Source organism: Advenella sp. RU8, from assembly GCF_048381675.1.
Taxonomy (GTDB): Bacteria; Pseudomonadota; Gammaproteobacteria; order Burkholderiales; family Burkholderiaceae_B; genus Advenella.
On record NZ_JBLWIS010000003.1, the window covers coordinates 229,562 to 287,232 of the forward strand.

Annotated in this window: 52 protein-coding genes and 1 tRNA gene (2 of these 53 running past the window's edge); 41 read left to right on the plus strand and 12 right to left on the minus strand. The window is 47.7% G+C overall.

The window, feature by feature from the left end; genetic code table 11:
* From ACM5Q9_RS06065 to ACM5Q9_RS06100, 8 genes are all read left to right on the plus strand, one after another.
* On the plus strand, positions 1–578 hold the 3' portion of the coding sequence (locus ACM5Q9_RS06065; protein WP_418143835.1) for an alpha/beta fold hydrolase. It extends 235 nt beyond the left edge of the window; only the last 578 of its 813 coding nucleotides appear in the window; its start codon lies beyond the left edge, outside the window; its stop codon occupies positions 576–578.
* Between the two features lie 18 nt (positions 579–596).
* Positions 597–1,355 carry an SDR family NAD(P)-dependent oxidoreductase gene (locus ACM5Q9_RS06070; protein WP_418143836.1) on the plus strand — a complete coding sequence of 253 codons (759 nt, stop codon included), beginning with the start codon at positions 597–599 and terminating at the stop codon, positions 1,353–1,355.
* Complete coding sequence (locus ACM5Q9_RS06075) at positions 1,321–2,724, plus strand: amidase (RefSeq protein ID WP_418143837.1); 1,404 nt, start codon at positions 1,321–1,323, stop codon at positions 2,722–2,724. Before ACM5Q9_RS06070 ends, ACM5Q9_RS06075 begins: the two co-directional genes overlap by 35 nt.
* A 2-nt stretch (positions 2,725–2,726) precedes the next feature.
* Positions 2,727–3,461 carry an enoyl-CoA hydratase/isomerase family protein gene (locus ACM5Q9_RS06080; protein ID WP_418143838.1) on the plus strand — a complete coding sequence of 245 codons (735 nt, stop codon included), beginning with the start codon at positions 2,727–2,729 and terminating at the stop codon, positions 3,459–3,461.
* Positions 3,458–4,270, plus strand: coding sequence for a MaoC/PaaZ C-terminal domain-containing protein (locus ACM5Q9_RS06085; RefSeq protein ID WP_418143839.1), 813 nt, complete (start codon positions 3,458–3,460; stop codon positions 4,268–4,270). Before ACM5Q9_RS06080 ends, ACM5Q9_RS06085 begins: the two co-directional genes overlap by 4 nt.
* 203 nt (positions 4,271–4,473) lie before the next feature.
* A complete protein-coding gene (locus ACM5Q9_RS06090) occupies positions 4,474–5,817 on the plus strand; it encodes an MFS transporter (RefSeq protein ID WP_418143840.1) in 1,344 nt (447 codons plus the stop codon).
* 79 nt (positions 5,818–5,896) lie between these two features.
* The gene (locus ACM5Q9_RS06095) at positions 5,897–7,063 is read left to right on the plus strand and encodes an acyl-CoA dehydrogenase family protein (protein WP_418143841.1); all 1,167 of its coding nucleotides are present in this window, start codon (positions 5,897–5,899) and stop codon (positions 7,061–7,063) included.
* A 13-nt stretch (positions 7,064–7,076) separates the two neighbouring features.
* Positions 7,077–8,567: a class I adenylate-forming enzyme family protein gene (locus tag ACM5Q9_RS06100; protein ID WP_418143842.1), complete on the plus strand. Its 1,491-nt coding sequence runs from the start codon at positions 7,077–7,079 to the stop codon at positions 8,565–8,567.
* A 456-nt stretch (positions 8,568–9,023) separates the two neighbouring features.
* Here ACM5Q9_RS06100 and ACM5Q9_RS06105 read toward each other — a convergent pair.
* Both ACM5Q9_RS06105 and ACM5Q9_RS06110 read right to left on the minus strand, forming a co-directional pair.
* Positions 9,024–9,116, minus strand: a tRNA-Ser gene (locus ACM5Q9_RS06105).
* Between the two features lie 96 nt (positions 9,117–9,212).
* Positions 9,213–10,487, minus strand: coding sequence for an aspartate kinase (locus tag ACM5Q9_RS06110; protein WP_418143843.1), 1,275 nt, complete (start codon positions 10,485–10,487; stop codon positions 9,213–9,215).
* Positions 10,488–10,575: 88 nt separating this feature from the next.
* Between ACM5Q9_RS06110 and ACM5Q9_RS06115 the strand changes: the two genes are divergently transcribed.
* The 9 genes from ACM5Q9_RS06115 to ACM5Q9_RS06155 all read left to right on the plus strand — a co-directional run bounded on the left by ACM5Q9_RS06115 (position 10,576) and on the right by ACM5Q9_RS06155 (position 18,614).
* Complete coding sequence (locus ACM5Q9_RS06115) at positions 10,576–11,190, plus strand: trimeric intracellular cation channel family protein (RefSeq protein ID WP_418143844.1); 615 nt, start codon at positions 10,576–10,578, stop codon at positions 11,188–11,190.
* A 108-nt stretch (positions 11,191–11,298) separates the two neighbouring features.
* Positions 11,299–12,240: a 2-hydroxyacid dehydrogenase gene (locus ACM5Q9_RS06120; protein WP_418143845.1), complete on the plus strand. Its 942-nt coding sequence runs from the start codon at positions 11,299–11,301 to the stop codon at positions 12,238–12,240.
* 191 nt (positions 12,241–12,431) lie between these two features.
* On the plus strand, positions 12,432–13,319 hold the full coding sequence (gene mmsB, locus ACM5Q9_RS06125; RefSeq protein ID WP_418143846.1) for a 3-hydroxyisobutyrate dehydrogenase: 888 nt from the start codon (positions 12,432–12,434) through the stop codon (positions 13,317–13,319).
* Between the two features lie 57 nt (positions 13,320–13,376).
* Positions 13,377–14,528, plus strand: coding sequence for an acyl-CoA dehydrogenase family protein (locus ACM5Q9_RS06130; RefSeq protein WP_418143847.1), 1,152 nt, complete (start codon positions 13,377–13,379; stop codon positions 14,526–14,528).
* 48 nt (positions 14,529–14,576) lie between these two features.
* Complete coding sequence (locus ACM5Q9_RS06135) at positions 14,577–15,632, plus strand: magnesium and cobalt transport protein CorA (RefSeq protein WP_418143848.1); 1,056 nt, start codon at positions 14,577–14,579, stop codon at positions 15,630–15,632.
* 167 nt (positions 15,633–15,799) lie between these two features.
* The gene (locus ACM5Q9_RS06140; RefSeq protein WP_418143849.1) at positions 15,800–16,279 is read left to right on the plus strand and encodes a DUF1178 family protein; all 480 of its coding nucleotides are present in this window, start codon (positions 15,800–15,802) and stop codon (positions 16,277–16,279) included.
* Between the two features lie 99 nt (positions 16,280–16,378).
* Positions 16,379–17,521: an NAD(P)/FAD-dependent oxidoreductase gene (locus ACM5Q9_RS06145; RefSeq protein ID WP_418143850.1), complete on the plus strand. Its 1,143-nt coding sequence runs from the start codon at positions 16,379–16,381 to the stop codon at positions 17,519–17,521.
* Positions 17,522–17,714: 193 nt separating this feature from the next.
* Positions 17,715–18,200, plus strand: a complete 486-nt coding sequence (locus ACM5Q9_RS06150; RefSeq protein ID WP_418143851.1) for a YajQ family cyclic di-GMP-binding protein — start codon at positions 17,715–17,717, stop codon at positions 18,198–18,200.
* 3 nt (positions 18,201–18,203) lie between these two features.
* Entirely contained in the window at positions 18,204–18,614 is a 411-nt protein-coding gene (locus tag ACM5Q9_RS06155) for a PaaI family thioesterase (RefSeq protein WP_418143852.1), read from the plus strand.
* A 75-nt stretch (positions 18,615–18,689) separates the two neighbouring features.
* On the opposite strand, the gene efp is transcribed toward ACM5Q9_RS06155, so the two are convergent.
* The 5 genes from efp to acnB all read right to left on the minus strand — a co-directional run bounded on the left by efp (position 18,690) and on the right by acnB (position 27,266).
* The gene (gene efp / locus ACM5Q9_RS06160; RefSeq protein WP_418143853.1) at positions 18,690–19,247 is read right to left on the minus strand and encodes an elongation factor P; all 558 of its coding nucleotides are present in this window, start codon (positions 19,245–19,247) and stop codon (positions 18,690–18,692) included.
* 76 nt (positions 19,248–19,323) lie between these two features.
* A complete protein-coding gene (gene earP, locus ACM5Q9_RS06165; protein WP_418143854.1) occupies positions 19,324–20,490 on the minus strand; it encodes an elongation factor P maturation arginine rhamnosyltransferase EarP in 1,167 nt (388 codons plus the stop codon).
* Positions 20,474–21,685 carry a DUF2863 family protein gene (locus ACM5Q9_RS06170; protein ID WP_418143855.1) on the minus strand — a complete coding sequence of 404 codons (1,212 nt, stop codon included), beginning with the start codon at positions 21,683–21,685 and terminating at the stop codon, positions 20,474–20,476. The genes earP and ACM5Q9_RS06170 overlap by 17 nt, the downstream gene beginning before the upstream one ends.
* A gap of 49 nt (positions 21,686–21,734) precedes the next feature.
* Positions 21,735–24,428 carry an aconitate hydratase AcnA gene (gene acnA, locus ACM5Q9_RS06175; protein ID WP_418143856.1) on the minus strand — a complete coding sequence of 898 codons (2,694 nt, stop codon included), beginning with the start codon at positions 24,426–24,428 and terminating at the stop codon, positions 21,735–21,737.
* A 246-nt stretch (positions 24,429–24,674) separates the two neighbouring features.
* Positions 24,675–27,266, minus strand: coding sequence for a bifunctional aconitate hydratase 2/2-methylisocitrate dehydratase (gene acnB / locus ACM5Q9_RS06180; RefSeq protein WP_418143857.1), 2,592 nt, complete (start codon positions 27,264–27,266; stop codon positions 24,675–24,677).
* A 468-nt stretch (positions 27,267–27,734) separates the two neighbouring features.
* On the opposite strand from acnB, the gene ACM5Q9_RS06185 reads away from it, so the two are divergent.
* The 3 genes from ACM5Q9_RS06185 to ACM5Q9_RS06195 all read left to right on the plus strand — a co-directional run bounded on the left by ACM5Q9_RS06185 (position 27,735) and on the right by ACM5Q9_RS06195 (position 29,464).
* The gene (locus ACM5Q9_RS06185; RefSeq protein ID WP_418143858.1) at positions 27,735–28,013 is read left to right on the plus strand and encodes a hypothetical protein; all 279 of its coding nucleotides are present in this window, start codon (positions 27,735–27,737) and stop codon (positions 28,011–28,013) included.
* Complete coding sequence (locus ACM5Q9_RS06190; RefSeq protein WP_418143859.1) at positions 28,003–28,383, plus strand: AEC family transporter; 381 nt, start codon at positions 28,003–28,005, stop codon at positions 28,381–28,383. The genes ACM5Q9_RS06185 and ACM5Q9_RS06190 overlap by 11 nt, the downstream gene beginning before the upstream one ends.
* A 112-nt stretch (positions 28,384–28,495) precedes the next feature.
* Positions 28,496–29,464, plus strand: coding sequence for a hypothetical protein (locus ACM5Q9_RS06195; RefSeq protein WP_418143860.1), 969 nt, complete (start codon positions 28,496–28,498; stop codon positions 29,462–29,464).
* 117 nt (positions 29,465–29,581) lie between these two features.
* On the opposite strand, the gene ACM5Q9_RS06200 is transcribed toward ACM5Q9_RS06195, so the two are convergent.
* Together ACM5Q9_RS06200 and ACM5Q9_RS06205 are read right to left on the minus strand one after the other, a co-directional pair.
* Positions 29,582–29,854: a GNAT family N-acetyltransferase gene (locus ACM5Q9_RS06200; RefSeq protein WP_418143861.1), complete on the minus strand. Its 273-nt coding sequence runs from the start codon at positions 29,852–29,854 to the stop codon at positions 29,582–29,584.
* Between the two features lie 85 nt (positions 29,855–29,939).
* Complete coding sequence (locus ACM5Q9_RS06205; protein WP_418143862.1) at positions 29,940–30,317, minus strand: hypothetical protein; 378 nt, start codon at positions 30,315–30,317, stop codon at positions 29,940–29,942.
* A 183-nt stretch (positions 30,318–30,500) separates the two neighbouring features.
* On the opposite strand from ACM5Q9_RS06205, the gene ACM5Q9_RS06210 reads away from it, so the two are divergent.
* From ACM5Q9_RS06210 to ACM5Q9_RS06235, 6 genes are all read left to right on the plus strand, one after another.
* Complete coding sequence (locus tag ACM5Q9_RS06210; protein ID WP_418143863.1) at positions 30,501–31,700, plus strand: CaiB/BaiF CoA transferase family protein; 1,200 nt, start codon at positions 30,501–30,503, stop codon at positions 31,698–31,700.
* A gap of 40 nt (positions 31,701–31,740) precedes the next feature.
* A complete protein-coding gene (locus tag ACM5Q9_RS06215; protein ID WP_418143864.1) occupies positions 31,741–32,199 on the plus strand; it encodes a MaoC family dehydratase in 459 nt (152 codons plus the stop codon).
* Positions 32,200–32,252: 53 nt separating this feature from the next.
* Entirely contained in the window at positions 32,253–33,440 is a 1,188-nt protein-coding gene (locus tag ACM5Q9_RS06220; protein ID WP_418143865.1) for an acyl-CoA dehydrogenase family protein, read from the plus strand.
* Positions 33,433–34,446 (plus strand): acyl-CoA dehydrogenase family protein, encoded by a 1,014-nt coding sequence (locus ACM5Q9_RS06225; RefSeq protein ID WP_418143866.1) that lies wholly within the window; start codon positions 33,433–33,435, stop codon positions 34,444–34,446. The genes ACM5Q9_RS06220 and ACM5Q9_RS06225 overlap by 8 nt, the downstream gene beginning before the upstream one ends.
* Positions 34,447–34,659: 213 nt before the next feature.
* Positions 34,660–35,550 carry a LysR family transcriptional regulator gene (locus ACM5Q9_RS06230; protein WP_418143867.1) on the plus strand — a complete coding sequence of 297 codons (891 nt, stop codon included), beginning with the start codon at positions 34,660–34,662 and terminating at the stop codon, positions 35,548–35,550.
* A 139-nt stretch (positions 35,551–35,689) separates the two neighbouring features.
* Complete coding sequence (locus tag ACM5Q9_RS06235; RefSeq protein WP_418143868.1) at positions 35,690–36,661, plus strand: Bug family tripartite tricarboxylate transporter substrate binding protein; 972 nt, start codon at positions 35,690–35,692, stop codon at positions 36,659–36,661.
* A gap of 219 nt (positions 36,662–36,880) precedes the next feature.
* On the opposite strand, the gene ACM5Q9_RS06240 is transcribed toward ACM5Q9_RS06235, so the two are convergent.
* Complete coding sequence (locus tag ACM5Q9_RS06240) at positions 36,881–37,870, minus strand: malate dehydrogenase (RefSeq protein ID WP_418143869.1); 990 nt, start codon at positions 37,868–37,870, stop codon at positions 36,881–36,883.
* A gap of 241 nt (positions 37,871–38,111) precedes the next feature.
* On the opposite strand from ACM5Q9_RS06240, the gene ACM5Q9_RS06245 reads away from it, so the two are divergent.
* From ACM5Q9_RS06245 to ACM5Q9_RS06275, 7 genes are all read left to right on the plus strand, one after another.
* The gene (locus ACM5Q9_RS06245; RefSeq protein ID WP_418143920.1) at positions 38,112–38,876 is read left to right on the plus strand and encodes a GntR family transcriptional regulator; all 765 of its coding nucleotides are present in this window, start codon (positions 38,112–38,114) and stop codon (positions 38,874–38,876) included.
* A gap of 90 nt (positions 38,877–38,966) precedes the next feature.
* The gene (gene sdhC / locus ACM5Q9_RS06250) at positions 38,967–39,383 is read left to right on the plus strand and encodes a succinate dehydrogenase, cytochrome b556 subunit (RefSeq protein WP_418143921.1); all 417 of its coding nucleotides are present in this window, start codon (positions 38,967–38,969) and stop codon (positions 39,381–39,383) included.
* Positions 39,384–39,764, plus strand: coding sequence for a succinate dehydrogenase, hydrophobic membrane anchor protein (gene sdhD / locus ACM5Q9_RS06255; RefSeq protein WP_418143870.1), 381 nt, complete (start codon positions 39,384–39,386; stop codon positions 39,762–39,764).
* Between the two features lie 3 nt (positions 39,765–39,767).
* Entirely contained in the window at positions 39,768–41,546 is a 1,779-nt protein-coding gene (sdhA, locus tag ACM5Q9_RS06260) for a succinate dehydrogenase flavoprotein subunit (protein WP_418143871.1), read from the plus strand.
* Between the two features lie 10 nt (positions 41,547–41,556).
* Complete coding sequence (locus ACM5Q9_RS06265) at positions 41,557–42,273, plus strand: succinate dehydrogenase iron-sulfur subunit (protein WP_418143872.1); 717 nt, start codon at positions 41,557–41,559, stop codon at positions 42,271–42,273.
* Between the two features lie 10 nt (positions 42,274–42,283).
* Entirely contained in the window at positions 42,284–42,544 is a 261-nt protein-coding gene (locus ACM5Q9_RS06270; protein WP_169295144.1) for a succinate dehydrogenase assembly factor 2, read from the plus strand.
* Positions 42,545–42,592: 48 nt separating this feature from the next.
* On the plus strand, positions 42,593–43,903 hold the full coding sequence (locus tag ACM5Q9_RS06275) for a citrate synthase (protein WP_418143873.1): 1,311 nt from the start codon (positions 42,593–42,595) through the stop codon (positions 43,901–43,903).
* A 96-nt stretch (positions 43,904–43,999) separates the two neighbouring features.
* Here the strand turns inward: ACM5Q9_RS06275 and ACM5Q9_RS06280 are convergent, their stop codons facing one another.
* The gene (locus tag ACM5Q9_RS06280) at positions 44,000–44,398 is read right to left on the minus strand and encodes a DoxX family protein (RefSeq protein ID WP_418143874.1); all 399 of its coding nucleotides are present in this window, start codon (positions 44,396–44,398) and stop codon (positions 44,000–44,002) included.
* A gap of 3 nt (positions 44,399–44,401) precedes the next feature.
* Positions 44,402–46,684, minus strand: coding sequence for an NADP-dependent malic enzyme (locus ACM5Q9_RS06285; RefSeq protein ID WP_418143875.1), 2,283 nt, complete (start codon positions 46,682–46,684; stop codon positions 44,402–44,404).
* 288 nt (positions 46,685–46,972) lie between these two features.
* On the opposite strand from ACM5Q9_RS06285, the gene ACM5Q9_RS06290 reads away from it, so the two are divergent.
* From ACM5Q9_RS06290 to ACM5Q9_RS06325, 8 genes are all read left to right on the plus strand, one after another.
* Complete coding sequence (locus ACM5Q9_RS06290; protein ID WP_418143876.1) at positions 46,973–49,843, plus strand: 2-oxoglutarate dehydrogenase E1 component; 2,871 nt, start codon at positions 46,973–46,975, stop codon at positions 49,841–49,843.
* A gap of 30 nt (positions 49,844–49,873) precedes the next feature.
* Complete coding sequence (odhB, locus tag ACM5Q9_RS06295) at positions 49,874–51,079, plus strand: 2-oxoglutarate dehydrogenase complex dihydrolipoyllysine-residue succinyltransferase (RefSeq protein ID WP_418143877.1); 1,206 nt, start codon at positions 49,874–49,876, stop codon at positions 51,077–51,079.
* 92 nt (positions 51,080–51,171) lie between these two features.
* Positions 51,172–52,602, plus strand: a complete 1,431-nt coding sequence (lpdA, locus tag ACM5Q9_RS06300) for a dihydrolipoyl dehydrogenase (RefSeq protein ID WP_418143878.1) — start codon at positions 51,172–51,174, stop codon at positions 52,600–52,602.
* Positions 52,603–52,732: 130 nt separating this feature from the next.
* Entirely contained in the window at positions 52,733–53,824 is a 1,092-nt protein-coding gene (gene zapE, locus ACM5Q9_RS06305; RefSeq protein ID WP_418143879.1) for a cell division protein ZapE, read from the plus strand.
* Positions 53,825–53,841: 17 nt separating this feature from the next.
* Positions 53,842–55,206 (plus strand): tryptophan--tRNA ligase, encoded by a 1,365-nt coding sequence (locus ACM5Q9_RS06310; protein ID WP_418143880.1) that lies wholly within the window; start codon positions 53,842–53,844, stop codon positions 55,204–55,206.
* A 12-nt stretch (positions 55,207–55,218) separates the two neighbouring features.
* A complete protein-coding gene (gene ddpX / locus ACM5Q9_RS06315) occupies positions 55,219–55,770 on the plus strand; it encodes a D-alanyl-D-alanine dipeptidase (RefSeq protein WP_418143881.1) in 552 nt (183 codons plus the stop codon).
* 132 nt (positions 55,771–55,902) lie between these two features.
* Positions 55,903–57,450, plus strand: coding sequence for an ABC transporter substrate-binding protein (locus ACM5Q9_RS06320; protein ID WP_418143882.1), 1,548 nt, complete (start codon positions 55,903–55,905; stop codon positions 57,448–57,450).
* A 71-nt stretch (positions 57,451–57,521) separates the two neighbouring features.
* Positions 57,522–57,671: the start of an ABC transporter permease gene (locus tag ACM5Q9_RS06325; protein ID WP_418143883.1), read on the plus strand. 867 nt of this gene lie beyond the right edge of the window; 150 of the gene's 1,017 nt are visible here — the first part of the coding sequence; its start codon is at positions 57,522–57,524; the stop codon falls past the right edge of the window.

Sequence of the window (57,671 nt, forward strand, 5' to 3'; positions counted from 1 at the left end):
TGGAGCAACTGGCAGCAGATTTATTGCGCTTTATCGAGTCTGTAACAGGATCTGCGATTTGTGTTGGCTTCTCTTTAGGGGGGGTGATTGTGCTTGAAGCGGCTTTGCAACGTCCTGATTTGGTCCGTCAAGCCATAGTGGTGGGAACTTCAAGCAAAGTAGGGCGGGCGGCAGCCAGCTTTTTTGAGGAACGTATTTCACAGGCAGAGTCAGACCTCCCTACATTTTTTCAAGCGTTGGAAAGTGATACGGCAGGGCAAATTGTGAGTAAGCATGAGCAAGTACAGACAGTTGCTCGCCAACGCATCGCTGCGGTGGGTGATGCTAAAGGTTATATCAATGCGGCCAAGGCTATGGTTGGATTATCGCAGGCGCCAATGACTGAACGGTTAGGGGCGATTCAAGTACCGGTGCACGTTGTTCAGGGTGAGCGCGATCATTATTGTCCACAAAAAGCTGCTGATATATTGTTAGCGGCTATGCCATCGGCTCAGTTAGTTGTTATTCCCGATGCTGGTCATTTAATGGCCGTAGATCAGCCTGAACAGTTAGCGGCTGCAATTGCAAAAATTTTTTAATATAAAGAGAGGAAAGACATGACACAACCTAAGGTAGCGATCGTTACGGCAGCAGCTGGTGCGGGCATAGGCTCTGCCATTGCAAGACAGTTGGCTTCAGAGAATATGCATGTGGTAATTACTGATTTGCATGAAGGGCGTATGCAAAAATTGTCTGAAGAGTTGACGCAGTCCGCAGGACTCGAGTGCCCGTATTTCAAAATGGATGTAAGTGATCACCAAGAGGTCGAGCAAGTTTTTGCCGCTGTGATAGAGAAGTTTGGCCGGATTGACTGTTTGGTTAACAATGCTGGCTGGTCCAAAATTGAACCCGTGGCTGAGATGAGTATTGAGACATGGAACAAATGTCTCAATATAGACCTGACCGGTACATTTAATTGTATGCGGCATGCGTTGCCTTATATGATCCAGGCTAATGCGGGTTCTATTGTTAATATTTCTTCTATTTCTGCTTGGGAAATGACGACAGAGCACGGTGCTGCATATTCAGCAGCAAAAGCAGGCGTGATGGCATTGACTCGAGTTGCTGCAGCAGAAAATGGCAAAGCAGGGATTCGTATTAATGCTATTGCCCCTGGCTTGATTTATAACGATTTTTTACGAAAAATTTATCCAGATGAGTTTTTTGATAGCTATTTACAGAAAAAATCGTTTTTGAATCGTTTGGGTACCCCAGAGGATGTGGCGTATCTCACCGCTTTCTTGTTAAGTGATAAGGCTGGCTATATTACCGGTGAAACCTATGGCGTTAGCGGAGGGGTGCACCCTCATGCTTAACCTTAATCATAAAGATCTGGTAGAGGCGACGACGCCAGCCTGGAAACTCATGCAGCGTTTTCAGGAGAGTCAGCAGTCTGCCGTGGAGGTAACGGCTGCATTGCTTGAGCGTATTCAGGAAAAAGAGCCTCGTATCCAGGCTATGACGCTTTTGACACCAGAGTTGGCCATGCAGCAAGCACGGACAGCCGACGCAAACTATAAAGCCGGTACTCCCCGAGCGCTGGAGGGTGTACCAGTTACGATCAAAGATACCTTTGACTTGGCTGGTTATGTGACAACCAAAGGTTCCCGTGTGTTTAAGCACCATCATGCACTAGAGCATAGTGGGGTAATTCGTAGGTTATACAACGCTGGTGCTGTCTTTTTAGGTAAGACGAATACAGCGGAGTTTGGGCAATCTGCGACAAATGAAAATAAGTTGGGTTTAGTTACCGGAAACCCCTGGGATATAGAAAAGACACCAGGAGGATCAAGCGGTGGTGCTGCTGCTTCGGTCGCTGCTGGCTATGCGCCTATTGCACTAGGCGCTGATGGGGGAGGGTCCATCCGTATTCCGGCTGCCATGACAGGTGTTTTTGGGTTTAAACCTAGTTATGGCCTGTGTCCTGACGAAGGTGGTTTTAGGGCCATGAGTGATTTTGCGTGTGCCGGTCCACTGACTACTTGTGTGGCAGATGCACGTTTGTTTTTATCTGTGTTGGCTGAGCGGGAATTTCATCGTGCACCGGATGGACTGAAAAGGTTCCGAATCGGTTATTGCGAATCCTTAGATGGGCAGCCAGTAGATCCAGCTATTCGAGCCGCTGTCAGTAACGTTGCAACAGTATTAAGCAGAATGGGCCATCAGGTGGACAGCATTGATCCCAGTTTTTCAGGATGGGAACAGAGTTTTGGCCCGTTGGTGTTGGCTGAGGAATGGCGTGAGCGCGGCCATTTATTGACGTATTGCGAGAATGAGTTAACCGACTATGAGCTATCCAGCTTACGTGCAGCGCAAACATTAACGCCTGAACAGGTGCGTGATGCAAGGCAAAAACAGCTGGAATACCAAGCCAAGGTTGCCCGTCTGTTTGAGAGTTATGACTATTTGTTGACCCCAACTGTGGCAACGCCAGCTTTTACGATTGGCGAACGACCCAGTCATGTTGATGGTAAAAAAGTTAGTCGGCTATGGGGGGCATTTCCGTTTACCAGTCCATTTAATGTGGCTGGAGTGCCAGCTGCGGCCATACCGTGTGGGGTGGAGCGGGGCCTGCCACTGTCAGCGCAACTGGTAGGTGCATATCAGACGGATGAGGCGTTACTCAATTTGTGCGAAGCGCTAGAAAGTGAATTGAACTTTCAGACGTATAGCGATGGAGTATGACTGTGAGTGAAATTTCTACGCTAGCTATAGCCCCAGATGTAGTGGTCTTAAAGATAGACAGGGTAGAGAAGCGAAATGCGCTGTCTCGGGCCATGTTGAATAGCTTAATGACTGAGTTTAGGGCGGCAGAGCATAGTGGGGTACGTGCGCTGATTTTTTGGGGTAATGGCCAGTGCTTTTCGGCGGGTGCAGATTTTCATGATTTGTGCGGTGATGCCTCTGATATGGAATATGACAACTTAATGCGCCAGTTGGTTTTGGCTATACAACAGAGCACCATGACATGTATAGCGGCTATTGATGGGCCTTGTATGGGGGCTGGGTTGGATTTGGCTTTAGCGTGTGATGTGCGTGTGGCAAGTCTCCATGCAAAATTCGCATTGCCAGCGGTCAAGATGGGTATTCTTTATAACCCTGAGCGAGCCGTTGAGATAATGGGTTTGTTGGGCAACTTGACTGAGCGCTTACTGTTGTTGGGTGAAACTGTTTCCATTGAGGAGACGGTAGGTACACGGTTAGTGACGCATAAAGAGTATGTGAAAAATTCTGCTTTTGACATGGCTGTGGCATTAGCCAAAGCGTCCGCTGAGCTGCCTGAGGAAGCGCAAATAATTACCAAAAAATTTATACGTGAAAGTGATAAACATCCGAACACGTACTGGATGCAGTTGAGAGAGAAACTGTTGGTTTCTGAGGAAAGAAGGCAAATTATTCAACGTAAAAAGGGGGTGATGTGAATATACCGGAAAGTTTTAATGATTTGGTTAGCTACGACTTGGGAAGTAAAGAGGTTGTTTGGGATCAATCGACGTTAATTTTGTATGCGATTGCTTGTGGTGCATCGGCAAACGATCTTGAGTTGGTGTATGAGGAAGGCCTTAAAGCCTTGCCTAGTTTTGTCAGCACCCTTGGGTTGTGGGCAGTTGAAAAATGCGGTGATTTAGGCGTTTATGATCGTCAAAAATCCTTGCATGTATCGCAATACATAGAAATTAAAAAGACGATTCCTGTGCAGGCTCGTGTTGTGACAAATGCCAGGGTTGAAGGTGTATGGGACAAAGGCCGGGCAACGATTGTTGATATCGTCGTTGAGTCCGAATACTTTATTGCCAAATATGCTATTTTTCTGCCCGGCATTGGAGGTTGGGGAGGAGAAGATGCACCTAAAGCGGCTGCAAAAGTAGAGGTGCCACTGGAGAAAGTTGGTAGCTACCAGACCACGGAGAATCAAGCCATTTTGTATAGGCTGACAGGTGATCTGCATCCGGTGCATGTCAATTTTGAGGTTGCTCGCGCTTATGGCTTTGCCAAGCCTATTCTGCATGGTCTATGTACTTTCGGGATTGCATTACGTTTGCTGGCAACGGTGATGAATATTTCTCCCGAAACCCTGCAAACGGCTAGTGCAAAATTGAGCGCACCTGTTTTACCTGGCGAGAATTTAACGTTGTATGCAGCAAGGGTAGAGGCAGGTTATGTGTTTGAGATGCGCGTTGACGACAAGGTGGTGCTCAAGGAGGGGCAGGCTGCTTTTTTATCAACGTAATACCTGCGTTACTCAATAAAAATCAAACTATACATTGCTACAGATGTAAAAAATAAAATTGGAGACATTCATGAACAGATTTTTAAGACTGGGAGTAGTAGACCTGTGTGAGTTGTTTGAGGGAAAGCACCAAATTGAAACGGTTTTTTTCAGAATGCTTGGCGCATCTTTGTAACTCTTTTGACTCACTAAAGGTACTTACTATGTCTACTACGACTACCACGTCCACAATACCCACGTCCACAATATCAATTGCTGCCAGTAAGAGTTTTGGTACAAAGCAGCAGCAGCGCGCTTTTTGGGGGAGTTTTATCGGTACCACCCTTGAATGGTTTGACTTCTTTATTTATGCCACGGCAGCCAGTCTGGTCTTTTCTACTATTTTTTTTCCATCCTTAGGAGAGCATGTTAGCTTGCTCGCGTCATTTGCTACGTTGGGGGTGGCTTTTTTAGCACGGCCAGTCGGTGCGTTTATCTTTGGGCATTTAGGTGATACTTTGGGAAGGCGTACTACCTTGATGATCACAATGGTATTGATGGGGGCAGCGACGGGATTGATCGGTTTGTTGCCTACATGGAATGAGATAGGAGTCTGGGCCCCTATTTTGCTAACTTGCCTGAGGTTTTTACAAGGTGTAGCTGTGGGTGGCGAATGGAGCGGTGCGGTGATTATGAGCATAGAAAGTGCGCCTAAGCATCGTGCGCGGTTTTATGGAGCAGCACCGCAGATAGCCAGTCCTTTTGCATTAGTCCTATCCAGTATTGTGATGTATGCCGTCGCTCAATTACCTACAGAAGACTTAATGAGCTGGGGATGGAGGATTCCATTTTTAACCGGGTTTGTTCTGGTAGTGATCGGGGTCATCATTCGGCTGAGAGTACCTGAGCCTGAGGTGTTTAACGAGGCTAAGAAATCTCAAGAAATCCGTAAGAATCCAATCGGTACCGTAATTCGTACTAAATCGTTGCAGTTACTGGTAGGTGTTGGATTGCAGGCCAGTGTTCTAGTGCTGTTTTATTTGATTACTACCTATATGCTCTCACTGGCCAATCAACGTTATGGCATAGCACGCAGTGAAACGATGCTTATTTTACTGGTGGCGGCGACAGTGGATTTGTTTGCGATAGTGATGATAGGCATTCTGGCAGATAAGATAAGTCCCTTGAAGATTTTTATGACCGGTGCGATTTCTACTTTGTTGTTTGCGATACCGCTGTTTCTGCTTTTTTCCACCGGAAATGTTGTCCTGATGGCTCTTGCATTCATTATTGCGCTGGTGCTGGGACATGCTTCAGTGTATGCAGTGGTATCCAGTATGACATTTGAGCTGTTCCCGGTGGAGGTACGTTATAGCGGAGTTGCTTTGGTGTCAGCTATTTCAGCGATTGTTTTTTCCGCCACAACCCCTTTTATTGCCGCATTCTTAGTGCCTGCTGCTAGCCAGGTACATTGGTGGCCTTTGCCTGCCATGTTGATGGCTGCGTCACTTATTTCGATTGTTGCGGGCTATGGCGTACGGATAGTTCTTAAACAAAACCAGGCATAAATTGTTTTGAATGAAAGAGTAATACTGCGAGCAGCAAGAGTTGCTTGCAGTATGGATCATCTATTTTTTGGGGTTTTAAATGAATATTTATACTGAAAGTTCACCCGCTGTAGAAGCGGTAAGAAATTTTGCGAGACGAGAGGTAATACCTAAGGTAAAAGCATTGGAAGAAAGCAATGACTTTCCACAGTTTGTAGTAGATGGAATGGCTAAGATAGGGTTGTTTGGAATGGTAATTCCAGAAGAGTATGGGGGGTTGGACTTACCACTTGCAGAGTATGTATCAGTGATGGAAGAGTTAGGGGCGGCATGGTCTGCCATGCCTAGTTTTATCAATAGTCACAGTACCGTCTCTAAATTGATCGTCACCTACGGTACAGATGAGCAAAAAGAGCGTTACTTACCGTTGTTAGCTTCAGGGGCTAAGCGAGGGGCAATTTGTTTGACAGAGCCATCAGTGGGATCAGATTTAAAACAAGTACGAACTAACGCTACGCACGAGGAAGGTCAGGGTATAGTCCTCCGAGGGCAAAAAATCTTTATTACGAACGGCCTGCGCGCAGGTATTCATGTGGTGCTGGCAAGGGATAAGGCGATAGGCAGCGAAGATAGTCTAAGTTTGTATATTGTGGAAGCGGACACAGAAGGATTTGAGGTTACCCGATTGGCTGAAAAAATGGGGTTTAAGCATGTCGACACTGCAGAGCTTAACTTTAATGATGTACGTTTAACATCGGATAACTTACTGGGAGGGCAGACAGGAAAAGGCCTCCAACAGGTGCTGTCCATGCTGGAAGCTGGGCGTTTGGCAATGGCCGGGACCGCAGTCGGAATGGCACGCAACGCCGTGTCTTTGGCGTTAGAGTACTCCAAGACTCGGGAAACCTTTGGTAAACCTATTTCATCGCATCAGGCTATTCAAATTCATTTGGCGAATATGGCAACGAGTCTGGTAGCAGCAAGAGCCTTGATTCGGGAAGCGTTGGAGCATAAAGAAAAATGGGGGCGTGCTGATATGCTGGCATCCATGGCAAAACTGTTTGCAACTGAAACCACCATGCGTATTACTGAAGATGCCATGCGCGTACTGGGGGGGTATGGTTATGTGTCAGAGTTCCCAATTGAAAGACTCTATCGTGAAGCACCAATTTACGTTTTAACCGAAGGCTCCAATGAGATCCAACGCATTATTATTGCTAGAGAAATGCTGAAGGATGAGGGTGTTGATCGTTTGAATCTTAAATGATTTGGAGAATGAAATGAAGCAGTATAACGATGTGGTAACTCCTATCCTGGATCAAGCAAAGGTGCAACCTAATCATGTGGCATTTGTGTTCAAGGGTCGTACGATTACCTATCAGGAGTTTGTACAGGAAGCTAGATTGGCTGCCTATCAGTTGCAAGAGTTGGGTGTTAAAAAAGCAGACCGTGTTGCGGTGACTGCTGGAAATCGACCTGAAATCATGATTATCTATATGGGATTGGCTTTATTGGGAGCAGCAATAGTGCCCATTAATCCGGAGTACGGTGAAAAGGAAATTCGCCATATTTTGGCGCATAGCGAAGCTAGTTTATTGATTTATGCAGACTCTTTATGTTCACACGTGGAGTCCGCAGTGAATGCCAATCCTACTTCAATCACTCTGCAAAGTATGGAGGCGCTTGTTGATGCGTGGCAAGATGGCGCTTGTTATGGAGGTCAACCCCAGGGGGGCGGAGATGATTTAGTGCTGCTTTGCTATACCTCTGGAACCACATCAACGCCCAAGGGTGTTGCTGCTACACATGCAAATGAGCTGGCCTCGGCTTTTGCGTATCGTGACATGTGGAAAATTACGCCTAACGACAGTTTATTGGTCACGTTGCCCTTAACGTTTGCATATGGATTTCATGCGGCTGCTTTCGTGGCGTTGGTGTCAGGTGCAACCATTTTGCTAAGTGAAAAATTTCATCCCAGACTAGCTTTAGAATCTATTGAGTTACAGAAGCCTACGGTATTTTTAGGTGTACCGACTATGTATGCAATGATGGCTGATGTTGCTGCTAAGGAAAGTAGGCGATTTGATGTCAGTTCGCTCAGAATGGCGGCCGCGTCAGGTGCAGCGCTTAATGAGCAGACCATTGAGGATTGCAGGTCTAGACTAGGAATGATTGTTAAGCCTTACTATGCAATGACAGAAGTCCGGCCTATTTTTTGTTTTGATATTCAGGATGTAGAGGATAAGCATCGTGGATCGGTCGGGAGGTTAATCCCACCCACCGAAGTTCGCATTGTCGGAGAGAATGGGGAAGATGTGCCTGCTGGACAGAGGGGCGAGCTATGGGTAAAAGGTCCTAGCTATTCAGGGGCCTATTATAAAGATCCTATTCGTACCAGCGAGGCGATGCAAAATGACTGGTTTAAAACCGGTGATATTTTTTATGAAAAAGATGATCATTACTATATTGTGGGACGCATAAAGGACCAAATTATTTCCGGAGGTGCCAAAATTGCACCGATAGAGGTAGAAGAGGCAGTGTTGTCACTACCTGGAATTGCGGCTGTTGCTGTAGTAGGTGTACCTGACTCTACGTATGGTCAGGTTGTGAAAGCTGTGATTGTTAAGGAAAATGCAGAGCTTGGTGTGGAAGCTATCAAGTCTCATTGCGAGAATTTGATTGCAGATTATAAAATGCCTCGTATTTGGGAGTTTGTGGAGGACTTGCCTAGGTCTCCAGCTGGAAAAGTGCTTAAATCTGCGTTAGTGTGATAGGTAATTCCCCCTGTGCATGGGCGTACACAGTTTGCCGTGCTATAGGGGGACTTTGGGCTTTGCCAATCACGGTCGTTACCTGATTGTCATTATTGTTGTTTGCTTGAGCCATCGGTGAGTAGATCGATCTGCTGTAAATGTTGTTGTTTTTTTTCAAGCCGATTTGGTTATCCTGATCGGAATGCTCCAAGAAAGACGGTTTTTTTGGTTTTCTAACCTGTACAGCAGTTAAAAGTGCCTGTAAAACCAAGTCCTATCCATTCGTGAATTCATTGACCAACTAACAACCAGCCGTAAAAATAAATCCAACACAATGGTTAAAAATAATCATTCTTCATAGGTCTGGATATAGCTAATGTCTTTTGTAAGCTTAGCGAGCAAATCTACAGTGGCATACTGAATATCACCAAAAACAAAAAAGCCCTTGATAATCAAGGGCTTCAATGTAATCTTTGGCGGAGACAGAGGGATTCGAACCCTCGATGCGGGTATAAGCCGCATGCTCCCTTAGCAGGGGAGTACCTTCAACCTCTCGGCCATGTCTCCAAGTAAAAAAGAATTCTAACTAATACTACCTGCTTGTGTCAACAGGCTTGTATTGAAAATGCTGTTTTTTAGCGAAAAAACAGCATTTTTCTTCATTTATTCTTCAATCGCTGTTTCAGCAGGATTACCATCCAGTCCAAATGCCTTGTGCAGGGCGCGAACAGCCAGTTCCATATATTTGTCTTGAATCAGGACGGAAGTCTTGATTTCACTGGTGCTGATCATCTGGATGTTAACGCCTTCCTCGGCCAGAGTGCGGAACATCAGGCTGGCAACACCAGCGTGTGAGCGCATGCCAATACCTACGATGGAAACCTTGCAGACTTTTTCGTCGGTAATAACTTCACGGGCACCGGTGTTAGGCAAAATGGTTTTTTGAATCACGTCCAGGGTACGTTTGAAGTCGTTGCGGTTTACGGTAAATGAAAAGTCTGTAGTACCGTCAACAGACTGGTTCTGGATGATCATGTCGATGTCGATATTGGCATCGGCAACCGGGCCCAGGATCGCAAAGGCAACGCCGGGTTTATCGGGTACGCCCAATAGCGTGATTTTTGCTTCATCGCGACTAAATGCGATACCAGAAACTAAGGCGGCTTCCATTTTTGAATCTTCCTCGAAAGTAATAAGGGTTCCTGAATTTTTTTCTTCTAAGATCGGAATCAGGGGGTCGGTTAAAGATGACAGGACACGTACCGGTACTTTGTATTTACCGGCAAACTCGACAGAGCGGATCTGAAGTACTTTTGAGCCCAGTGATGCCATTTCAAGCATTTCCTCGAAAGACACCACGTTCATGCGGCGTGCTTCGGGTACAACACGAGGATCGGTTGTATATACACCGTCTACGTCTGTAAAAATAAGGCATTCATCGGCTTTAAGGGCAGCTGCCATTGCAACGGCAGAGGTGTCTGATCCACCACGGCCCAGGGTCGTAATGTGGCCGTCAGGATCTATTCCCTGAAAACCGGTAACAATGACTACCTTGCCGGCATCCAGGTCTGCGCGAACGCGCTGGTCATCGATAGAGGTAATGCGGGCCTTGCCGAAGGCGCTGTCTGTTTTTACCGGAACCTGCCAGCCTGTGTAGCTGCGTGCTTGTACACCCTGTGCTTGCAGTGCAAGGGCCAGTAAGGCGCTACTGGCCTGTTCACCGGTAGAGGCCAGCATATCCACTTCGCGAGGATCGGGCATTTCTGACAGTTCTTTGGCCAAGCCAAGTAAACGATTGGTTTCACCCGACATGGCAGAAGGGACTACAATTACTTGATGGCCTGCTGCATGCCATTTAGCAACACGTTTCGCAACATTTTGAATGCGTTCGACGGACCCCATTGAGGTACCACCGTATTTATGGACGAATAAAGACATCTTGATGATTGAAGTAAGTTTGCCCTGAATTGGGCCTAAAACCTGATATTCTACAACGAGTTACCAGAATTGTTATATTTTTTTTAAAATGAATAATTTATTACTGCTGGCACTTGATGTTTTGGGCACTTTTGCATTCGCCCTTAGTGGTGTGATTGCCGCAAAAAATCGCAATCTTGACCTGTTTGGTGTTTTCTTTATTGCTTTTATTACGGCTTGTGGTGGCGGGATTATCCGCGATCTTTGCCTGGGCGCAACACCGCCTGTCAGCATTGCCAGCTGGCGCTATTTATTTGTGACATGGGTGGCGGTATTTTTCTCGCTCAGATTTAAATTCTGGATCAAGAAACTGGCTTATCCCATTTTTCTGTTTGATGCTGTTGGCTTGGGTACTTTTGCCGTGACGGGCGCTGAAAAGGTCTTGCATTATGGTGGTGCGTATGAAACGGCTATTATTCTGGGGGTCATTACGGCCGTTGGCGGCGGGTTATTGCGTGATGTGTTCCTGAACCGTCCACCGATTATCCTTGAAAAGGAAATTTATGCTTCAGCTGCATTGGTGGGTGCTTGTATCATGGTGGCAGGCAATTATTTTGGATTGCAGGAATTTGTCGTTACCTTGGTAGGGGCTGGCGTGACATTCCTGATCCGGTATTTTTCATATCGTTATAAATGGAATTTGCCCCGTTTTATGGGGGATTAGCCTAACTTAGTTAACGGTGCTGGTTGTTATCATGGGTAGAAAAATATTTTTCACTATTTGATGCTAAATTAAATATAAATACTGTCATGTCATCAGGAGATAACGAATATGGCAAGAAATCGTGTGTTACAGGTTGGGCCGTCCACGGCGCTGGTCAGCCAGCATCTTGAAAACCATTATGATGTTGTCCGCCTTTGGGAGCATGATGACGCGATTGCTGCCCTGAAAGCCTATGGCCAGGACTGTGTGGCTGTTGTCACTTCGGCCAAGCAGGGCTTTCGGAATGAATGGCTGGATTATCTACCCAACTTGAAAGTCGTCAGCAATTTTGGGGTGGGGTACGATGCTATTGATGCTGCCGAGCTGCAGCGGCGTGGCATTCAATTGGGCAATACGCCCGATGTCCTGAATGATTGTGTTGCTGATACCGCCATGACCTTGTTATTGGGAGCCGCACGCGGGCTGGTTCGGGCCGATCGTTTTGTGCGTGAAGGCCAGTGGCCCAAGGCAGAGTTTCCGCTGACGCATAGTGTATCGGGTAAAAAAGCAGGTATTGTTGGCTTAGGGAATATTGGCCAGGTCATTGCCAAACGTTTAAGCGGGTTTGATTGTGAGATTCGTTACCATAACCGCTCTGAAAAGCAGGGCGTGCCTTATCGTTATGAGCCGTCATTGAAAGCATTGGCACAATGGAGTGATTTTTTAATCATCATCTGTATTGGCGGGCCAAGCACCCATCATCTGATCAATGATGAAATCATGAGCGCCCTGGGACCGAAAGGTTTGCTGATTAACGTTTCACGCGGAACGGTCATTGATGAGGTGGCGATGATCAAGGCCTTGCAGGAAGGGCGTCTGGGCGCTGCCGCATTGGATGTTTTTGAGAACGAACCTTACGTTCCCGAGGCCTTGCTGGCGATGGACAATGTCGTGCTGATGCCGCATGTGGGCAGTGCCACAGTGGAAACCCGCCAGCGTATGTCGCAACGGGTGATTGACAATCTGGATGGCTTCTTCCAGGACGGCCAGATGATTTCCCGAGTGGTTTAAGGCGAGTTTGTCTTTCCAGTTTCCCATGCTTCTCATGGGAACCGTTGTCGGTATTGGTGCTTTCCCGCAAGCAGTCAGGTTTCCAGAAATGATGGAAAAACGTCTTTAAAATGACAGTCTGTAACACATATTCTCAGTATGGTTGTCATACTTCATTTATTTAAAACTAAAACAGTAATACGGAGACTTACATGAATATCGGATTTATCGGACTGGGTAATATGGGTGCCCCCATGGCGCTTAATTTGCTGAAGGCAGGGCATAAGGTATATGTCTATGACCTGGTTGAATCGGCAGTGCAAATGCTTGAGGCCTCTGGTGCGGTCCGTGCGACTTCACCGGCACAAGTGGCCAGTGCTGAAATAGATATGCTGATAACCATGTTGCCAGCTTCGGTTCATGTAAAACGGGTTTATCTGGGTGAAGATGGGGTGCTTGCTGCTGTTGGCAAACAGGTTTTGCTAATTGACTCTTCCACCATTGATCCCCAAACCGCTCGCGAAGTGGCGGCCCAGGCTGCAGCGCAGGGCAATGACATGCTGGATGCCCCTGTATCGGGTGGTACTGGAGGAGCCCAGGCCGGAACCCTTACCTTCATGGTTGGTGGAGACAAGGCCGTATTTGAAAGGGCCTTGCCGGTTCTACAGGCAATGGGCAAAAACATCGTGTATTGCGGTGGTGCGGGTAACGGTCAGGTCGCCAAGGTCGCCAATAATATGCTGCTGGGCATTTCCATGATTGGTGCTGCCGAAGCCATGAACCTGGGCGTTTCTTTAGGCATGGACCCTAAAGTGCTGGCCGGAATTATCAATACTTCTTCGGGCCGTTGCTGGAGTACCGAGGTTTACAACCCTTATCCAGGCGTGGTGGAAACAGCTCCGGCTTCAAAAGAATATGCCGGCGGGTTTGGTGCCGACCTGATGCTTAAAGACCTGGGGCTTGCCACCGAAGCCGCCCGCGCCGCGAAAGTTCCTGTGGTCATGGGGGCGACTGCACAGCAGCTGTATCAAACCTTCAGTGCGCAGGGTAATGGCAAGCTTGATTTTTCAGGCATTATCAAGCTTTTTTCCGATAAATGAACCGGTCATACGGTATGTCCAGAAAATGTAATGGCAAGATAACAGTAAGGAATGGCAATGTTTAATACCGCGTTAAGCGAAGAGCAGGGCATGATTCGTGATATGGCTCGTGATTTTGCGCAAAATGAAATTGCACCAAGGGCCGAGCAGTGGGAAAAAGATGGCTGGATTGATGATGCCATGATTGAAAAAATGGGTGACCTTGGCTTGATGGGCATGGTGGTGCCTGAAGAGTGGGGCGGCTCGTTTTCTGATTATGTTTCTTATGCCCTGGCGATTGAGGAAATTTCTGCGGCAGATGCGGCAACCGGCACCATGATGAGTGTGCATAATTCGGTGGGGTGCGGCACATTGTTGAATGCAGGTAACGATGAACAGAAAAAACAATGGTTGCCTGAAATGGCGTCGGGCCGTGCAATAGGCAGTTTTTGCCTGACCGAGCCGCAAGCAGGTTCCGAAGCCAATAACCTTAAAACCCGCGCGGTGTTGCAAGATGGCCAATGGATATTGAACGGCGCCAAGCAATTCGTGACCAATGGCAAACGGGCTAAGCTGGCGATTATCTTTGCGGTCACCGACCCTGATTTGGGTAAAAAAGGGATTTCCGCTTTTCTAGTACCCACCCATACACCGGGATACACGGTAAGCCGGGTAGAACATAAAATGGGCATCAGGGCTTCTGATACATGCGCTATTACCCTTGAAAACTGTGCCATTCCGGAAAACAATCTACTGGGCGAAAGGGGTAAGGGCCTGTCTATCGCCTTGTCCAACCTTGAAAATGGCCGCATTGGCATTGGGGCCCAGGCTGTGGGTATTGCCCGTGCCGCTTTCGAGGCAGCCCTCAAGTATGCGCAAGAGCGGGAACAGTTTGGCAAAAACCTGCTGGCGCACCAAAGCATTGCCAATATGCTGGCAGACATGCATACCCAAATCAATGCCGCCCGTTTAATGGTGCTCAATGCGGCTTCGCTTAAAGATCGTGGCATTCCATGCCTTAATGAAGCCGCCCAGGCCAAATTGATGGCCTCTGAAATGGCCGAAAAAGTGTGCTCAATGGCCATTCAGGTGCATGGTGGCTATGGTTTTCTAGAGGATTATCCGGTGCAGCGTTATTACCGTGATGCGCGGATTACGCAAATCTATGAAGGCACCAGCGAAATCCAGCGAATGCTGATTGCCCGCAGTCTGGTTAATTACCAAGGGTAGTTGTCTTGCAAATGTTATGATTCCCTCTTGTTGCCAGAGGAGGGAACCATGACTGTTGAAGAAAATGTGAATATGTCGGAAAGCCCTGCTTCAGGGCCAGGTGGTGATGATCCTATTCAAAAAAACACACCGACATCAATTATTGCATCGGTTGAATACGTGCATGGCAGGCGTCGAGGCACCCTGTCTATCGAGCAGATTGCCGGTTATAAAAAAGAATCAACCCGCTTGTTGTGGGTGGGCTTAAAAGATCCTACCAAGGCCGAACTTCAGCATATTTGTGCTCAATTGTCGCTAAGTGCCGAGGCTGCTGAGGAAATTATTAAAAAACATGGTCGTCCCAAAATGATCGATTACGGGGAGTATATCCAGATCGTGGCCATGACGGTCACCAAGGATAACAACAAGAAACCGGTTTTTGGTGAAATCCAGATTATTTTCGGGATTGGTTTTCTGCTGACGGTCAGGCGTGGTGCTGCCCTCTCAAACAGTACCCTTAGGGAAAGACTGGAAGGCTGCCCAGACCTGATTGCACGAGGAAGTGACTATGTCGCGGCCGAAATCCTGGATGTGCTGGCTGACAGTTATACCCATTTAACGGCACGGCTGGAATTGGAAGTGGATCAGTCAGAGCATCAAATGCTGTTGCAAGGACTTAAGGAAAACGACATTCGCAAATTGTATAAGCAGCGGCGTGATTTATTGCGGATTCATACGGCTATTTCTCCCATGATTGAAATCTGCCGCAAACTGTCTTTGGTCAGGATAGATGTGGTGGAAATGGACTCCCGCTCTAATTTCAGTATTGTTTCAGACCGGGTGGCCCGCCTGGTAGAGCAAATCAACTCTTTGCGTGAAGCCCTGGCGTTTGCCTTTGAGGCCAGCATGATGATTGGACAAAACCACCAGACCGATATTACTAAAAGATTGGCAGCCTGGGCGGCGATACTGGCAGTCCCTACAGCCATTGCCGGCATTTACGGCATGAACTTTAAGGATATGCCAGAGCTGGATTGGACTTTTGGATATGAGTTTATACTGGTGCTTATGTTTGCCATTTGCGGTTTTCTGTTCTGGCGTTTCAAAAAAGCCGGCTGGCTATAAATAATAAATACGACTGGCTATAAATAATAAATACGACTGGCTATAAATAATAAATACGACTGGCCTTATGCAAATGCCTGTTTTCGGGCCTTTGGTCATTTACGTGTTTTTAGAATACACGTTATCATGTAGGTAATTCAGGCAAGTATATTTTTATTCGAGTTATTATGGCTTTGAAAGTTTTTGATCTCCAGTGTGAAGCACATCATGTATTCGAGGGGTGGTTTTCATCCCACGCAGATTATGATTCACAGCAGGAAAGAGGGCTTTTAACCTGCCCCATCTGTGGTAACGGCAACATTAGCAAAATGCTGTCGGCGCCGCGGCTTAATGTCGCCCATCTTAAAAAAGAAAAACAGCCTGTGCCTGCAGTACAGGCCCCCGTACCGGAAGCAACTGCCAACTTCAATGATAAAACGCTGGCTCAAATCCAGGCAGCTGTCATGCAGCAATTGCGTGCTTACGTTAAACAAACTGAAGATGTGGGGGACCAGTTTACTGCCGAGGCAAGGCGCATTCATTACGGTGAAGCAGAGGAACGCGCCATTCGTGGCAATGCCACTCCCGAGCAGCAGCAAGCTTTGCATGAAGAGGGTATCGCGGTCATGCCTATTCCGGGTTTTCTGGATGAAGACCAGCTTCAATAAGTGTTTTTCCTATACGACATAAAATTTCGTATAGGTATAATGAAAAGCATAATTACTAAACAAAATGAAAATAACCCTTCCTGTCATGGAGCTCAAAGCATGAGTAGTGCAAATGAATTTGATGTGATCGTTATTGGTGCTGGTATTGCCGGTGCCTCTGTTGCGTATCGACTGTCCAAACAAGTGCGTGTACTGGTGCTTGAAAGAGAGTCTCAGCCCGGTTACCACTCAACCGGCCGTTCTGCTGCCATGTTTATGGAAACCTATGGTACGCCCCAAATCCAGGCATTAACCCGTGCCGGTCGCGCTTTTTTTGAACAGGCCCAGTCAAGCGGGTTTACCGAGCAGCCAGTTCTGCATCCCCGTGGATGCATTTATGTAGCCCGGCCAGATCAAAAAGAAGAGTTGGATAACATGTACGCCGATGCCTTGGTCCTGTCGCCAAATGTCGAGTTCATTGATCCAGACAAAATTGTCGAGATGGCACCCTGCATGAAAAAAGAGCTTCTGTACGGGGGGGTGCTTGAACGTAATGCTGAAGATATCGATGTGGATGTATTGCATCAGGGCTATCTTAAAGGCATGAAAAAAAATGGTGCGGTATTACAAAATAACGCCGAGGTTACGCAATGCCAGCGTATTGATGGCAAATGGCAGGTCAAGCTGGCCAATGGTGAAAGCTTTGTGTGCAACATACTGGTTAATGCAGCAGGTGCCTGGGCCGATCATATCGCCCGCCTAAGTGATGTTGCGCCCGTAGGATTGCAGCCTTGCCGTCGTACCGCCTTTACTTTTGATCCGCCAGAAGGACTGGATCTGGCGACGTTGCCAATGGTGGTGGATATTAGTGAACAATATTACTTTAAACCTGATGCCGGGCAAGTGCTGGGGTCTCCGGCCAACGCCGATCCGGTAGAGGCACAGGACGTGGTTGCTGAGGAGCTGGATGTAGCCACTGGTATTTACTATATTGAAGAGGCGACGACTTTCAAGATTCGCCGACCCAATCATGTATGGGCAGGGTTGCGATCATTTGTGAGTGATGGCGATCTGGTGGTGGGTTTTGACCAGACGGCAGAAGGATTTTTCTGGCTGGCTGCTCAGGGCGGTTATGGTATTCAATCTTCGGCCGGTGTGTCCGAGTTGGCTTGTGCCCTTATCCTGAACCAGCCTTTGTCAGATACCTTGCTTAAAGAAAAGGTCGATCCGGCGCTGGTTTCCCCTAACCGTTTCAGGTCATAGCCCGTCATCCTTGCCGTTTTATCTGGTTTTCCAGCCAGTCCATTACAAATGGCCTGGCTGGACTTGAATTTGCCTTAAGCCCGCCTTCATAAAAGACAGCCTTGATGCCAGGACTTCCTGGCGGCTAGAACGGTTAAAATATGCTAATCTTTATGCCAATGATTAATATGACAATGAAAAGGAAAGAGAAAAGATGCCATCATTTGATGTCGTGAGTGAAGCAGACCTGATCGAAGTAAGGAATGCGGTTGAGCAGGCCAATAAAGAAATTTCAACCCGTTTTGATTTCAAGGGCTCAGATGCCCGGATCGAACAAAAAGAGCTGGAATTAACCATTTTTGCCGATGACGAATTCAAGGTAGGGCAGGTTCAGGATGTTCTCATTAACAAACTGTCCAAGCGCGGGGTCGATTTGCGTTTTCTTGAATACGGTAAAAAAGAAAAAATGTCTGGCGACAAGCTCAAGCAATATGCCACTATACGTAAAGGTATCACCGGAGACCTGGCGAAAAAAATCGTTAAAACCATTAAAGACAGCAAGCTTAAAGTACAGGCCAGCATACAGGGAGATACCGTGCGGGTAAGTGGTGCAAAACGCGATACCTTGCAGGACGTGATTGCCTTGCTGAAAAAAGAAGTGGCTGATGCGCCGCTGTCATTCAATAATTTCAGGGATTAAATCGTGGATGTTGGTGTATCGGTTCATCCCATCAATAATCCATTTCTGGAATGGATGGGTATTTCTTTAACTGACTGGTCTGAAGGGTATGCGCAAATGCATCTGCCCATGGGGGCTAACCTAGGTAACCGTACGGGCCGGGTGCAAGGGGGCGTATTGTGTACCTTGTTGGATTCGGTAGCCGGTTATAGCGGTATTTATTCGGCGCCTGGCGAGCCTGAGCTGAAAGCGCTTACCCTGTCATTAACAACCAATTTTATTGGTGCCGGTGATGGGGCAATGTTAAAGGCCAGGGGTTTTGTGGAAAAAAAAGGGCGCAGTATATTTTTTGCCCGTTCTGAGGTTTGGCTGGATGATGATTTGTTGCTGGCAACAGCAGTAGGCACATTCAAGTATTCTTTGGTTAAAAAATAATATCGTTTGCCCATGAAAAAAACCTGGTGCGTTAGCATCAGGTTTTTTTACTACCAAGGTATCATGGCATTGGAATTACATGACACGGCTACGGTATTCGTTAGTGCGGGTGTCAATTTCAATGTTGTCGCCAATATTGCAGAACAGGGGCACGGAAATTTCGAAGCCGGTATTGATTTTGGCTGGTTTCAGTACTTTACCGGAAGTATCACCCTTAACAGCAGGTTCGGTATAAGTAATTTCGCGAACGATGATGGTAGGCAGTTCTACGGAAATGGCGCGGCCTTCGTAGAAAACAACCTCAACCGTCATACCTTCTTCTAGGTAATTCAGTGAGTCACCCATGCTGTCGGCTTCCACTTCGTGCTGATTGTATTCTTCGTCCATGAAAACATACATTGGGTCAGCGAAGTAAGAGTAGGTGCACTCTTTTTTGTCTAGCGTGACAACTTCAAATTTTTCATCAGCTTTGTAAACCAATTCACTGCCGGAGCCTGTTAACAGGTTTTTGAATTTCAGTTTGACAACGGCAGAGTTTCGGCCAGATTTATTGTAATCAGCTTTTTGTACAACCAAAGGTTCTGAGCCAACCATGACTACATTGCCTACGCGCAATTCTTGTGCGGTCTTCATTAATAATAACTCCAGGAATAAATGGGTAGTGTATATCTACTTTAATATCAACCGATAAAATCGGAAAACGCTTATTTTATACTTTTTGTGCCGTTTTTTGATAAATATTTAGGATGGATAAAGATAAAGTATTGTTTTTAGATAGATTTTGGCAATATTCATGTGCTTCTTGCTGCCATTGTTGGCGGTTGGCAGGGTTAAAGAAGATGTCTTGTAAAAGCAAGGCAAATGTCCCCGGAGAGGCAGCATTGTTCCAGGCTCGCATCATGCTGGCCACAGGCTTGCTGGTGTTGCTGCTGGCAAGCCAGGCATCCAGTTTCACCAGATGGGCATTTTCCTGCTGCTCATAAATTTGCCAAATAAACGGTTTGCCGGCCCAAATTGCCCGGATGAAGCTGTCTTCACCGCGTACAAAATTAAGCGAACCCAGCCAAAGCAAACGGTCATAGTCGCGTTGGTCTATGAATGGCAAACGAATGATCTGCAGTTGGGATGGATTGGCGCTGATGGCGCAGATATGTGCCATTTCTGCTTCTAAGGAAGGTGCCACCCCTTCGGGAACCAGTAACAGGACAGCTTGTTTGGCATTGGCAAGTGCCTGGGCCAGTTCATTAACGGGGGCGCTTGTATAGCAAAACAAATTAATGATGGCGGTGCCCTGTTGCCAAAGGGCGAGTTGGCTGGCATTTAAAAAGGGGGCCAGGAATTTTTCTTGGGCCTGTCGGTTATTCTGCCAGTGGTCACGTTCAGAGAGCAGGTTTTTTTCGCGCAGCAAACCACCTGTCTTACCCGTAAAGCCCGGGAAGAAAAAATGTTTTACCAGGCCATTGGCTTGTGGTGAGGGTTGTGCATGAAAGCTTTCGACCCAAGGTTCTGCTGAGAGATATTCCAGATTCAGCCATAACTTTGTCTTGCCTTTCATGGCTTGGACAAAAGCGGGTGGCGGGTCACAGGCAAATGCTTCTATAACCATTTCTGCCGGTTGTTCGTCAAAGGCGTCGTCATTGATCCAGTGAAGAACATGAATGCCTTGAACGATCTGTTCTTTTAGGGTTGGATCCAGTTCAGGGGCGATTTTCCCAAAACTGTGCAGCTCATCTACCCACAGGCGAATGGTGGCCTGGCTTTCCGCCTTTAAATCGCGTGCCAGGCGCCAGCACACACCAATGTCTCCGAAGTTATCGATAACCTTGCAGAAAATATCAATGCTTTGTGGGGTAAGCGGTTTAGTGGAATTGTTCACTGGAAAAATCTGCATCATCAAAATCATCAGGGGCGCTAATGTAAGTCAGCTCGCCGTCGGGACTAGGGAAAAGCGGTTCGTCGGTTTCTTCATGCATGCCGGGCTTGAGCATTTCATTGATGCAAACGATATGTTTGATGCCATTGGCTTGCAGCTGTTCGATAATATTAAGGACCGATGCCGACTCGGTAATGGATTCTTGTGCTGTTTCTTCCTGCTCTTCACTGAAGAGGGGCCACATGCAACCGTAAATGACCTGATGGGAGTCCAGGAAGGTGAAGCCGATGCGGTATTCCTTGACTTGCTCTTCTCCGGTGCCGGCAATGGTGGCGCGGAAAGATTCAGCCGGTATATTCAGGGTGTTTTGCAGCCATTGTACGGAAGCGGTCAGGGCGGCGTAACGGATGCGTTTGTCTGCCTCGCGGTTGCAGATATAAAACGCATCGGGCAGTGGCAGTTCCAGGCCGCAAGCGGGTAACAGTTCCCTGAACAGGGGGAGGGCTTCATCCTGCCATGGTTTCAGGCAGCGTTGGCGTTGTTCGGCAAAGTGTTCGCTGGCTTCCTGCCATTTGAAAACAGGCTGGTTTTGGGCCACACAAAAAGCGGCCATGATATAGCGGGTATCAGCCAGCATGGACAGGTCTTCGACGGGTGGCTTGGCGCTGGAAAGCGGGGTGACTGGCAAGTTCAGGGCCTGTCTGGCCAGCGCATTGCACCACATATGGGTTTGATCGAATGATTTTGGCATTTGATCTACCGAGCACAGTTGCGGATGAATGGCGATTTCCACCGAAGTGGCACTGATGTGTTTTTTCAGCAGATTGACAAGTGCTGCCTGTGTTTTCAGGTTTAATGCGGGCGACGGGATCTGGAACCGGGTCCAGGCCACAACGGGAATGACGACAAACAGGCAGTCGAAAATGACCCCGTTTTTTTCCAGCGTACAGGATTCGGACATGGTTTCCGCGTGTTCCAGCAAAATATCATGCGTTTCATTGTCGGTTGATGACAGGAAATCAAGCGCGCGGTCTATCTGGTTTTTTTTGTTGCTGTTGAAAATGTCGACGACTTTTTGATCAATCAGGTTTTCCCAGTGCCGGTCTTCAATAATGCAGCCGGATTGTTTTAAGGCCATGCAGGCGTCAACAAGGGCCTGGCTGGCTTTGCTTAACTTTGCGAATTCGGGTTTGCTCATATTTCTGGCGGCTCCCGTCATGATTGTGCATGAAGGGAGCCGGGGTCTATTAAGATAAAAGTTGTCGAAGAACGAAGGGAAGAATGCCACCGTGCTGGTAGTATTCAACTTCAACCGGTGTATCGATGCGCAGCAGCACAGGAATTTCCTGTTTGCTGCCATCGGGGCGATGCACGGTAAGTACGACATCCTGTTGTGGCTTGATGCCATTTTCCAGGCCGCTAATATCGTAGGTTTCGTCTCCGGTAATTCCCAGTGATGCTACCGAGTCATTGCCCTTGAACTGCAGTGGCAAGACGCCCATGCCCACTAGGTTGCTACGGTGAATGCGTTCGAAGCTGCGTGCAATAACCGCTTTTACGCCCAATAACTGGGTACCTTTGGCGGCCCAGTCACGGGAAGAGCCGGTGCCATATTCTTCACCACCAAATACGACCGTTGGCGTGCCACTGGCAATATATTTCATGGCAGCCTCGTAAATGGGTAGTTGCTCTTCACTGGGCTTATGAATGGTTTCACCGCCTTCAAAGCGGTTGCCGTTAGGCAGGGCAGGAATCATGAGGTTTTTGATGCGAACGTTGGCAAAAGTACCGCGCATCATGATTTCATGGTTGCCGCGGCGTGAACCATAGCTGTTGAAATCGGGTGTCATCACACCATGGGCCAGCAACCATTTGCCAGCCGGTGAGGTTTCCTTGATAGAGCCTGCCGGTGAAATATGGTCGGTAGTCACCGAGTCACCGAAAATGCCCAGTGCCCGAGCCTGCTTGATAGGCGGCATGGCGGCAGGTGTCATGCTGAAGGATTCGAAGAAAGGTGGCTCTGCGATATAAGTAGATTGAGGCCAGTTGTAAATTTCACCCGAAACCCCCTTGATTTTTTTCCACAAATCGCCAGGATTGGATTTGACTTGGGCATAATTGTTGCGATAGGCCTTCGGATTCATGGCTTTGCCCAGCAGTTTTTCAATTTCTTCATTGCTTGGCCAGATATCGCCCAGCCAGACGTCACCTTTTTTGCCCTTGCCAACCGGCTGGGTCATCAGGTCAATATTCAGGGTGCCAGCCAGGGCGTAGGCCACGACTAGTGGTGGCGAGGCCAGGAAGTTGGCTTTGATGTTGGGATGGATGCGTGCTTCGAAGTTGCGGTTGCCTGACAGGACAGCAGCACAAACCAGATCGTTCTTGATAATGGCTTCGTTAAATTCGTGGGACAGGTCACCGGCGTTACCGATACAGGTAGTGCAGCCATAGGCGGCTACATCAAAGCCCAGCTGCTCGAGATAAGGCAGCAGGCCTGTTTTGGCAAGATACTCGGTAACAACCCTGGAGCCTGGGGCCAGAGAGGTTTTGATATGTTTTTGAACGGTTAGGCCTGCCTTGACCGCTTTTTTTGCCAACAGGCCAGCAGCCAGCAAGACACTGGGGTTGGAAGTGTTGGTGCAAGAGGTAATGGAGGCAATTAGGATATCGCCGTTTTTAAGCGAAACCCCACTGGGTGTTTCGTAGGCGGTATTGAATTTTTCTGCTGGTTGGTTAAAACCGTTTTTCTCTGGGGGTGCAGTAAACAATCCGGCAAAGGTTCTTTTGACATTGCCCAGCTCAATCCGGTCTTGGGGGCGTTTAGGGCCGGCAAGGGAAGGAGAAACGGTTTTCAGGTCCAGTTTCAGTACTTTGGTGTAGTTGATGTCTTTGGCTTTGGGCACGCCAAACATTTTCTGGGCTTTGAAATAGGTTTCCAGTGCTTCAATTTCCTCTTCGGTGCGGCCGGTACCCCTGAAGTAATCAAGCGTATGCTCGTCAACAGGGAAAAATCCCAAGGTGGCGCCGTATTCGGGTGCCATGTTGGAAATGGTGGCGCGGTCGGTAACGCTTAGGCTTGCGGTGCCTGGCCCGCAGAATTCCACAAATTTGCCGACTACTTTTTCTTTGCGCAGCATTTCGGTAATAGTAAGCACCAGATCGGTGGCGGTAACGCCGCCGCGTAATTGGCCGGTTAGTTCAACGCCAATGACATCGGGGGTAAGCATGTAGTAGGGTTGGCCCAGCATGGCGGCTTCGGCCTCGATGCCACCCACGCCCCAGCCCACTACGCCAATGCCGTTAATCATGGTGGTATGGCTGTCAGTGCCAACCAGGGTGTCGGGGTAATAAACATCATTGGCGTCTTTGTGTACGCCACGCGCCAGATACTCCAGGTTAACCTGGTGAACAATGCCGAATCCGGGAGGGACTACGCCAAAGGTGTCAAACGCCTGCATGCCCCATTTCATGAATTGGTAGCGTTCCTGGTTGCGCTGGAACTCAACCTTCATGTTCAGGTCAAGGGCGTCTTTAGTGCCGAAGTAGTCAATCATGACAGAGTGGTCTACCACCAGGTCCACCGGTACCAGTGGTTCAATCGCTTTGGGATTTTTACCCATTTTTCCAGCTACCGAACGCATGGCGGCAAGGTCGGCTAGCAGGGGAACGCCGGTAAAGTCTTGCAGAATCACGCGAGCTACCACGAAAGGAATCTCTTCTTCACGCTGGGCGTTGGGTTGCCAGTTGACCAGTTGGCGTACATGCTCTTCGGTGATTTTTTTGCCGTCACAGTTTCGCAATACCGATTCAAGGACGATTCGGATGGAAATGGGCAGTTTGTTGATTTTGATATCCAGTTTTTTACCCAAGGCAGGAAGGGAGTAAAACTTTCTGGTTTTATTGTTGACCGTGAGTGTTTTTACAGTGCTGGAAAAAGGCATGGCAACCTCGCTGTTGGAATGGATGGGTAAAAAATAACAGGGTGAATGGGTATGGTATTGATTGTTTTATATCAATGATAGCATTAGGTGGCAGGTGTTTGCTTGCAGGATTTAGGCAAAATTGCAATACATTTATGGTTTTTTTTTAGCAATTGCAGATAAAGAATAAAAAACAGGCCTTTTTCAAGGCCTGTTTTAATTTTGAACCAAACCGTTTTAGCTTAAAACGGTTTTGACTTCACTGGATTAGATGCCAACGGTATCGGCAATTTCCTTGAAGTCTTCGATTTGGTCGAAGTTCATGTAGCGGTAGATCTTATCGCTGTTCTGGTCGATGATGCCAATGTCGGCCATGTATTCTTCGCGGGTTGGGATGCGACCCAGGCGAGAGCAAATGGCAGCCAGTTCGGCAGAACCCAGGTAAACGTTGGTGTTTTTACCCAAACGGTTAGGGAAGTTGCGGGTACTGGTTGACATGACGGTCGCACCTTCGCGAACCTGTGCCTGGTTACCCATGCACAAAGAACAGCCAGGCATTTCCATACGGGCACCGGCTACACCCAGAACGCCATAGTGGCCTTCTTCGGTAAGCTGTTTTTGGTCCATTTTGGTTGGAGGGGCAACCCACAGCTTGACGGGAATGTCGCGTTTGCCTTCAAGCAGCTTGGAAGCGGCACGGAAGTGACCGATGTTGGTCATGCAGCTACCAATAAACACTTCGTCGATTTTCTCGCCGGCAACGTCAGACAGTGTTTTCACATCGTCTGGGTCGTTAGGGCATGCCACGATAGGTTCGTGGATGTCCGCCAGGTCAATTTCGATGATGGTTGCGTATTCGGCGTCTGCATCGGGCTCAAGCAGTTGAGGGTTGGCCAACCAGGCTTCCATGGCCTTGATACGGCGGGCCAGTGAGCGCTCGTCTTCGTAGCCGTTGGCAATCATCCATTTCAACAGGGTGATGTTGCTGTTGAGGTATTCGATGATAGGCTCTTTGTTCAGGCGCACGGTACAACCAGCGGCAGAACGTTCGGCAGAGGCGTCAGACAGTTCGAATGCCTGCTCGACTTTCAGGTCTGGCAGACCTTCGATTTCAAGGATGCGACCGGAGAAAACGTTTTTCTTGCCTTGTTTGGCAACGGTCAGTTCGCCGCTCTTGATAGCGTACAGCGGAATGGCATTAACCAGGTCACGCAGGGTAACGCCAGGCTGCATTTTGCCTTTGAAGCGAACCAGAACGGATTCTGGCATATCCAGGGGCATTACACCGGTAGCTGCTGCAAAAGCAACCAGGCCTGAACCGGCAGGGAAGCTGATGCCGATTGGGAAACGGGTGTGTGAGTCACCACCAGTACCAACGGTATCAGGCAGCAACATGCGGTTAAGCCATGAGTGAATAACACCGTCACCAGGACGCAGGGCAATACCGCCACGGGTACTGATGAAGTCTGGCAGTTCGTGGTGGGTTTTGACGTCTACGGGTTTGGGATAGGCGGCGGTATGGCAGAAAGACTGCATGACCAGGTCGGCAGAGAAGCCCAGGCAAGCCAGGTCTTTCAGCTCGTCACGGGTCATTGGGCCAGTTGTGTCCTGGCTACCGACAGAGGTCATTTTGGGTTCGCAGTAAGTACCTGGGCGAACGCCTTTGCCTTCTGGCAAGCCACAGGCACGGCCAACCATTTTTTGTGCCAGCGTATAACCTTTGCCTGAGTCAACAGGTTCGGTTGGCAGGCGGAACAGGGTGGAAGCAGGCAGGCCTAGTGCTTCGCGGGCTTTGGCGGTAAGGCCACGACCGATGATCAGGGGGATACGGCCACCGGCACGCACTTCGTCGAACAGCACATCGGATTTAACCTGGAATTCGGCAATGACTTCACCGTTTTTCAGGGCTTTGCCTTCGTATGGGCGAAGTTCAACGACATCGCCCATTTCCATTTGGGAAACGTCCAGTTCAATAGGCAATGCGCCGGCATCTTCCATAGTGTTGTAGAAGATAGGTGCAATTTTGCCGCCCAGGCAGACGCCACCAAAGCGTTTGTTGGGGACGAAAGGAATATCCTCACCGGTGAACCACAACACGGAGTTGGTGGCTGATTTGCGTGAAGAACCGGTACCGACGACGTCACCCACGTAGGCAACCAGGTTGCCTTTTTCTTTGAGGGATTCAATGAATTTAACGGGACCGCGCTTGCCATCTTCTTCAGGTTCGAATGCAGCGCCTTCACGTTTGTTTTTCAGCATGGCCAACGCGTGCAGGGGGATATCTGGACGGGTTGTGGCATCGGGGGCAGGAGACAGGTCATCGGTGTTGGTTTCGCCACTGACTTTGAAAACCGTGATAGTGAGGCTTTCTGGTACTTCAGGGCGGCTGGTGAACCATTCGGCATCAGCCCAGCTTTGAATGACGGCCTTGGCGTTTTCGTTGCCTTTTTCTGCTTTTTCCTGTACGTCATGGAATGCATCAAACATGAGCAGGGTTTTTTTCAGGGCTTCAGCAGCGATGGAGCCTAATGCAGGATTGTCGAGCAAATCGATGAGGGGGCTGATGTTGTAGCCACCCAGCATGGTACCCAGCAATTCGGTTGCTTTTTCAGGGGTGATCAGCGGGCATTTTTCTGTGCCGAAAGCAATGGCGGCCAGGTAAGAAGCCTTTACTTTGGCTGCATCATCCACACCAGCGGGTACACGGTGAGTAATCAGGTCGACCAGATAGTTTTCTTCTCCGGCAGGAGGTGCTTTGAGCAATTCGATTAATTCAGCCGTTTGTTTGGCTGATAAAGGCAGAGGAGGGATGCCCAGCGCAGCGCGCTCGGCAACGTGTTGACGATATGATTCCAACATGACGTGACCTTAAAAAAGTTTTAGAGACAACACGGGCATTATAAGGCTTTTTCGTAAAAAAGTCTTATGTCTTATATAAGAGTTGGTTGTTTGCAGCAACAGATATTCCAGAATCAATGTAACAATTTTTGGTAAGTGACATTAAAGTTCTGCTCTGGCTTATCAGTGACAAACAAGTTCTGTTCTCCCGTGAAGAGACAGGTATAGGGAAAAACTTGAATAATTCTACCATGGGCTTATTGCTGCCTGTTGTGGGATGAAGCGCGGATGATACATATACCGATTTTGCGGGTAATTTCCTTCCCCGATTTTGGATGTTGCATATTACTATTTACTTGGTCTTTTTGTTAGTGATTGTTTATTAAGTATCTTTTCTATACCAATTTAAAAATAATAATTTATTCAAAAATGAATGCATTTTTTGGCAAATAAATTGCTTAATAAAAAAATAGGGCAAGAGGTGTTGTTGTGATAGAAACAATTGTTGCTGCGTTGCTACCGATAGTCGTGACACTGGTTTTGGTTTTTTTTGCCGGATGGCATCACGATTTTGAGGCCGATCAAGCTGCGGTACTTAACCGGATGGTCATGCTTTATGCCTTGCCACTTACACTTAGCATGGTGGGCGGATATATTCTTGTGTTTGTCCTGACGCGTTACGTTTTTCGGCGCTCAGCCAAGATAGCTGCCCTGCAGGCACTGGCTATCGCCGGGCCTGCCGTCCCTTTTTATTATATTGTCCCGTGACGATAGTCAGTCTACCGGGCCTAAAACAACAGTATTCGATAGCATCAAGAATACGATAAAAGAGCCTATAATCTGGGCACCCGTTCTGGCTTTTATTCTCTTGTTAGCCGACATCCGTATACCTGCCAACATTCGTTCTTCAATGAAACTCTTGAGTAATGCCACCGGAGGCGTCGCTCTTTTTGCTTCGGGCATCATCCTGTTTTTTAGTACGGTTTTTTCGGTACTGACCATATGCGAAAGGCGCATGTATCTGGTGGCCAAAATACTTACCGTTAGATGCCGGGTTGGTTTGATGGGAAATTTAATTAAAACCAGATCCATCAAACTGCCCATGTGGGTTTATAATCAACACAGCTATTTCATCTAATTTTAACGGCTTGTATTTATGACTTTTATAGTCAATTATATTTGCGCCATACGTGGCATCATGTATAGTATTGCCGTTACATTTTCAATTAATTAAAAGCAAAAGGAAACGTATGTCTTCTAAGAAGAAGATTGCCATTGCAACGGCAGGGGTTCTTGTGGTTGCCGCTGGTGCAGCCTGGTTTGGCGGCAATAAACTGGCACAGGGTAAAGTAGAAGAAGAGCTTAAAGCTTTTTTGGTGCAAAACAATTTGCAGGATAGTGTGTCTTGGGAAAGTCTTGATGCTAATGTTAGCGGTACAGGCTCGATGACTAATGTCAAAATTATCGACAGGCAAAATCCCGCGCATTACTTTACTTTTCGCAAAGTGATTCTGAATGAACTGGAAAATACTGAAAATAGTCAGAAAATAGACATCTCCTTTCAGGGTTTTGCCGATGAAACGGGTAAAAGCCCGATCGGAAAGGTTTCTGAAAGTAAATTGGCCGAATTGGGTTATACAGAATTGCCCGAGGTTAATGGCTCGGTCAAGGTTGATTTTGACAATGCGATAGATCGTTCATCATACGAAATCAGTATTGATCAACCCGAGGTTGCCAATTTTGGCGTCAAGCTTGATGCCAACAAGATTGCCGATTTGCTTAAGCAATTACGTGCCAATGCTGAATCGGTACAGCAAAATCCCATGGCATTACTCCCGTTTTTGGCACCGGTCAGCATTAATTCCTTGTCATTTGACATTCAGGATAAAGGTCTTGTAAAACGCGTGATTGCCAAAGAAAAAGGTGTGGCCTTGGGGGCACAAGCAACCCCTGCGCAAGACGCTGCCTATGAAGCCAAAATGCTACAGCAAAAAGAAGATTGCCTAAAGCAGGGTGCCGTTGTGTTTGGTGCAAACAATACAGAGGCATCTTGCGATGCGGTTTATCAGTACGTGACCAACCAGAAAAACAGCCTTTCATTTGCGATGAATCCGAATCCTCCATTCGAGATCATGACGGTTGTGCAGCTTTTGTCTGGTCGTGGAAATGCCAATCTTGGTCAGCTTTTTCAAAACCTCAACATAGAGTTGAAGAATTAATCACAATTAGGCTGGTATGAAAAGGCGTTCTGGTTTGAACGCCTTTTTTATTGGGCAGTCTGGCATAGGTCCAGTCTTGGGTGATTGTTTTCTATGCCAAATAACCGGCAGTGCTTTTTAAGCCACATTGGTGTATTCAGGGTGCCGCTTAAGGTAGGCAACGGTGTACGAGCAGACAGGGTGAACCTTCCAGTTATTATGGCTGGCGGTTTCCAGGGCAAAACGGGTAATTATCGCAGCGATGCCGCGACCGCCGACTTCTGGGGGAACCAAGGTATGCAGTACATGCATCACATTGTTGTCAAGCCGGTAATCAATTAAGCAGGTGTGGCCATCAATAACGGTTTGGAAACGTGACTGTTCAGGAAGGTGCTGGATCGACAGGTTCATGGGCTTGCTTTGTGGTTGATGAGGACAATTACATGATAATACTTTACGAAGCTGCTGACCATGACAGGCCTGCCTCTGACAGTGTTTAGCGAGTTAGCAAAATGCCCCAAACCACGCACATGCAAAGAATGCCAATAAAACAACAGCCCCAGAGTCCCAGCAACGGCCATTTTATTTTAACCGGTACTTGTGACGGAATCACATGAGGCAAAATGCGGTTGGCGTGACCAATCAGCCAGAATTGCACATTGGGGAAAAACAGCCTGAAAAAATAGTCCAGTAATATAGAACAGCGGATAGACAAGGAAAACCGGTTGAACGGCTGCATGCTTAAGTAAGGATGCTTAAGCATTTCATTGGTGGGTTTTAAAGAAAAGAAAATCAGGTAGAGACCGGAAAACGATGCAATCAGGAAACAGGCCATTAGTATTGCAATCGCGTAAATCAGTATCAATTCAGTCATAAGGATAAAGCTTAAGTCTTGGGTTGGCTTGTGGAAATGTTATGAAGGATTGATTTTAACCTAAGTTGGCCAACTTGTTTTTAAGGTTGATATTCAATCAATATCAGATGATTTTTAATTAATATTAGACGACTATCATAATTGATATTAGCCTTATATTCATTCAATTAATGTGAGTCAGTTATGAATAGCACCAAGCCTTCCACTTCTGCTTTGCAAGGAATCAAGGTACTGGATTTGACTTCCATCGTATTTGGTCCTTACGCTTCTCAGATTCTGGCCGATTATGGGGCGGAAGTGATTAAAGTCGAATCGTTAACGGGTGATTCTACTCGCTATACCGGCCCCACCATGGAGGAGGGGTTGTCGGCTATTTTTCTGGGTGTTAACCGCAATAAGCAAAGTATTGCACTAAATCTTAAGCAAGAACAGGCCAGGGATGTTTTGTTGGAGCTGGTGGATCAGGCTGATGTATTCATGCATAGTATGCGGCCGCAAAAAATGAAAAAACTGGGGTTGGATCCTCAAACCCTGCGACAGCGAAATCCTAAACTGGTTTATGCTGGCCTGTATGGATTTGGTAATGCAGGCAGATACGCCGGCATGCCTGCCTATGACGATATCATTCAGGGTTTAAGCGGTATACCCGATGTGGTGCAGAAGCAATCTGGCACACCTAGATACCTGCCCATTATTGCTGCGGATAAAACCTGCGGCCTAGTTGCCGCCCATGCTATTTTGGCTGCCTTGTTCCAGCGGGAACGGGATGGTCGTGGGCAGCAGGTTGAAGTACCCATGTTTGAAACAATGTCTTCTTATATGTTGGTGGAGCATTATTATGGTCGGCATTTGGCCGATCAGAATCAACATGCGGGATATGACCGGGTGTTGTCTGAGTGGCGCAAACCTTATAAAACGCTTGATGGTTATTTATGCATGATGCCTTATACCGACTTGCATTGGCAGAATTTTTTCCGGCACGCCGGTTATTCCGAGTTGGCCGCTGATGAACGTTTTACCAATATTTCCCAACGCACCAAACATATTAACCAGTTATACGAAATTACCGGTCAAATTGTGGAGGGCCAAACCACCACGTATTGGCTTGATTTTTGTAACCAGTATGAAATCCCGGCCTCACGGATTAATGCCATTAATGAACTTGAGCAGGATCCGCATTTGCAGGATGTGGGTTTTTTTGTGGAGCTTGAGGATACCAGTGGCAAGTATCGTTTCGTGCGTAACCCGGTTAGTTTGGAAAATTCGACAGTGCTGGTGCAAATGCCACCTCGGTTGGGTGAACACACGACCCCGATTATGGAAAATCTGGGTTATACACCGGAAGAAATTCAACAATTTTATAAACAGCAACTCATCAAATAAAGTATTGATGAACTAAACAACACATTACAGGAGATAGAAAATGACACAGGAAGCAAAATTATTGGGCGAGGGTTTTTACTGGCAGGATCTGGAAGTTGGACAGAAATTCAAAACCTTTAAACGTACGATTACTGAAACCGATATTGTTAATTTTATTAGCGTTACCGGCATGCTGGAAACCATTTTTATTGACAAGACTTTTAATGCCGGTGCCATTAAGGGACGTCCGGTGCCCGGTGCACTCACGTATAGCATTATCGAAGGCATGTTGATGCAAACTATGGTTCAGGGAACCGGCCTTGCTTTGCTGGAAGTGCATAAAAAAATGCTGGCCCCTGTGGTTGCCGGTGATACGATTTGGGCCGAGGTAGAGGTCACACAGGTAAGACCAACCTCTAAACTTAACCGTGCCGTGGTTTCAACACATATTAATATCAAGAACCAGGATGATGTAACGGTGATTAGTTATGACGTGACTCGCATGTTGTCAGGACGTTGATTTGAAGCCTTACCAATAATAATTTTAAATTTAAATTAAGTGGGTGGTTTATTATGCTTGACGTTCTTGATCTGGCTTATCTTCCTCAAGAAGAAAACCAATTTCGAAGCGAACTGCGGGCTTTTATTAAAGAAGCCATGCAGGAAATGGATGCCTACGCACGGGCCCGTTCATGGATGGGTTTTGATGCCGGGTTCAGCAAAAAACTGGCTGCCAAAGGTTGGTTGGGCCTTACTTTGCCCAAGCAGTATGGCGGTGCGGAAAAAGGTTATTTTTCCCGTTTTGTATTGTCTGAAGAACTGTTGGGTGCCGGGGCGCCGGTTTCGGCTCACTGGATTGCCGACCGCCAGAGCGGTCCTTTGATTCTGCGTTATGGCACAGAGGCGCAGAAACAGTTTTATTTGCCAAGGATTTGTCAGGGGGAGGCTTTTTTCTGCATAGGCATGAGCGAACCCAACTCCGGTTCCGATCTTGCCAGCATTAAAACCAGGGCACAAAAAAATGACAAAGGCTGGCTGCTTAATGGCAGCAAGATATGGACAACGAATGCCCATCAGTCACATTATATGATTGCCTTGGTGCGCACTTCAGGAGAGGCGGGAGACCGGCATAAAGGATTGTCTCAGGTGATTATTGACTTAAGCCTGCCAGGTGTTACGGTACGCCCCATTGTTGATGTGGCTGGAGATGCGCACTTTTCAGAAGTGTTTTTTACGGATGTCCAACTGGCCGATGATGCCCTGATTGGCAATGAAGGCGATGGTTGGGAACAGGTCAATGCCGAATTGGCCTTTGAACGCAGTGGCCCGGAGCGTATTTATTCCAGTATGGCCTTGGTGGAGTGTTTCCTGAAAGAATGCCGGCAGCAAGGCTGGGAGTCTGAGCGGGTGCAGGTAACGCTGGGTGGTATTGTTGCCCGGCTTGCCGTATTAAGAACCATGTCATTGGCGATTACCAGCAAACTGGCCAAGGGTGAAAACCCTTCGGTGGAGGCATCACTGGTTAAGGATTACGGCACCGGGCTGGAGCAGGATATCCCCAAATTGATTGCAGATTGCCTGGGTGAATATCCTGAATGGACGCCTTCCGTTGAGCTGATCAAGACCCTGGCTTTGGTGGATCAGGTATGTCCTTCCTATTCCTTGCGTGGCGGTACCCGAGAGATATTACGGGGAATTATTGCCCGGGGTTTGGGCTTGCGACAAGAAAGAGATAAAAATGGACAATTTGAGTATGGATAATCTTTTTGATGGGGCCGTGGGCCGTTTGTTTGCCGATATTTCAGAAAAATTCGGCAACAGCCTAGAGTTGTCGTGCACTGATTATGAAGCGATCTGGTCAGAAATAGCGGGTTCCGGTTTTTTGGATGTGATGCTGCCTGAAGAAAAAGGAGGGGCAGGGCTGAGTCTGAAAGAAGCGGGAAACCTGTTCAAGCTGGAAGGATATTTTAATTTGCCAGTTCCTTTTGCCAGTACCCTGCTGGCTCGTAGTTGGCTGGATGGCAGCGGGCAAACCATACCAGAAGGGTCCGTAGTTATCGCTACCATGGGGGTGCAGATATCTGAAGGGCAAGGACAGATAGTGATTAATAAATTGCCTTTTGGTCACCGGGCAGCCAGGTTTTTGGTGTTGGCTAATCAGTCATGTTATTTACTGGCCCAGGAAAAAGCAGTGGTTCATGAGGTTTATCACGCAGGGTTGTTTGCCAGCGTGAGCTGGCGTCTGGAAGAGGCGATTGAGCTGGAAGTGTCTGCGCAAGCTTTGGAAGATTTGCGTAATCTGGCTGCTTTGGCCGCATTGGTGCCCAGTGTGGGTGCCATGGAAAGGATTTTTGAAATGACGCTGGAGTATGCCAATCAAAGGCAGCAATTTGGCCGACCTTTAAGCAAATTCCAGGCAATCCAGCATCAAATCAGCGTCTTGGCAGAACAAGTATGGGCCGCACGCATGGCAGCGCAAATTGCATGTAACAGCAACAATCATCATCCAGATCCCAATTTGTTGGCCATTGCTAAATACCAGGTCAGTTTTGTGTCCGATCAGGTAGCTGATATTTCCCATGCAGTTCATGGTGCTATCGGGATTACCGAAGAATATGCGCTGCATTTTTATACCAGACGTATCAGAGAGTTCAAAAGTGAGGCAGGAACCCAATCCTACTGGGCTAAAAGGTTGGGCCATCATGTATTGGGGCAAGAGGGCGAAACGGTTCTTTCAATGTTAACTGGAGAGCTGTGCCCAAGATAATAATTTAGTCTTTGGTTATCTTTTGACGCCGGACTCATGATGGGTCCGGTTTTTTAGTTATGCGCCCAGCATGCCATGTCGTTTGGCAGGGGCAGTTCAGACGAACTTACCCTTATGTGATATGGCTATATGCAGGATTATGCTTATATATTAAATAATGTAATTTTGATATTCTTTAGATATCATTAAAAATATTAAATTACAGGAATTAATATGGATTTGCGCCGTCTCCGTCATTTTGTGGTGTTGGCTGAAACCTTGAATTTTCATAAGGCCGCTGAAAAATTGCATATTGCCCAACCCCCTTTATCGGTTTCCATTCAAAAACTGGAGGCTGAGTTGGGGGTGCGTTTGTTTGAGCGAACCTCCAAAGGGGTTTCCTTGACCCCGGAAGGAATGCAAATCCGTGCGGATGCAATCCGTCTGCTTTACTTTGCAGAGCAATTGAAGCACACGGCAGATGAAATCAAGGAAGGAACAAGAGGGGTGTTGCATATTGGTTTTGTGGGTTCAGTTACCCAAGGGTTGTTGCAAAGCCTGGTGCCATCTTTTAAACAAAAATATGAAAATGTCGAGCTGAGTTTTACAGAAGGGATATCCAGCCGGATAGTACAGGATGTGGAGGCGGGTAAGCTGGATGTGGGCTTGATTCGTACCCCTGTGCTGGATAATACGGCTGTAGATATGATTCAACTGGAAAAAGACGGTTTTGTCTTGGCTGTCCCGAAAGGACATGAACTGGAAGGTCATGCTGTTTGTTTGAAAGAGTTGGCCGAATACCCATTTATTGTCTATTCTCCAGACCATGCCAGGGGTCTGCATTATGCCGTTATGTCTGCATGTCAGGAGGCTGGCTTTCTTCCACGAATCACTCAAATAGCCATTCAGGTGGATACTGTACTGGCCCTGGTTGAAAGTGGTGTAGGCATTGCCTTGGTGCCCTCTGTGGTGATGAAAACAAAAATCAAAAAGCATCTTTCTTATCTTCAGTTGTCAGATGAATCCGAAATTACCCGGATTGGCTTTGCATTGGTATATAAAAAAAACACTGCCTCTGTCGCAACTATTAAATTTCGGGATTTGGCAATAAGCCAGTATTCGTAATTTGAGTAGTTAAATATCGACATGGTGATACACGATGCCTATTGTTGACTGTTGAAAGAGTATTAGAACTGGTTGCTTATCTTTGCTATCGTGTCTTTTGTGGTTTGAACCTTTATAAATATAAACAGGAGACATGAATATGTTAAAGAAAACCATAATTGCGGCTAGTTTGTTAGGAATGGCCTTTGCGCAAACGCAAGTGTTTGCATTTCCGGAAAAACCTATCAGGATGGTTGTTCCTTATGCAGCAGGAGGGGTTACAGATACGGTTAGTCGGTCTATTGCACATGGCTTGGAAAAGCAAATGAAGCAGTCTGTGGTGGTTGAAAATAAACCGGGTGCAAATACTGCTCTGGGGGCGAAACAGGTCGCTACTTCCCGGCCTGATGGATACACCATTCTGATGGCAACGGGTTCAACGTTATTATTGAATCCAATGCTTTACAAAAAACTGTCTTATGATGCGTCCGATTTGGTGCCGATTGCGTTAGTCGCTGAAACACCGCTTATTTTTACCGTTAATAACAAGATTCAGGCGGATAGCGTTGAGTCATTCATAAAATTGGCTTCCTCAAAAGAAGCCAATTCGTTCAATTATGCGTCTACAGGAACAGGAACGTCAACACACCTGGCTGGTGCGTTGTTTATGAAGATGGCAGGGCTGGAATCTACCCATGTGCCTTTTAACGGCAGTATGCCTGCCTTTACCAATTTAGTTGGTGGGCAGGTGGATATGTCGTTTGATTCAATTGCCACTGCCTTGCCGCTTATTAAGGATGGCCGAATTAAGCCAATTGCTGTAACAACACGAAAACGCCTGGATGTTTTGCCGGATATTCCGACTATCGCTGAAAAAGGTTATCCTGATTACTCGGCAACGGCCTGGTACGTTTTAGTTGCGCCTAAAGGGACACCGAATGAGGTGATTGAATCATATAAAGCGGCAGTCAATGAAGTGTTGAAAGATGAATCAATGCAGAAAAAATTTAATAATCTTGGTGTGGAAATTTTCCCTCCAGGAAGTACTAATGAAATGTACGCTTTTATAGATATGGAAAAGAAAAAATGGGGTGATTTGATTCGATCCATGAATCTGACTTTGGATGAATAATCTAAACAGTATTTTAAAGGTCGGTGGGTAAGCTTAGTATGAGAGTTTTTTTGTTTAGGCAACCCGCCGCACCGAATTTGGTAAGGATTTTGATGGTGTGGGCATTGGTGATGATGTCATCAAAGGCTTTTGATGCAAAACAAGCTTTCTGTTGTATTTGATCAATACGGAAAATCTGAAAAAAATAGCCACGGTTAGGTGGCTATTTTTTTATCGGAATTACTTGAGCAGATCAGCTACGCCATCACGCTCTTCGAGCAATTCGTTAAGGGTGAAATCCATGCGTTCACGAGAGAATGCGTCGATTTCCAGGCCTTCCACGCGTTTGTACTCACCGTTTTCGGTAATGACAGGCACGCCATAGATAATGCCTTCAGGAATACCATAAGAACCGTCAGAAGGAACACCCATGGTGACCCATTTGCCGTTTGAACCGAGCACCCAGTCACGGATGTGGTCGATGGCGGCGTTAGCGGCAGAAGCTGCGGAAGATAGGCCGCGTGCTTCGATAATTGCGGCGCCACGCTTGCCAACGGTTGGAATGAATGTGTCGCGATTCCAGGCTTCGTCGTTGATGAGATTGTCCAGTGACTCGCCATTCACAGTAGCGAAACGAGTGTCTGGGTACATGGTTGGAGAATGGTTGCCCCAAACGATGAGGTTTTCGATGTCTTTAACTGCTTTGCCAGATTTCTGGGCCAATTGGGTAAGCGCACGGTTGTGATCCAGGCGCAACATCGCGGTGAAGTTTTTGGCAGGCAGGTCTGGAGCGGATTTCATGGCAATATAAGCATTGGTGTTGGCAGGGTTGCCGACTACCAGTACTTTTACATCGCGGCTTGCAACGGCATTAAGGGCTTTGCCTTGCGCTGTGAAGATTTGGGCATTGACTTGCAGCAAGTCTTTGCGTTCCATCCCTGGGCCACGGGGGCGTGCACCAACCAATAGGGCAACGTCAGCATCTTTGAATGCAGTCATTGGGTCGCTGTGAGCGGTCATTTCCTGCAGCAGAGGGAATGCACAATCGTCCAGTTCCATCATCACGCCTTTGAGCGCTTTTTGTGCTTTTTCGTCTGGGATTTCTAGCAATTGCAGAATAACCGGCTGGTCTTTGCCTAACATTTCGCCTGAGGCAATACGAAATAGCAATGCGTAACCGATTTGACCGGCAGCACCAGTAACAGCAACGCGCAGGGCTGGCTTGGACATAAATGTTTCTCCAAAATAGGTATGAACGTAAGAGATAAGAGCCTTAAGAGCGTATGCGGCAAACCAAGATTGGCACCGGATTATTCATGAAAACTCTTATTGATAAACGCCGATAATCTTAGAATAAAATCCGCTTTTCGTCAAATTGTCTTATAACTTATATCTTATATAAGAATAGACAGAAACCCTTAGGTGTGAAATAATGTCGCACGTCAATTCAGGTTTTCATTATTCTGTAAATATGTCAGTTTCATCATCCCCAACCGGCAGGGGCTCAGCCATTGGCGGTGCCGCTTTCAGTCCTTTGTACAAGCAAATTAAAGCGTTGCTTGTGCAAAGCCTGCATGCCGGTGAGTGGAAACCCGGTGAAAGCATTCCCAGTGAACTTGATCTTGCCGCACGGTTTCAGGTCAGTCAGGGAACAGTGCGTAAAGCCATAGATGAACTGGCTGCCGAGAATCTGTTGATCAGGCGTCAAGGCAAAGGCACTTTTGTGGCCACTCACCATGAGGCCCAGGTCCGTTACCGCTTTTTGCGGCTCACTCCAGACAATCCCGAAAATAACCAGCGTGCGCAAAGTACAATACTTGAGTGCAGCCGACAAAAGGCAACGCAAGAAATAGCCCGCTTGCTTGAGATTCGCACCGGAGATGCCCTTATATATATTAAGCGGATCATGAATTTGGGTAACCGGCCCAGTGTTATTGATGAAATCTGGCTGCCTGCCGATGTTTTCAAAGGGCTGACCAGTGAGGTACTGATTCATAACAAGGGGCCCTTGTATGGTTTGTTTGAAACAAAATTTGGTGTCAGCATGATACGGGCCGAAGAAAAGGTCAGGGCTATCGCTGCCGATGCACAAATGGCTGATTTTCTTAATGTTTCTGAGGGTTTTCCTTTGTTGCAGGTGGATCGGGTCTCCTATACTTACGGAGATCGTCCCATGGAAATTCGCCGGGGTTTTTACTTGACCGATCAATATCATTACAGAAATAGTTTAAACTAGAGAGCGTTTTGATTAGTGCCGGTTCAAATGAGTTTTTTTGGCCGGGTTTGTTTTTTTTTGTTGTATATCGTTTCATTTTTTGAGGCCGTTATGTCAGACTCTACGTCAAAGCCGCGTCGGGAATATCGTAATCTCGATTTAGAGCTTATTGCAGTTAAATACCGCCTGCCCACTGCCGGGAAAGTGTCAATTTTGCACCGTATCAGTGGCGCAATCCTGTTCTTAAGCCTTCCTATTATTCTGATCCCTCTTTTTGCGGCCAGTGTGGCATCGCCAGAAAGCTTTGCGGCCTTGGGAAGCGGTTTTGGCGGGTTCTTGCTGAAACTTGTTTTGCTGGTAGTGTTGTGGGGCTTTATGCATCACTTGTGTGCTGGTATCCGTTACCTGACGCTTGATTTGCATATCGGCATGGACAAAGTGTCTGCACAAAAAAGTGCAGCAATCGTTCTGGGTACAAGCATTGCCCTCACCCTGGTTTTTGCAATTAAACTGTTTGGAGCTATGTAAATGGCAACTAATGAACAAATTGGTCGTAAACGCCTGGTCGTAGGTGCACACTACGGCTCATTCGATTTTCTCGTCCAGCGAATGACCGCAGTCATCCTGGCTGTTTATTCTGTTTTATTCCTGGTCTGTGCCCTGTTCACATCCATCAACTATGAGTCCTGGAAAGGGTTCTTTACCTTCACCTTTTTTGGTTTGCCAATGGGTCAAATTTCAGCCACGCTGGCGTTTTTCTCTTTGGCCTGGCATGCCTGGATTGGTGTGCGTGACATTTGGATGGACTATGTGAAACCTGCTGGCCTTCGTGTGGCCCTGCATGTATTAACCGTATTGTGGTTAATTGGTTCAGTCTTGTTTTTCGCGAATATTGTTTGGAGTCTATAAGCCGTGGTCGCAATTAATTCTTCATTGCCACGCCGCCAGTTTGATGCGGTGGTTGTTGGCGCCGGCGGTGCCGGTATGCGTTGTTCTTTGCAGCTTGCGCAGGCTGGTCTGAAAGTCGCTGTTTTGTCTAAAGTATTTCCAACCCGTTCGCATACCGTTGCTGCCCAAGGTGGTATTGGTGCTTCACTGGGTAACATGAGCGAAGATAACTGGTACTGGCATATGTACGATACCATCAAGGGTTCCGACTGGCTCGGCGACCAGGATGCGATCGAATTTATGTGTCGTCAGGCTCCCAATGCAGTTTATGAGCTCGAACACTTCGGCATGCCATTCGACCGTAACCCTGATGGCACCATCTATCAGCGTCCATTCGGTGGTCATACCGCCAACTTTGGTGAAAAGCCCGTGCAGCGTGCCTGTGCTGCAGCTGACCGTACCGGTCATGCCTTGTTGCACACACTGTATCAGCGTAACGTTGCTGCCAAAACCCATTTCTTTGTTGAATGGATGGCACTTGACCTGATTCGCAACGATGCAGGTGATGTTCTGGGTGTAACCGCCCTCGAAATGGAAACAGGTGATATTTATATCCTTGAAGCCAAAAAAACTGTTCTGGCAACAGGTGGTGCAGGCCGTATCTGGGCTGCTTCAACTAATGCATTCATCAATACCGGTGACGGTCTTGGTATGGCTGCACGTGCTGGTATTTGTTTGCAAGACATGGAATTCTGGCAATTCCACCCAACCGGCGTTGCTGGTGCTGGCGTGCTTATTACCGAAGGTGTTCGCGGTGAAGGCGGTATCTTGCTGAATAAAGACGGTGAGCGTTTCATGGAGCGTTATGCGCCTACCCTGAAAGATCTGGCCCCGCGTGACTTTGTGTCCCGCTCAATGGACCAGGAAATCAAGGAAGGACGTGGATGTGGTCCTGACGGCAACTATGTGGTCCTGAAGCTGGATCACCTGGGTGCTGACGTCATTAACAAACGTTTGCCATCCATTCGTGAAATTGCCATCAAGTTTGGTAACGTCGATCCAATCAAAGAGCCTATCCCTGTTGTTCCAACCATTCACTATCAGATGGGTGGTATTCCTGCCAACTATCATGGCCAGGTTGTTACTTGGGAAAATGGCGAAGAAAAAGTGGTTAATGGTTTGTACGCCATTGGCGAATGTGCGGCCGTATCCGTACACGGTGCTAACCGCCTGGGTACTAACTCTCTGCTTGATCTGGTTATTTTTGGTCGTGCCGCCGGTAATCATATTGTTGATTCTCACCCTGAGAAACAGCGTGAGCATCAGCCGTTGCCAAAAGAATCTATCGATTTCTCCTTGACTCGTGTTAATGCGATTGAATCCCGTACTTCTGGTGAGAAAGTTCAGGATGTTGCCAATAGTATTCGTGTTTCAATGCAACAGCACTGTGGCGTATTCCGTACATTAGAGTTGTTGAACGAAGGTGTTGGTCAAATCGACGAGCTGGCAGAACAGGTCAAACACATCAACTTCAAAGATAAATCAAAAGTGTTCAACACAGCACGTGTAGAGGCGCTTGAAGTTGAAAACATGATTGAAGTTGCGCGTGCAACCATTAAATCAGCAGCTAACCGCACTGAAAGCCGTGGTGCCCATGCATTGAATGATCATCCTGAGCGTGATGATGAGAACTGGTTGAAACACACCTTGTGGCATTCTTCAGATGGCCGCCTGGAATACAAGCCAGTTCATATGAAGCCACTGACTGTTGAGTCATTCCCACCTAAAGCACGCACTTTCTAAGCAGGATATTATGAGTACTAAACGTATCGTCAAATTTGAAATTTACCGCTACGATCCTGATAAGGACGAGCGTCCCTACATGCAAAAGCTGGAAGTAGAGCTTCAGCCAACTGACAAAATGTTGCTTGATGCGATTGTTCGCATCAAGAATGATGTTGATGACAGTCTTGCTTTGCGTCGTTCATGCCGTGAGGGTGTTTGTGGTTCAGATGCCATGAATATCAACGGTAAAAATGGTCTGGCATGCACAACCAACCTGCGTGACCTGAAAGAGCCTATCGTTCTTCGTCCGTTGCCAGGTTTGCCGGTCATCCGTGACCTGATTGTGGACATGACACACTTCTTCAATCAGTATCACTCAATTCGTCCGTATCTTATTAACGATACACCGCCACCTGAAAAAGAGCGTCTGCAAACACCTGAGGCTCGTGAAGAGCTTGATGGTTTGTATGAGTGTATTCTTTGTGCATGCTGCTCTACTTCCTGTCCTTCTTTCTGGTGGAATCCAGACAAGTTCGTAGGTCCTGCTGGCTTGCTGAATGCCTATCGCTTTATTGCTGATAGTCGTGATCAGGCCACAGGAGAGCGTCTGGACGATCTTGAAGATCCGTACCGTTTATTCCGTTGTCACACAATTATGAATTGTGTTGACGTTTGTCCTAAAGGATTGAACCCAACAAAAGCAATCGGCAAAATCAAGGAAATGCTGGTTCGTCGTTCAATCTAAGCAGTTTGTTATGGACAAATTGACGGAATTGGAACGAGCTCGCCTTCGCTGGCGGGCTCGTCGGGGACTTTTAGAAAACGATTTGATTATTACTAAATTTTTGGATCGTTATGAATCTTCGTTAACGAACGAGGATGTAAAGTCCCTGACTCAACTTTTTGAGCTGGATGATAACAATTTACTCGACCTTCTGCTGGCGCGTTCAGAGCCAGAGGGTGACTATGATACGCCTAATATAAACCGTCTGATCGGTCTGATGCGTGCAGGGTAGGCTGGGTAAACAGTTATTGTGTTGTATAAAACTAAGTAAGGAATATAGATGAAATTGTCCGAAAAAAAAGCTACGCTCAGCTTTTCCGATGGTAGTAAGTCCGTTGAATTTCCAGTGTACCAGGGTACAGTTGGCCCGGATGTTGTAGATATTCGCAAGTTGTATGGTCAAACAGGTATGTTTACCTATGACCCGGGCTTCATGTCTACCGCTTCATGTGAATCAGCCATTACGTATATCGATGGTGATAAAGGTCAGTTGTTGTATCGTGGTTACCCCATCGAGCAACTGGCTGTTAATTGTGACTTCATGGAAACCAGTTACTTGTTGTTGAATGGCGAATTGCCAAATGCAGCACAAAAAGCTGATTTCAACCATCAGGTTACTTACCACACCATGGTTAACGAGCAGATGCAGTTTTTCCTGCGTGGTTTCCGTCGTGATGCGCACCCTATGGCCATCATGACAGGTCTGGTTGGTGCAATGGCTGCTTTCTACCATGACTCTACCGACATTACCAATCCAGAGCATCGTCACATTTCAGCGATCAGGCTACTTGCCAAAATGCCTACCCTGGTCGCAATGACTTACAAATACTCTCAAGGCCAGCCTTTCATCTATCCTCAGAATGACCTGTCATACACTGGCAACTTCCTGCGCATGATGTTTGCAACACCTTGCGAAGATTACAAAGTCAATGATGTTGTAGAGCGTGCTCTTGACCGTATCTTCATTTTGCATGCAGACCACGAGCAAAATGCATCTACATCTACCGTACGTTTGTGTGGTTCTTCAGGCACCAACCCGTTTGCAGCTATTGCTGCTGGTGTTGCTTGCTTGTGGGGTCCTGCCCATGGTGGTGCCAACGAAGCTTGCCTGAACATGCTTGAGCAAATTCAAGCTAATGGTGGTATTGCTAAAGTCGGCGAATTCATGGAGCAAGTCAAAGACAAAGAATCAGGTGTTCGCCTGATGGGCTTTGGCCACCGTGTCTACAAAAACTATGACCCACGCGCCAAACTGATGCAGGAAACATGTAAAGAAGTCCTGACTGCATTGGGCCTCGAGAATGATCCTCTGTTCAAGTTGGCCATGGAACTGGAGCGTATCGCCCTGGAAGATCCATACTTTGTAGAACGCAAACTGTATCCTAACGTAGACTTCTACTCAGGTATTGTTCAGCGTGCAATTGGTATTCCAACCTCTCTGTTTACTGCAATTTTCGCCTTGGCTCGTACAGTAGGCTGGGTTGCACAGTGGAATGAGATGATCTCTGATCCTGGTTACAAGATCGGTCGCCCACGTCAGCTGTTTACAGGCGATACCGCCCGTGACGTAGTGGAAATTGCCAAGCGTTAATTTTCAGCGGGACATTTCCCGGTAGTTGAAAAAAACCCTTCAGGATAATTCCTGAAGGGTTTTTTTTTAAGGGGAATTAAGGGGAAGAAAAGGCGATTAGTTGTTATAAGGCGTGTTAAGGCAGTATTTGCCTGCGCCGCCCAGGAAAATGGCCAGTGCACCCACAAGAAAAAGGGCAGGCAATTCAGGTACCCAGCCACCCGAGCGGCTGAATGAAGACAGTTGCCCCATATGTACAAGGAAAAAGGCAAACAGCATATTCACCGCAATAACGAGGGCGGCAGGGCGGGTATAAAGGCCAATGATCACCATGATTGGCGCAATGACCTCGCCCGCATAAACGCCATAGGCGACAAATGCGGGCAAGCCTTTGGCGGTTACCATGCCAATGACCGGATCTATCCCGTTTGAGATTTTGGTCAAACCATGAAACAGGATCAGGAAGCCCACCCCAAGTCTGAGCAGCAGTTTGGCAAGATCATCGCTTTTCAACAAAACCTAGTTTCCTTGTGATTGCTGCGCATCAACAACAGCCAGTGCAGTCATATTGACAATACGGCGTGTTGTTGCGCTAGTGGTAAGGATATGCACAGGTCTTGCTGCGCCCAGCAGGACGGGACCCATCGCAATGCCATTGCTGCCCGTCATTTTCAGCATATTGTATGTAATATTGCCGGTGTCCAGATTTGGCATGATCAGCAGGTTGGCGCGACCTTTAAGTGTCGAGTCAGGGAACGCGTTGAGGCGAATTTTTTCTGACAGTGCTGAGTCGGCATGCATTTCTCCATCCACTTCCAGTAATGGTGCACGTTCGGCAATAATTTCGCGGGCACGAGCCATTTTTCTGGAAGATTCAGTGGGACGACTACCAAAATTGGAATGAGACAGAAGGGCAATTTTAGGTGTGATGCCAAAGCGAATCATTTCTTCGGCAGCCTGGATGGTAATGTCGGCAATCTGTTCAGCACTGGGGTTTTCGTTAACATGTGTGTCACAAATGAACAGGGTTTCATCTGGCAGCATGAGTACGTTCATGGCGGCAAAGGTCTGGGCGCCGGGTTTCAGGCCAATGACTTCCTGGACATATTTCAACTGGTTGTCAAACTTGCTTGAAACACCGCAAATCATGGCATCGGCGTCACCGCGTTCCATTAGCATGACACCAATAAGCGTGTTGTGTTTACGAACCATCGCTTTCGCAATGTTGGGGGTAACGCCATCACGTGCTTTCAGTTTGTAGTAGGCTTGCCAGGTTTCGTTGAAACGGTCGTCATCTTCTGGATTGACGATTTCGACGTTTTTGCCGTTGACCAGGCGAAGGCCCAGTTTTTCAATGCGCATATTGATAACGCCGGGGCGTCCGACCAGAATCGGATAAGCCAGTTTTTCATCAATAACGGTTTGGGCTGCATGCAGGATGCGTTCATCTTCACCGTCAGCAAAAATCACCCGTTTGGGGTCTGATTTTGCTTGTTTGTAAAGTGGGCGCATCAATTGACCAGAGCGGTAAATAAAGCTCATTAACTGGCTGCGGTAGGCATCCATGTCTTCAATCGGGCGCGTAGCCACGCCAGAGTCCATGGCGGCCTGTGCAATAGCGGGGGCAATCTGGACGATAAGGCGCGGGTCAAACGGTTTGGGAATAATGTATTCAGGACCAAAATTCAGGTCTTGGTCCTGGTAAACCGAGGCGACCTCATCATTTTGTTCGGCTTGAGCCAGTTCGGAAATTGCCTTGACGCAAGCCAGTTTCATTTCTTCGGTAATGCGGGTGGCGCCAACGTCAAGCGCACCCCGGAAAATGAATGGGAAGCACAATACGTTATTGACTTGGTTAGGGTAATCGGAGCGGCCGGTTGCAATAATGCAATCGGGACGTGCTTCCTTGGCGTCTTGAGGGAGGATTTCCGGGTCGGGATTGGCCAAGGCCAGAATCAGTGGCTGGCTGCCCATTGATTTGACCATGTCTTTGGTCAGGACACCGGCTGTCGAGCAGCCCAGGAAAACGTCAGCATCCTTGATGACATCGGCCAAGGTGCGGGCATCGGTGTCTTGGGCGTAGCGTGCCTTGTTTTCTTCCATGTTTTCATCACGGCCTTTCCAGATCACGCCGCGAGAGTCACAGACATAAATGTTTTCCCTGCTAATGCCTACTTTGGTCAGCAAGTCGAGGCAGGCAATCGCTGCAGCGCCAGCGCCTGAGCAGATCAGCTTGACCTCGGCCGGATTTTTATTGACGATTTTCAGTCCATTCAGGACGGCTGCTGATGAAATGATAGCGGTGCCGTGCTGGTCGTCGTGAAATACCGGGATGCGCATGCGTTCGCGCAGTTTTTTTTCAATATAGAAACATTCAGGGGCCTTGATGTCTTCCAGGTTCACGCCGCCCAATGTGGGTTCAAGTGCGGCAATGATATCCACGAGCTTATCGGGGTCGCGTTCTGCCAGTTCAATGTCAAAAACGTCAACGCCGGCAAATTTTTTGAACAGGCATCCTTTGCCTTCCATGACCGGTTTGGCGGCAAGCGGACCAATGTTGCCCAAGCCAAGTACGGCAGTACCGTTGGTGATCACGCCAACCAGATTGGAGCGGGAAGTATATTTAGCTGCGGCTTCATCGCCTTCATTGAAAATGGCCATGCATGCAGCCGCTACACCGGGAGAATAAGCAAGTGAGAGATCGTCCTGGTTGGCTAGCGGCTTGGTTGGTGTCACTGATATCTTACCGGGGGTAGGATAAGCGTGATAGTCCAGCGCCAGTTTGTTGAAATCGTGATTCATAGTAGAGAAGACCCTATTGTATTTTTAGTTTGATAAATTAAAGCTAATCGTGTTTATAAAGCAACGAATTATACAAATATACCAATTTGCTAATCAGTAAGCATTAATAATCTTTTGTTTTTGAAAACTTTATAGCGAAAAGCTTGATAAATAGGGGTATACTTTTGTGTTATTGGCTTTTAAGGCTAGTACGTGCCTTCTGCCCCGCTATCCGCAATTCGGTCTAGCCGTAACGCGGAAGGTATTCCTGCATCCAAAGGGTGAAACACTCATACCGGTGAAGCGTTTATGACTACGGAAATTGAAAAGAAATCCACATCTTATTTATTCGGCAGCAATGCCCCATATGTCGAAGAGCTCTATGAAGCTTATCTAGACAATCCTGATTCAGCACCAGAAGAATGGCGTGCTTATTTTGATCAGTTGCAGAATTTGCCTGCAACCGATGGTTCTACAGGAACCCGTGATCAAAATCACAGCTCTGTCATTACTTCATTTGCCCAACGCGCCAAAGCCAATGCTTTTGTGGTTCAGCAAATTGCCCCACCTAACCTTGAAGTCGCCAGCAAGCAACTGCATGTACAGTCTCTTATTGCCGCTTATCGCTCATTAGGTGTACGTCTGGCAGCGCTAGATCCCCTGAAACGTAGTGAACGTCCTTCAATTCCGGAACTCGATCCTGCTTTTTACGGTCTGACTGAAGCCGACCTTGATGAAGTGTATTCTGCAACGAATACCTATTTCACCAAGAAAACCACCATGACCCTGCGTGAAATCCTCAATGCCCTGCGCGATACTTACTGCCGCAGCATTGGTGCCGAATTCATGCACATGTCAGACCCTAAAGCCAAGCGCTGGGTACAAGAGCGTCTTGAAAGCATCCAAAGCAATCCCAACTTCGACGCTAACCAGAAAAAACGCATTCTGCAGCAACTGACCGAAGCCGAAGGCCTGGAACGTTTCCTGCACACCAAATATGTGGGTCAGAAGCGTTTCTCCCTGGAAGGCGGTGAAAGCTTTATCGCTTCCATGGACGAAATCGTTAACCACGGAGCAGATCGTGGCATACATGAAATCGTGGTTGGCATGGCCCACCGTGGTCGCCTGAACATGCTGGTTAACATCATGGGTAAAATGCCCGGTGACCTGTTTGCCGAATTTGAAGGCAAGCACGCAGAAGGTCTTACCGATGGTGACGTGAAATACCATAATGGTTTCTCTAGCGACCTGTCTACACGTAGCGGTCCGGTTCACCTTTCATTGGCATTTAACCCGTCTCATCTTGAAATCGTCAATCCGGTTGTCGAAGGTAGTGCACGTGCACGCCAGGAACGCCGTGAAAATGGCAAGCAACAGGTTTTACCGGTTCTGGTACACGGTGACTCGGCTTTTGCCGGCCAGGGCGTTGTCATGGAAACCCTGAACCTTGCCCAAACCCGTGGTTACGGTACCGGTGGTACGGTTCATATTGTTATTAACAACCAAATCGGCTTTACAACTTCTGATCCACGCGACGTACGTTCAACCCTGTATTGTACCGATGTTGTGAAAATGATCGAAGCACCGGTTTTCCACGTAAACGGTGATGATCCTGAAGCGGTTGCTTTCGTGTCACAGTTGGCTGTTGATTACCGCATGGAATTTGGTCATGATGTCGTGATTGATATCATCTGCTTCCGTAAACTGGGTCACAACGAACAGGATACGCCAGCCCTGACACAGCCTTTGATGTACAAAAGCATCAGCGTTCACCCCGGTACACGCAAACTGTACGGTGACAAACTGGTTGCCCAAGGCGTGCTGGATGCAGACGGCCCAGACCAAATGGTCAAAGAATACCGTCAGCTGATGGAAGACGGCCAGAAAACCGTCGAGCCAGTACTGACAGACTACAAAAACAAATACTCGATTGACTGGACACCGTTCCTGGGCGCTAAATGGACAGATCACGCGGATACCGCTGTGCCATTAGCTGAGCTCAAGCGGATCGGTGAGAAAATCACCACTGTTCCAGAAAACTTTACGCCTCATAACCTAGTGAAAAAATTGCTGAATGACCGCCGTAATATGGCGGCTGGCGAGCAAAACCTTGACTGGGGTATGGGTGAGCACCTGGCATTTGCAACCCTGGTCGCTTCCGGTTATGCCGTACGCATTACCGGTCAAGACTCAGGTCGTGGTACTTTTACACACCGTCATGCTGTATTGCACGATCAAAAACGTGAGCGTTGGGATGATGGTACTTATATTCCATTGCAAAACGTTGCCGAAAACCAGGCACCTTTCACTGTTATCGACTCTGTCCTTTCTGAAGAGGCGGTATTAGGCTTCGAATATGGTTATGCGTGTTCAGAACCCAATACCTTGACCATTTGGGAAGCCCAGTTTGGTGACTTCGTTAATGGTGCACAGGTTGTGATTGACCAGTTTATTTCTTCCGGTGAAGCAAAATGGGGACGCCAGTGTGGCTTGACCATGATGTTGCCACACGGTTATGAAGGCCAAGGCCCAGAGCACTCATCTGCCCGTATCGAGCGCTTCCTGCAATTGTGTGCAGACAACAATATGCAAGTGGTGCAGCCTACTAATGCCGCACAAATTTTCCATTTGCTGCGTCGTCAGATGATTCGTCAGTTCCGTAAGCCTTTGGTGATCTTTACACCTAAATCATTACTGCGTAACAAAGACGCAACCTCTCCGTTAGCCGACTTGGCTACCGGTGAATTCCAGCCGGTCATCCCTGAAGTCAACGTCGATATCAAGGCTGATAAAGTCAAGCGCATTCTGGCTTGCTCCGGTAAAGTCTATTACGATCTGGTAAATGCACGTACCGAACGTGAAGCCGATGATGTTGCCATCATTCGCGTTGAACAGTTGTATCCGTTTGCCCATAAGGCATTTGAAGCGGAAATCAAGAAATATCCTAACGCCACAGAAGTTATCTGGGTCCAGGATGAACCTCAGAACCAAGGTCCATGGTTCTATATTCAGCATCATCTGTATGAGAACATGACTGCCGGTCAGAAATTGTCTTATGCAGGCCGCAATGCTTCTTCTTCTCCTGCTGTTGGCTATATGGCCAAACACGTGGAACAGCAAAAAGCACTTATTGAACAGGCATTTGCGCCGAAATTAAAAGGTTTTATCCTAACCAAGTAATTGGACTAACATATTTTACGGATTAAAAAAATGGCTATTATTAACGTTATCGTTCCCCAATTATCAGAATCAATTTCTGAAGCAACTCTGCTTGAATGGAAAAAGAAAGTTGGTGAAGCGGTTACCCAGGACGAAACCCTGATTGAAGTTGAAACCGATAAAGTAGTTCTTGAGGTTCCCGCACCAGCATCTGGTGTGATTGTTGAAATCGTTGAAGCTGACGGCAGCACTGTAACAGCAGAACAGCTGCTGGCTAAAATCGACACTGAAGCTACGGTTGGTGCAACTGCTGCGCCTGCAGCAGAAGCAGCTCCTGTTGTTGCCGCTGCAGCACCTGTGGCAGCAGAAAGCAAAACCGTTAGTGGTGTAGCTTCTCCTGCCGCAAGCAAAATCCTGTCTGAAAAAGGCATCAGCGCTGGTGATGTAGCCGGTTCTGGCCGTGACGGTCGCGTCACAAAAGCTGACGCTGTAGCTGCTTCCGCACCTGCAAAATCAGTGGCTGCGCCTGCTGTACCCCTGTCTGTTTCTTTGGATGGCCGTCCAGAACAGCGTGTACCAATGACACGCCTGCGTGCACGTGTTGCCGAGCGTCTGTTGCAATCTCAGTCTGAAAACGCAATTTTGACTACTTTCAACGAAGTCAACATGAAAGCGGTTATCGACCTGCGTAACAAATACAAAGATAAATTCGAGAAAGAACACGGCATCAAGCTGGGCTTTATGTCTTTCTTTGTAAAAGCAGCGGTTGCCGCGCTGAAAAAATATCCTGTCCTTAACGCTTCTGTTGATGGCAAAGATATCATCTATCACGGTTACTTCGATATTGGTATCGCAGTTGGCAGCCCACGTGGCCTGGTTGTACCTATTCTGCGCAATGCAGACCAAATGTCGATTGCCGACATCGAGAAAAAAATTGCCGAATTCGGTGCCAAGGCACGTGATGGCAAACTGACCCTCGATGAGCTGACTGGCGGTACATTCTCTATCTCCAACGGTGGTACATTCGGCTCTATGCTGTCCACACCTATTATCAACCCACCGCAGTCTGCGATTCTTGGCATTCATGCGACCAAAGATCGTGCAGTGGTTGAAAACGGTCAAATTGTTATCCGTCCAGTCAACTTCTTCGCCATGTCTTACGACCACCGTATTATCGACGGTCGTGAAGCCGTTCTTGGCTTGGTCGCGATGAAAGAAGCACTCGAAGATCCACAACGCCTGTTGCTTGATCTGTAATTAATACATACGGTATCACGCCCCCTTACGGGGCGTGATTCTTTATATGCACCTGGTGTGCATGCAAATGAATTAAATTAAAGAGAATTGTTATGTCTACTCAATTTGATGTGGTTGTTATTGGTGCCGGTCCTGGTGGATACATTGCAGCGATCCGTGCGGCGCAGTTAGGTAAAAAAGTGGCATGTATCGATGCCTGGACTGATGAAGCCGGCAATCCAAAACCAGGTGGTACATGTACCAACGTGGGTTGTATTCCTTCTAAAGCCCTGCTGCAGTCATCCGAACATTTTGAACAGGCCAACCACCATTTTGCCGAGCACGGCATTGAAGTGGGCAATGTCAAGTTGAAACTTGAGACCCTGATCGGTCGCAAAGATACGGTTGTCAAGCAAAACAACGATGGTATCCAGTTCCTCTTCAAAAAGAACAAAGTAACTTTCTTCTCTGGCAAAGGCGAATTTGCCGGTAAAGCCGCAGATGGCAGCTACAGCATTAAAGTGAGCGGCAAAAAAGAAGAAACCATTAGCGCCACGCACGTGATTGTGGCTACCGGTTCACAGCCTCGCGCATTGCCAGGCCTGGCCTTCGACGAAACACAGGTTCTGTCCAACGACGGTGCCCTGAACATTCCAGCCGTTCCTAAAAAACTGGGTGTAATTGGTGCGGGTGTTATTGGTCTTGAACTGGGCAGCGTATGGCGCCGTCTGGGTGCTGAAGTAGTTGTGCTTGAAGCCGCTCCCGACTTCCTGGCCGTATGTGATGCACAGGTTGCCAAAGAAGCACAAAAAGCATTTGCCAAACAAGGCCTGGTTATTGAAACCGGCGTGAAAATTGGTGAAATCAAGCAAACCGCTAAAGCAATCACCATTCCTTACACTACAGCCAAAGGTGAAGAGCAGTCATTAGTTGTAGACAAACTGATCGTTTCCATCGGTCGCGTTCCTTACACCACTGGCTTGAATACAGAAGCGGTTGGCCTGCAACTGGACGAACGTGGTTTCGTTGTGGTTGATGCTGATTGCAAAACCAACTTACCTAACGTATGGGCAGTGGGTGATGTGGTGCGTGGTCCAATGCTGGCTCACAAGGCTGAAGAAGAAGGTGTGGCAGTGGCTGAGCGTATTGCCGGTCAGCACGGTCATGTCAATTTCGACACGATTCCTTCTGTTATTTATACCGCTCCAGAAATTGCCTGGGTTGGTAAAACAGAGCAGGCGTTGAAAGCTGAAAAACGTGAAATCAAAGTGGGCAGTTTCCCATTTCTGGCCAACGGCCGTGCACGTGCGTTGGGCGATACAACCGGTTTTGTGAAAATCATTGCAGACGCCAAGACCGATGAAGTCCTGGGCGTTCATATTATTGGCCCATCAGCTTCTGAACTTATCGCAGAAGCAGTAACCATTATGGAATTCAAGGGTGCGGCCGAAGATATCGCCCGTATCTGCCATGCACACCCAACTTTGTCTGAAGCAATGAAAGAAGCAGCCCTTGCGGTTGATAAACGTGCATTGAATTTCTAATCAAGTTGGTACTGTTTTAAGTTTTGCTTGAAATAGCAGGCCTGCGGCTCGTGGTTGGTGTTCCCGGAACAGCCAATCCGGCGGCAGGCCTTTTTTAATATAATGAATATTTAAACTTGAATTTATTGTCATGAATGTTTTGCAGTATTATGAAAAAGCACTGGGTGAACGCGGTTACAAGGCAGATGCGGCACAGCAGAAGGCAATCCGTCGCTTGCAGAAGTATTATGATGATTGGATCGCCTTCAAGGAACAGCGCTCAAGCAGGCTTAAAAAACTGTTCAATCGTCCACAGATTCCCAAGGGTGTATACATGTGGGGAGGGGTTGGGCGTGGCAAAAGCTTTTTAATGGATTCGTTTTACCTGACCGTTCCGGTCAAGCGCAAAACCAGGATTCACTTTCATGAATTCATGCGTGGCGTACATCTGCAGTTGCAGCAAATAAAGGGTACGCAAGATCCGTTAGATGAAGTGGCACGACGCATTGCCAAAAAATATCGCCTGATCTGCTTTGATGAATTCCACGTTTCGGATATTGCCGATGCAATGATTTTGTATCGTTTGCTGCTTAAACTGTTTGAACATGGCACATCTTTTGTGATGACTTCCAACTACGAGCCATCCACCTTATACCCGGATGGCTTGCATCGGGATCGTATCCTGCCTGCCATCAAGCTGATCCAGGATCGAATGGATGTCTTGAACGTGGATACCGGCGTGGATTACCGCCTGCGTACGCTTGAGCAGGTAAAGATGTACCATACACCGCTGACTGCACAAACCCGTCAGGAATTGCAGGAGGCGTTTGAACAACTCTCTGACTCGACCAATCAGGACCCGGTATTGCACATAGAAAACCGTGAAATCCGTGCCGAAGCCCTGGGTGGATCGGTGGTGTGGTTCTCTTTTGCTACATTGTGTGGCGGTCCACGCTCGCAAAATGACTACCTGGAACTGGCGAGTCGTTTTCATACGATTATTTTATCTGACGTACCTAGAATGCGTCCCAAGCATGCCTCCGAGGCCCGCCGTTTTACCTGGCTGATAGACGTTTTATATGACCATAAGGTCAAGCTGATCATGTCAGCCGAGTGTGAGCCAGATGAGTTATATACCGAAGGTACGTTGTCCAATGAGTTCCATCGTACGGTTTCACGTATCATGGAAATGCAATCGAAAGAATATCTTGAGTCTGAACGAAGGGAATCGGTCAGTCTGTAAATTGGGAATTGAAATTCATGAGTAAAAACACAAGAGTGCTAACCGGTATCACCACTTCTGGCACCCCCCATCTGGGTAACTATGCAGGTGCCATCCGGCCTGCCATTAATGCCAGCCGTGAAGACAATGTAGATGCCTTCTTTTTTCTGGCTGACTACCACGCCCTGATTAAATGTGATGATCCATTGCGCGTGGCACGCTCACGCCTTGAAATCGCCGCTACCTGGCTGGCTGCCGGCCTGGACACAAGCCGGGTTACGTTTTACCGCCAGTCGGATATTCCCGAGATACCCGAGCTCAGCTGGATTCTAACCTGCCTTACCCCCAAGGGTTTGATGAATCGTGCCCATGCCTACAAGGCATCGGTAGACCAGAATGTGGCCAAAAATGTAGAACCCGACGACGGGGTCAATATGGGCTTGTTCTCATATCCGATCCTGATGGCGGCTGATATCCTCATGTTTAATGCCAATAAGGTTCCGGTAGGACGTGACCAGATCCAGCATCTGGAAATGGCCCGTGACATTGCCCAGCGCTTTAATCACCAGTATGGGGCAGGGCGCGATTATTTCACTTTGCCCGAAGTCCATATCGAAGAAGAAGTGGCGACCTTGCCGGGACTGGACGGCAGAAAAATGTCCAAAAGTTATAACAATACCATTCCTTTGTTTGAAGGTACCGGCAAGCAGTTGAAGGCAGCTATTGCCCGTATCCAGACTGACTCCCGCTTGCCCGGCGAGCCCAAAGATCCTGATGAGTCCCACTTGTTCACGATTTATCGCGCTTTTGCCAGTCAGGAAGAAGCGGCTGCTTTCAGGCAGCAGTTGCTGGATGGCATGGGGTGGGGAGATGCCAAGCAGGCGTTGGGTGATTTGCTGGAAAATACCTTGGCCCCGATGCGTGAACGTTATAACGACTTGATGGCCAAACCCGACCAGATAGAAGAAATTTTGCAGGAAGGGGCCAAAAAAGCGCGTCGTGAAGCCACACCGTTCATGAATGAAATTCGCCAGGCGGTTGGGTTGCGTAATGCGGTCGCGGTAAAAGCCACGGTGAAAGAGCAGAAAAAAACCGCCAAGGCTGCCCGATTTGTCAGCTTCCGCGATGAAGAAGGGCGATTCCGTTTCCGCCTGATTGCTGCCAGCGGCCAAGAATTGTTGTTATCCGTGCCGTTTGAAAACCCGAAAGATGCCGGCTTGGTGACCAAGCGTCTGCAAACTGAAAATATCACTGGCTTGCTTGCCAAAAACGAACAGGCTTGCAATGTTGAGATTCATCTTGACGGTCAGCCGGTGGCTAGTGGTTTTTCTGCATCCAGCCAGGCTGAACTTGATGGTAATATCACTCTTCTGATTGAAGCCATTGAATCAATGAAAGCATAAAGAGGAAGAGACGTGGGCACAACAGCATTATCAATTATTACTGAACAGACGCATGGCGTGGTGATAGACCTGGTTTATGCCAGCCCCAATAATCTGGCCGGAAAAGTGGTTTACCAGAAAGCGGTTTGTGCCCTTCATCCTGATGCCGAAGCCTGTTTGCGCAAGGCCGCTAACTATGCCAGGCAGGCTGGCATGACCCTTAAGATTTTCGATGCTTTTCGTCCCGGCAAAGCCCAGGAAATTTTTTGGTCAGTCCTGTCGGATGCCCAATATGTGTCAGATCCGGCCCAAGGCTCAAACCATTCCCGTGGCGTAGCGCTTGATGTCACACTGTTAAATGCGCAGGGCCAGGAACTGGATATGGGTACCGGATTTGATGACATGCAAGAACACTCGCATCATGATCGCAATGACTTGCCGCTCGAAGTGCAAAGAAACCGTCTCTTGCTGCTGGGTATCATGCTGCATGCCGGGTTTATTAGCATCCCTTCCGAGTGGTGGCATTATGAGTTGCCCAACAGTCGTGCTTATCCCATGATTGAAAGCGATCTTGTCATCGTTTAATCCTTGGCTTGCAGCGCTATTTTCTTAAAGGAAATTTTTTTTACAATAATCGGGTAAACACTATTTCTAATTTAAATTAGTTTTGCTAAGATGTTCTGCGTTCAAGTCGATATTCATTGGGAGAATTCGCATATGTCAGGACATCGCATTTACAGAAAATTACTGTTAACGGTTTTTGCTTCGGCACTTGGGTTTTCCGTCGCCATGCCAGGCACAATGGCGGCAACGCCGAAAGACACCTTGGTGATTGCCAAGTCATCCGATCCGCAAACCCTGGATCCTGCCGTAACCATCGATAATAACGACTGGACAGTAACCTATCCAAGCTACCAGCATCTGGTCAAATATAAAAAAGGCTCTACTAACGTGGAAGGCGATCTGGCTGACAGCTGGACGGCCTCTGACGATAACCTGACATGGACATTCAAGCTTAAGCCTGGGCAAAAATTTGCCGATGGCAGCGATGTAAACGCTGATGCGGTCAAATATACGTTTGATCGCTTATTACGTATCAAACAGGGGCCTTCAGAGCCTTTTCCGGCCATGCAAACCAGTGTGAAAGATCCGCTTACGGTTGAATTCAAGCTGGAAACCCCTTTTGCGCCTTTCCTTTATATTCTGGCCAATAACGGGGCGGGCATTGTTAATCCGGCCGTAGAAAAAGCCGAGGGAGGCGCTGACAAGTTCCTGGCCGGCAATACCGCTGGCTCAGGTCCCTACCAAATGAGCAAGTGGGATAAGGGCCAATCCATCCAATTGGAACGCAACCCCCATTACGGCGGTGAAAAGCCTGTTCTGGACAAGGTACTTTTGAAAATCATCCCGGATGCATCTGCCCAGCGCCTGCAATTGCAAAACGGCGACCTGGATATTGTTGCCAAGCTGCCTGTCGACCAGATTGAGTCCTTGAAAAGCAAACCGGGTGTGCATTTTGAGAAGGTTCCTTCTTTATTGGTTACTTACCTATACCTGAACAATAAAACCGGACCACTTGCCAACCTGGATGCCCGCAAGGGAGTTTCCGCTGCCATTGATTACCAAGGTATTGTTGAAGGCGTGTTGAACAATCAGGGTAAACAACTTAAAGGTCCCATTCCTGATGGCATGTGGGCTTATGATGATTCCAATCCTGGTTTCAAACAGGACCTGGGGCTTGCCAAGGCAAGTTTTGCCAAGGCCAATTTGGGTAAAAAAGACCTCACGCTGCTGTATTCAAACCGTGATGCCAACTGGGAGCCCATCGCCCTGACGGTGCAGGCAAATTTGGCTGCCTTGGGTGTGAATGTCAAACTTGAAAAACTGGCTAATGCAACCATGCGCGACCGCTTGGGTAAAGGTGAGTTTGACATCGCCATTGGTAACTGGAGTCCCGACTTTGCCGATCCATACATGTTCATGAATTACTGGTTCGATTCTGAAAAAGCCGGTTTGCCTGGTAATCGCTCCTTTTATAGCAATCCTGAAGTAGATAAGCTGATCCGTAAAGCCGCTGAAATCAGCGATCAGGCCGAGCGTACCAAACTGTATCAACAAGCCCAGAAAATGGTACTGGACGATTTCGCCTATGCGTACCTCTTCCAGAAAAGTGAAGAAATTGGCTTGCGTGATAACGTGAAAGGCTTTGCTTATAATCCCATGCTTGATGACGTTTATAACGTGCAAGATATCAGCAAGGAATAATCGGGTTTTTAATTAACATTAACCGGCAAAAGCGCTCGTTTAACGGGCGCTTTTGCTGATGGATGCCGGGCATGTCGGTTTTTCAAATTATCTCCAAACGTCTTGTCGGCCTTGTTTTTGTCGTGCTGGGCGTGTCGGTCATTACCTTTATTGTTTCCCACCTGATTCCTGGCGATCCGGCCCGACTCATTGCGGGTGACCGGGCAAGCGATGCCATGGTC

Coding starts and splice junctions, on each gene's coding strand:
- ACM5Q9_RS06070 (WP_418143836.1), top strand. CDS start 597: ATGACACAACCTAAGGTAGCGATCGTTACGGCAGCAGCTGGTGCGGGC.
- ACM5Q9_RS06075 (WP_418143837.1), top strand. CDS start 1,321: ATGGCGTTAGCGGAGGGGTGCACCCTCATGCTTAACCTTAATCATAAA.
- ACM5Q9_RS06090 (WP_418143840.1), top strand. CDS start 4,474: ATGTCTACTACGACTACCACGTCCACAATACCCACGTCCACAATATCA.
- ACM5Q9_RS06095 (WP_418143841.1), top strand. CDS start 5,897: ATGAATATTTATACTGAAAGTTCACCCGCTGTAGAAGCGGTAAGAAAT.
- ACM5Q9_RS06100 (WP_418143842.1), top strand. CDS start 7,077: ATGAAGCAGTATAACGATGTGGTAACTCCTATCCTGGATCAAGCAAAG.
- ACM5Q9_RS06110 (WP_418143843.1), bottom strand. CDS start 10,487: ATGTCTTTATTCGTCCATAAATACGGTGGTACCTCAATGGGGTCCGTC.
- ACM5Q9_RS06115 (WP_418143844.1), top strand. CDS start 10,576: ATGAATAATTTATTACTGCTGGCACTTGATGTTTTGGGCACTTTTGCA.
- ACM5Q9_RS06120 (WP_418143845.1), top strand. CDS start 11,299: ATGGCAAGAAATCGTGTGTTACAGGTTGGGCCGTCCACGGCGCTGGTC.
- mmsB (WP_418143846.1), top strand. CDS start 12,432: ATGAATATCGGATTTATCGGACTGGGTAATATGGGTGCCCCCATGGCG.
- ACM5Q9_RS06130 (WP_418143847.1), top strand. CDS start 13,377: ATGTTTAATACCGCGTTAAGCGAAGAGCAGGGCATGATTCGTGATATG.
- ACM5Q9_RS06135 (WP_418143848.1), top strand. CDS start 14,577: ATGACTGTTGAAGAAAATGTGAATATGTCGGAAAGCCCTGCTTCAGGG.
- ACM5Q9_RS06140 (WP_418143849.1), top strand. CDS start 15,800: ATGGCTTTGAAAGTTTTTGATCTCCAGTGTGAAGCACATCATGTATTC.
- ACM5Q9_RS06145 (WP_418143850.1), top strand. CDS start 16,379: ATGAGTAGTGCAAATGAATTTGATGTGATCGTTATTGGTGCTGGTATT.
- ACM5Q9_RS06150 (WP_418143851.1), top strand. CDS start 17,715: ATGCCATCATTTGATGTCGTGAGTGAAGCAGACCTGATCGAAGTAAGG.
- efp (WP_418143853.1), bottom strand. CDS start 19,247: ATGAAGACCGCACAAGAATTGCGCGTAGGCAATGTAGTCATGGTTGGC.
- ACM5Q9_RS06170 (WP_418143855.1), bottom strand. CDS start 21,685: ATGAGCAAACCCGAATTCGCAAAGTTAAGCAAAGCCAGCCAGGCCCTT.
- acnA (WP_418143856.1), bottom strand. CDS start 24,428: ATGCCTTTTTCCAGCACTGTAAAAACACTCACGGTCAACAATAAAACC.
- acnB (WP_418143857.1), bottom strand. CDS start 27,266: ATGTTGGAATCATATCGTCAACACGTTGCCGAGCGCGCTGCGCTGGGC.
- ACM5Q9_RS06195 (WP_418143860.1), top strand. CDS start 28,496: ATGTCTTCTAAGAAGAAGATTGCCATTGCAACGGCAGGGGTTCTTGTG.
- ACM5Q9_RS06200 (WP_418143861.1), bottom strand. CDS start 29,854: ATGAACCTGTCGATCCAGCACCTTCCTGAACAGTCACGTTTCCAAACC.
- ACM5Q9_RS06205 (WP_418143862.1), bottom strand. CDS start 30,317: ATGACTGAATTGATACTGATTTACGCGATTGCAATACTAATGGCCTGT.
- ACM5Q9_RS06210 (WP_418143863.1), top strand. CDS start 30,501: ATGAATAGCACCAAGCCTTCCACTTCTGCTTTGCAAGGAATCAAGGTA.
- ACM5Q9_RS06215 (WP_418143864.1), top strand. CDS start 31,741: ATGACACAGGAAGCAAAATTATTGGGCGAGGGTTTTTACTGGCAGGAT.
- ACM5Q9_RS06220 (WP_418143865.1), top strand. CDS start 32,253: ATGCTTGACGTTCTTGATCTGGCTTATCTTCCTCAAGAAGAAAACCAA.
- ACM5Q9_RS06225 (WP_418143866.1), top strand. CDS start 33,433: ATGGATAATCTTTTTGATGGGGCCGTGGGCCGTTTGTTTGCCGATATT.
- ACM5Q9_RS06230 (WP_418143867.1), top strand. CDS start 34,660: ATGGATTTGCGCCGTCTCCGTCATTTTGTGGTGTTGGCTGAAACCTTG.
- ACM5Q9_RS06235 (WP_418143868.1), top strand. CDS start 35,690: ATGTTAAAGAAAACCATAATTGCGGCTAGTTTGTTAGGAATGGCCTTT.
- ACM5Q9_RS06240 (WP_418143869.1), bottom strand. CDS start 37,870: ATGTCCAAGCCAGCCCTGCGCGTTGCTGTTACTGGTGCTGCCGGTCAA.
- ACM5Q9_RS06245 (WP_418143920.1), top strand. CDS start 38,112: ATGTCAGTTTCATCATCCCCAACCGGCAGGGGCTCAGCCATTGGCGGT.
- sdhC (WP_418143921.1), top strand. CDS start 38,967: ATGTCAGACTCTACGTCAAAGCCGCGTCGGGAATATCGTAATCTCGAT.
- sdhD (WP_418143870.1), top strand. CDS start 39,384: ATGGCAACTAATGAACAAATTGGTCGTAAACGCCTGGTCGTAGGTGCA.
- ACM5Q9_RS06265 (WP_418143872.1), top strand. CDS start 41,557: ATGAGTACTAAACGTATCGTCAAATTTGAAATTTACCGCTACGATCCT.
- ACM5Q9_RS06270 (WP_169295144.1), top strand. CDS start 42,284: ATGGACAAATTGACGGAATTGGAACGAGCTCGCCTTCGCTGGCGGGCT.
- ACM5Q9_RS06275 (WP_418143873.1), top strand. CDS start 42,593: ATGAAATTGTCCGAAAAAAAAGCTACGCTCAGCTTTTCCGATGGTAGT.
- ACM5Q9_RS06285 (WP_418143875.1), bottom strand. CDS start 46,684: ATGAATCACGATTTCAACAAACTGGCGCTGGACTATCACGCTTATCCT.
- ACM5Q9_RS06290 (WP_418143876.1), top strand. CDS start 46,973: ATGACTACGGAAATTGAAAAGAAATCCACATCTTATTTATTCGGCAGC.
- odhB (WP_418143877.1), top strand. CDS start 49,874: ATGGCTATTATTAACGTTATCGTTCCCCAATTATCAGAATCAATTTCT.
- lpdA (WP_418143878.1), top strand. CDS start 51,172: ATGTCTACTCAATTTGATGTGGTTGTTATTGGTGCCGGTCCTGGTGGA.
- zapE (WP_418143879.1), top strand. CDS start 52,733: ATGAATGTTTTGCAGTATTATGAAAAAGCACTGGGTGAACGCGGTTAC.
- ACM5Q9_RS06310 (WP_418143880.1), top strand. CDS start 53,842: ATGAGTAAAAACACAAGAGTGCTAACCGGTATCACCACTTCTGGCACC.
- ACM5Q9_RS06320 (WP_418143882.1), top strand. CDS start 55,903: ATGTCAGGACATCGCATTTACAGAAAATTACTGTTAACGGTTTTTGCT.